The following is a 54,030-nucleotide window of genomic DNA, read 5'->3' as shown; positions in this document are numbered from 1 at the left end:
CGGGCGCGGCGGACGCGGGCTGCCGAAGCCGCCCCGGTCCCCACCACGGTCGCCATAGCCGCCGCCGGCCGGGGCGCCGCGCGGTGCCGGGGTGGCATCGCCCTGGCTGGTGATCTCCAGCACCTCGGTTACCTGCTGGCCCTTCTGGCCGGGGCCGACGCGGATGCGCAGCCCGGCGCCCGGGTTCACCGCATCGGCACCGACCCGCTGCAGGACCGAGACGTGCAGGAAGGCATCGCCCGAGCCGTCGCCGAGCTCGACGAAGCCGAAGCCCTTCTCCGGGTTGAACCACTTGACGGTCGCCTTCAGCTCCGGCCCGGAGGCGAAGACCGAAGGCGATCGGATGATCGGGGGACCGCCGGTCGCGAAGGACGGCGGGGGCGGTGCCCAGCCTCCGCTGCTTCCTCCGAATTCGGGTGTATCGTCGTCGAAGCCGCGCTTGCGGGGCTTACGGGGGCGCCAGCTCTCGTTCTTGGCCATGTCGGAAACTCTCGGGTGCTCCTAGAGCCGCGCCCCATCCTCGGTGCGCGGCCTGCCTCAAGGCTTCACGGAAGCCGGATTGAGACGAGCGGCAAAGGTCGCGGTCCTGGGTCGCGCGGTCAAGTGGCAGATCGTGATATCCGTGGTGCCGGGGACATAAATCGCGATCAATCCTGCCGGGAACGCATCCCGCTGCCCCGATCCGGTCAGCGTTTCGCCGGCTTGAACTGGTAGGGCGCCGCGCTGGTCACCATCGGGTCCAGCGCCAGCCGATGCTCCAGCGGCGGGAAGGCGCGGCTGCGGCAATCCAGCCGGTCGCAGAGCCGGCAGGACAGGCCGATCCCGACCATCGCCCGCTCCAGGTCGAGGCCGTCACCATAGATCACTTCCGGCGCCCGGTTCAGGTCGCAGCCCATGGCGACGACATGCACCGCCGCCGGCTCCCCCCAGCGCGTCGGCGCGCCTTGCACGGTACGGGCGAAACACAGGAAGGCGCCGCCATCCGGCAGTTGCGCCAGCTGCACCTGCACCGTCCCCGGCGTGGCGAAGCCGTGGTGGACGATCCACTTGGGGCAGGATCCGCCGAAGCGGGCGAAGGGAAAGCCCGCCGCGCTGAAGCGCTTGTCGACGTTGCCGGCGGGATCGACCCGCAGGAAGAAGAAGGGCACGCCGCGCGCGCCGTCCCGCTGCAGGGTGGTCAGCCGGTGGCAGGCCTGCTCGAAGCTGACGCCGAATCGCGCCGCCAGGGCCTCCACGTCGTGCCGCAGGCTGCGGGCGGCGGTGACGAAGGGTGCATAGGGCATCAGCAGAGCGCCGGCGGCGTAGTTCAGCAGGCCGATGCGGATCAGCGCCGCCGCCTCCGTGCTGCTCGGCTCGAAGCCGCCGAGCGCCGCCTGCACCGCCTCCCCGGCCTCCAGCAGCATGAGCTGGAAGGCGAGGTGGAAGCCGCGGCTCTCGCGCGGCAGCGCTTCCGAAAGCTCCAGCCGCCGCCCGGCCGGGTCGTAGCGGCGCAGCGCGCTGGCCAGCGCCGTCACCGTCACCACCAGCCCATGGGTGTCGCGCAGCCGCTGCGCCACCGCATGGTTCATCTCGGCCGGGGCGGTGACGCGCATCTCGGCGGCGATGGCCTCGGCCTTGGCCTCCAGCACGGGGAAATGGTTGGCGCGGTCGTGGAAGAAGTCCCGCGCCTCCTCGGTCGGCAGCAGGATGCGGCGGCCGGTGGGCAGGGCGATGCCGCCGCTGTCCTCCCGCGCCACCCGCCAGGCGCGGTACAGCGCCAGCATGGCGCGGCCGGCATTGGGCGCGCTGCCGGCGAGCATCGAGATCTCGTCCTCCGGCACCTGGTCCAGGCCGAGCAGCGGGTCGGACAGCACCTCCCGCAGCCCGGTCTCCAGCGCCTTCTCCCGGAGGCCGGAGAGGGTGGCGATATCGACCTCGAGCGCCTCGGTCAGCTTGAGCAGCAGGGTCGGGGTGACGGCGCGCTGGTCGTGCTCGATCAGGTTCAGGTAGCTGGCGGAAATGCCGAGCCGGGCGGCCAGCGCCTGCTGCGCCAGGCCCTTCTCCTGCCGCAGCCGGCGCACCGTCCGGCCGATCATCGGTCGCGCCATGGTCTGCTCCCCTGCCCGAATCGGGGGGATCATAGGGAATTCGCCGCGGGAAGGCGCAGGCGAAGGCGGCCCGGATGGCAACGCAACGCCGCTACTCGCCGTAAAGCCCGGCGAGGAAGGCGAGGTCGGCGCGGCAGGGCCGGTAGAAGGGCAGCCGGCTGCGCCAGGCCAGCCATTCGAGGTCCAGCCGCCGCCGCCAGCCCAGCCGCAGGTGGCGGCGGGCGAAGCGGCGGGCCCGGGCGGCATTGCGGCGGGCGGCGAATTGCGCCTCCGCCGCCGGCAGGGCGAAGGGGCCGTCGAGGTGCTGGCCGACCAGCCGGCAGGTATCGGCATACATCCGCCCGACGCTGGCCGAGAGCCGCCCCGCCGCCTCCGCCGCGAACCAGCAGACCGGCGCGCCCTCCAGCCGCGCCACGCCGCCGCGCTGGGCCAGCCGGGCGGCGAGCTGGAAGTCCTGGGCGGTGCGGATGCCCTCGACCAGCGGCAGCACCGCGCCCAGCGCGGCGCGGCGGATCAGCGTGGTGCTGGGCACGATCTCGTTGTTGGTCAGCACCGCGCGCAGCGGCCGCGGCACCAGGTGCCAGGCGGCGGCTTCCTCCCGCACCGCGGGCAGCGGCTGGCCGAGGCGATAGGGCAGCACGCCGCCATAGGCGAGGTCGGCGCCCAGCGCCTCCAGCGCCTCCCGCAACCGCTGGGTGCTGCGCGGCATCGGCACGTCATCCGCATCCAGCAGCCGGACCAGCGGCCAGGCGGCGGCGGCGAGCCCGGCATTGGTCGCGCTGGCGACCCCGGCATTGCACTGGCGCAGCAGGCGGACGGCGGGATTGGCCGCGGCGAAATCCTCGAGCAGCGCGGCCGAGCCATCGGCCGAGCCGTCATCGACCAGGATGATCTCGCCGCCGGTCAGGCGCCACTCCGCCAGGATGGCGGGCAGGACCAGGGGCAGGAAGGGCCGCTTGTCGAAGACCGTCAGAACGAAGGAAACGCCCACTGCCCCATCCCATGCGAGTGCGGCCCCTATATCGGATTTGCATGGCGCCCGGCGGCAATTCGCCCGACAGCGACCCCGGCCCCGATTCCGGCCTCAGCCCGCCAGGCTGGCGGCAAGGTTCACCGCGACCGCCAGGATCACCGCATTGAACAGGAAGGAGACCAGGGCATGGATCAGGGTGAGCTGGCGCAGCAGGCGCTGGCTCACCGTCACGTCCGAGGTCTGGAAGGTCATGCCTATGGTGAAGGCGTAGTAGAGGAAGTCGGTGAACTCCGGCTTCTCGTCGCCGGGGAAGTCGAGGCCGCGGCCGCCTTCCTGCCAGTATTCATGCGCGTAGCGCACGGCAAACAGCATGTGCACGAAGACCCAGGACAGGGCGATGGTGCAGAGCGCCAGCACCACCTGGCGCGGCGTCGCCGGCCCCTCCCCCGAGGCCAGGTACCAGAAGACGGCGCCGAGCGAGGCGATGGCGGCGGCGAGGGTGGCGGCCAGCACCGCCGCCTCGCCCTCGTCCAGTGCCTCGGCCCGGCGGCGGATGGACTCCGGGGTGGCGCGCCGCATGACGACGAAGGTCGAGCCGGCATGGGCGACGACCGCGGCGCACCAGCCGAACAGCACCGCGCTCGGCCAGGGCAGCCCGACCAGCCGGGACAGGCCGCCCACCAGCACGCCCAGCGCCGCGGCCGCCAGCAGGATCGGCCTATGCCGGAGGCCGAAGCGGATCATGCGGCGGTGGCCTCCAGGGCGCGGGCAAAGACCGCCGGGTCCACGTTGCCGCCGCTGATGACCAGGCCGAAGCAGCGCCCCCTGGCATCCAGCTTGCCGGCCAGCAGCGCCGCCAGCGCCACCGCGCCACCGGGCTCGGCGACGATCTTCAGATGCTCGAAGGCGAAGCACATGGCGCGGAAGACCTCGGCCTCCGTCACCGCAACGCCGCCGGCGAGGCGGGCGAGGTTGATCGGGAAGGTGATGGCGCCCGGCTGCTTCGAGAGCAGCGAATCGCAGAGCCCCGGCCCGGTGCCGTCATTGGCGATGCGATGCCCGGCGGCCAGGCTCAGCCGGGTATCGTCCCAGCCCTCGGGCTCCACCGCCCAGATCTCGGCGGCGGGGGCCAGGGCTTCCAGCGCCAGGGCGCAGCCGGCGACCAGCCCGCCGCCGCCGGTACAGGCGGCGAAACCCTCGAGCGCGAGGCCCGCCGCCGCGGCATCCTCCACCAGTTCCATCGCCAGGGTGCCTTGGCCGGCGATGACGTCCGGGTGGTCGAAGGGCGGGATGGCCGTCGCGCCGCGCTCGGCGGCGAGGCGCTGCGCCAGGGCCTCGCGGTCGGTGGTGTGGCGGTCGAAGAAGACCACCTCGGCGCCCCAGCGGCGGGTGCTCTCGACCTTGATGGCCGGGGCATCGCTCGGCATGGCGACGACGGCCGGCATGCCCAGCATCTGCGCGGCGCAGGCCGTCGCCTGGCCATGGTTGCCGGAGGAATGGGTGGCGATGCCGCCGCGCCGCGCCTCGGGGCCCAGCAGCAGCGCCGCATTGGTGGCGCCGCGCAGCTTGAAGCTGCCGGTGCGCTGCAAGGGCTCCGGCTTCACCAGGATGGTGCCGCCGGTGAGTTCGTCGAGCAGCGCGTGGCGCAGCATCGGCGTGCGGATGATGCGGCCGCGCAGCCGCTGCGCGGCCGCCTCCACATCGGCATAGGTCGGGACCTCGGTCATGCGGCGGGCCTTTCGAAGCGGCGTGGGTCGCAGAGCGGCACGGCGGCGGCGACATCGGCGTCCGGTGCCTCCCCCGCCACCAGGGAGGCGAGCAGCCGCCCGGCCGCCGGCGCGGTCTGGATGCCGTAGCCACCCTGGCCGAGCATGAAGAAGAAGCCGGGCTCGCTGCCCGCGCCGATCGCCAAGCCGCGGTCGGGGGTGAAGCTGCGGAGGCCGGCCCATTTGTGTTCGATGCGGCCGACCGGGATGTCGAGTGCCTGCTGCATCCGGTCGATGGCGACGGCGACGTCGATCTCGTCCGGCTGGGCATCCAGCGGCGCGCTGTCGGTCTCGTCGGCCGGGGAGACCATCAGCTTGCGGCGGGCTTCCGGGCGGACGTACCAGCTATGGTCGACGTCGCCGACCAGCGGCCATCCGGCGCAATCGTGGTCGCCGGGGTCGATGATGCAGGCGGTGCGGCGCTTCGGCTGCAGGCCGAGGGTGCGGACACCGGCCAGTGCCGCGACCTCGTCGCCCCAGGCGCCGGCGGCATCGACCAGCACGGGGGCGCGGAAGGTGGCGCCGGTGCTGGCCTCGGCATGCCAGAGGCCGGCCTCCCGCCAGATGCGGCCGGCGCGATGGCGCAGCCCCAGCACGCCGCCGAGGCTGCGCACGAGCCTGAGGAAGCCCTGGTGGATGGCGGCGACGTCGAGGTCGAAGCAGTCGGTCTCGATCGCCGCCATGACGGCATAGCCGGGCCGCAGCACCGGCACCATGGCGCGGGCGGCCTCGAGGTCGAGCGGGCGGATATCGGCGCCGCCGGCGATCATCGATTCCAGATGCGCGACCTGCGCGGGCGGGGCCAGGTGCAGCACGTCGCGGGCCTGGATGAGCGGGGCCTCGGCGAAGCCGGGCGGCGGCGCATCGAAGAAGGCGCGGGAGGCGGCGGTGAGGATGCGCGCATCCGGGCTGCCGTAGTTGCGGATCCAGATGGCGGCGGAGCGGCCGGTGGCATGGTAGCCGGCGCTTTCCTCCGCCTCCAGCAGGGCCACCCGGAAACGGGGGGCGAGATGGGCGGCGGCGGTGGCGCCGGCCATGCCGGCTCCGATGACGATGGCCTCGACGGTCTGGATTTCCATCCCGCCAACGTCGCGCCGCGGCGGCCCCCCGGCAAGCGGCCCGCCCGGTTCCGGCGGCGGGAGACTAGGCGCTGGGGCCGGCGTTCTCGGTCCGGCCGCCGTTCCCCGTCAGGGCTTCCTTCGCCTCGGCAGCCTGATCGTCCGGCACGATCAAGGAGACCATGATGCCGGGCTTGGCGCCGCCGTCGGCCTTGAAGCCGTGATGGGCTTCGCTCCGCTTCTCGTCGGTGCCGGCCGTCGCATTCTCGGCGCCGGCGGCCTGGACCTGGATCTTCTCCCGCGGCAGGCCGAGCTGCTGGACCAGGGTCTCGACGGCGCGCTCGGCCTCGGGGCGCGAATCGAACAGGGCGGTGATGGTGGGCATGGGGTCTTGATTCCTCCGCATCGGGTGCTTCCGCCCCAACGGCGGCCCTCCGGGAATGTTCCCGGCCTCCGGAGGCAGCGCCGCCGCTGCCACGAGCCGGCAAACCCCACAATACCGCCACCTATGATGAGGACCCGTTGTCAGCGCACCCCTGCCCCGCGTAGTTTGCCGGCCGGGGCCGGGACAGGTCCATGCAGGGAAGCCGGCGGGGATAACCCCGCCGTGTGGGAAGGACGGACAAGAATGCCAATCCAAGGATTGAGCCGGCGCAATGTGCTGCGCTCGGGTGCTGGCGTGATCGCGGCCGGCACGCTTTCGGCGCCGATGGTACATGCCCAGGGCACCGGCGGCAGCCTGCGGGTCGCCTTCTGGGACCACTGGGTGCCCACCGGCAACGACGCGATGCGCAAGCTGGTGAAGGAATGGAGCGACAAGAACCGGGTCGAGGTCACGCTCGACTTCATCAATACCACGGGCAACCAGCTCCAGCTCGCCGGCGCCGCCCAGGCGCAATCGAAAAGCGGCCACGACATCATCTCCCTCGCGCCCTGGGACGTCGGTTCCTATGCCAATGTGCTGGAGCCGGTGGATGACGTGATCAACCGGCTGATCGCCAAGTACGGCCCGATCAGCCCCGTCTCCGAATACCTGGCCAAGCGCGACGGCGCCTGGCGCGGCGTCCCGGCGGTCTCGGGCAGCCAGAACAAGCCGGCCTGCGTCCGCTACGACCTGCTGCAGGAACACGCGGGCATCGACATCCGCGCCATGTGGCCGGCCGAGGACAAGGCCGGCCCGGGCGCCGAGACCTGGACCTGGGACACCTTCCTGATGGCCGCCGAGAAGTGCCAGAAGGCCGGCGTGCCCTTCGGCCTGCCGATGGGCGCCTTCACCGATGCGGTGGACATGGTCGGCGCGATGTTCGCCAGCTTCGGCGCCTCGATGATGGACGAGAAGGGCAAGCCCACCGTGCGCGGCAACGCCAAGCTGCGGGCCGCGATCGAGTATGCGGTGAAGCTGTCGAAGTTCCTGCCGAACGACGTCTGGGCCTGGGACGATGCCTCCAACAACCGGGCGCTGATCTCGGGGAAATCCGCCCTGGTCTTCAACCCGCCCTCCGCCTGGGCGGTGGCCAAGCGCGACCAGCCGCAGGTGGCCGAGAAGTGCTGGACCGTCCCGATGCCGGCCGGGCCGGAGGGGCGCTTCCTCGCCTACCTGCCCTGGACCTCGGGCATCTGGAATTTCGGCCGCAACAAGACCACCGCCAAGGCGCTGCTCGAGCACCTGAGCGAGCGGCCGCAGGCCGAGGCGCTGACCAGCCAGACCGCGGGCTACGACATCCCGCCGTTTGCGAGCATGAGCGACTTCAAGATCTGGCAGACCGAAGGCCCGCCGACCGGCACCGTCTTCAACTATCCGCTGAAGGCGCACCACATGGCGAAGCCCTCGGTCGCCTTCGCCCCGGCACCGGGCGAATTCGCCGCCCAGATGTACGTCCAGGCGCTGAACACCAAGGTCATCGCCCGGGTCGCCCAGGGCGGCGATACCATGGACCAGGCGCTCGGCTGGCTGGAGCGCGAGCTGAGCACCATCGTCCGCGGCGGCTGATTGGCTACGGGAGGGGCGGCCGGTGCCGCCCCTCCGCTGCGCTGCAGACCTGAGGAGATCGCACCATGGCCGCTGACGGCACACTCGTCGTCGCCGAAGCGAGGCCGGCCGGGCATGGCCGCGCCTCGACGCTGCAGCGCTTCGCCCGCCGGCGGAGTACCATCGCCTTCCTGATGACCCTGCCGCTGATCGCCATCATCGGCGGGCTGGTCGCCTACCCGGCGGCCTATGCGATGTATCTGGCGACGCTGAACCGGCGGATGACCGCCAATATCGGCCTCGGCAATTTCGAGATCCTGCTGGAGAACGACACCTTCCGGGCGGTCATCTGGCAATCCTGCATCTTCGCCATCGGCGCCGTCGTGGCCAAGGCGCTGATCGGCTTCTGGCTGGCGCACATGCTGCACGCCATCCCGGCCAAGGGGCAGCGCAAGTGGCGCGGCATGCTGCTGGTGCCCTGGGTCATCCCGCCGGCGCTCTCGACGCTCGGCTGGTGGTGGATGTTCGACCCGAGCTATTCCTCGATCAACTGGATCCTCAACATCTTCGCCGTGCCCTCCGTGCCCTGGCTGGGCGAGCCCTGGTGGGCGCGCATCTCGGTCATCATGGTGAACGTCTGGTACGGCTCGCCCTTCTTCATGATCATGTACCTGGCGGCGCTGAAGTCGGTGCCGGACCAGCTGTACGAGGCCGCGGCGATCGACGGCGCGACCGGCTGGCAGGGGCTGCGCTACGTCACCCTGCCGATGATGCAGAACATCATCAGCATCACCGTGCTGTTCAGCCTGATCGTCACCTTCGCCAACTACGACATCGTGCGCGTCCTGACCAACGGCGGGCCGCGCGACATGACGCAGGTCTTCGCCTCCTACGCCTTCCAGGTCGGCATCCTGTCCGGCAACCTGCCGCGCGGCGCCGCCGTCAGCCTCTTCATGTTCCCGGTCCTGGCGATCTTCGCCTTCTTCATCCTCCGCGGCATCAACCGCCGCAACAAGGAGCAGATGTGATGTCGGCCACCGCCATCCCGGCCAGCTATACCGGGCGCAAGCTCGGCAGCCTCAGGTCCGAGCGGCGCTGGGCGCTGTGGGTCGCCTATGCCTCGCTCATCATCGCCTGCATCATCTTCCTGGCGCCGCCCTTCTACATGCTGGTGACCAGCCTGAAGTCGAGCGCCGAGATCTCCAACCTTTCGGGCAATCCCTGGATCGTGCGCGCGCCGACGCTCGAGAACTACATCGAGCTGATCAACAATCCGCTGTTCCGTGGTTTCTTCTGGAACAGCATCATCGTCACCGTCTGCGTCGTCGTCATCTCGATGGTGGTCTCGGTGCTGGCGGCCTTCGCCCTGGCGCGGATGAAGTTCTGGGGCAGCCAGATGCTGGCGACGGGGGTGTTCCTCACCTACCTGGTGCCGGACACGCTGCTGTTCATCCCGCTCTACCAGATCGTCGGCGGGCTTGGCCTGCTGAACAGCATCTGGGGGCTGGTGCTGATCTACCCGACGCTGACGGTGCCCTTCTGCACCTGGATCATGATCGGCTACTTCGCCTCCATCCCGAAGGAGCTGGACGAGGCGGCGCTGATCGACGGCGCCAACTGGATGCAGATGCTGACCAAGATCTTCATCCCCGTGGCGCTGCCCGGCATCATCGCGGCGACGATCTTCGCCTTCACCGTCTCCTGGGCGGCCTTCGTCTACCCGACCGCCTTCGTCACCACGCCGGACCAGATGCCGCTGACCATCGGCGTCGTCTCACAGCTCATCCGCGGCGATACCTTCGCCTGGGGGCAGATCATGGCGGGCGCGCTGATGGCGGCGCTGCCGCCGGTGGTCGTCTACGCCTTCCTCATGGACTACTACATTGCCGGCCTGACCGCCGGTGCCACCAAGGGCTAGGGCTTCACATGGCACAGGTTCACCTGCGGAAGATCGTCAAGGAATACGAGGGCGGCGTGCAGGCGGTGAAGGGGATCGACCTCGACATCGCCGACCATGAGTTCGTGGTGCTGGTCGGACCCTCCGGCTGCGGCAAGTCCACCACGTTGCGGATGATCGCCGGCCTCGAGGAGATCTCCGGCGGCGAGATCGACATCGGCGGCTCCATCGTCAACGACGTGCCGCCGCGCGACCGGGACATCGCCATGGTGTTCCAGAACTACGCGCTTTATCCGCACATGACGGTCTACGACAACATGGCCTTCGGGCTGATGCTGCGGAAGTTCGACAAGGCGGAGATCAGGAAGCGGGTCGAGAATGCGGCCCGCATCCTCGATATCGGCATGCTGCTGGACCGCAAGCCGAAGGCCCTCTCGGGCGGCCAGCGGCAGCGGGTCGCCATGGGCCGGGCCATCGTCCGCGACCCGGCGGTCTTCCTGTTCGATGAGCCGCTGTCGAACCTCGACGCCAAGCTGCGGGTGCAGATGCGGACCGAGATCAAGAAGGTCCACCAGACGGTCAAGACGACGACCATCTACGTGACCCACGACCAGATCGAGGCGATGACGCTCGCCGACCGCGTGGTGGTGATGAACCACGGCAACATCGAGCAGGTCGGCCCGCCGCAGGAGTTGTATCACCACCCGCGGACCCGCTTCGTCGCCGGCTTCATCGGCAGCCCCTCGATGAATTTCATGCCGGCGAAGCTGGAAGGCAATGGCGCGGCGCTGACCCTGCACCTCGCCGATGGCATCAAGCTGCCCATCCCCGCCGCCCGCACCGCCCGCTATGCCCCGCATGCCGGGCGCGACGTCCTCTTCGGCATCCGCCCCGAGCACCTGACCGAGACCCGCCAGACCGAGCACCGTGCCAATATCGCGGTCTTCGAGGCGGCGCCCGAGGTGGTGGAGCCGATGGGCATGGAGACGCTGCTGCATTTCTGGATGCAGGGCCATGAGATCTGCGCCCGCTTCGACCCCGCGGTCGAGGTCTCCCCCGGGCAGCGGGTGCCGATGGCCGTGGACATGGATCAGATGCACCTGATCGACCCGAAGACCGACCTGGTGCTGTAGCCGGGGCGGCGGCGCCGGGGTAGGATTGCGGCATGGCAAGCTATACCCCGGTGCTGATCAGCGCCGACACCCTCTCCGCCGTGGTCGGCGACATCTTCCGCGCCAATGGCTGCGACACCGCCGAGGCCGACCGCATCGCCCACCATCTGCTCGGCGCCAACCTGGCCGGGCATGACAGCCATGGCGTGGCGCGGGTGCCGCGCTACGTGGAATGGCAGCAGGCCGGCTACGTCGTCGCCGGGCAGGAAGCCGAGGTGGTCACCGACGGCGGCGCCTTCGCCGTGCTGGATGGCCATTACGGCTTCGGCCAGACGGTCGGGCCGCAGGCGACCGCCATGGGCATCGAGCGCGCCCAGCAGCACGGCACCGCCATCATCGCCCTGCGCAATGCCGGGCATGTCGGCCGCATCGGCGCCTATGCCGAGCAGGCGATCGAGGCCGGGCTGATCTCGATCCATTTCGTCAACGTCGCCGGCAGCGTGCTGGTTGCGCCCTTCGGCGGGACCGAGCGGCGCTTCTCGACCAACCCCTTCTGCGTCGGCGTGCCGACCAGCCCGCCGGTGGTGCTGGACTTCGCCACCTCACTCGTCGCCGAAGGCAAGGTGCTGGTCGCCAGCAATGGCGGCAAGGCCCTGCCGCATGATGCGCTGGTCGAGCCGGACGGGACCCTCTCGGCCGATCCGCATACGCTGTATGGCGACTACGACCAGATCGGCCCGCGCAATGCCTCGAACGGGCTCGGCGCCATCCGCGCCTTCGGCGAGCACAAGGGCTCCGGCCTCGCCCTGGTCTGCGACCTGCTGGCGGGCGCCTTCACCGGCGGCGGCTCCTCCGGCCCGGTGAAGGAACGCGGGCGAATCAGCAACGGCATGCTCTCGATCTACATCTCGCCGCAGCATTTCGGCTCCCGCGCCGAATTCCTGAAGCAGGCCGAGGATTACGTGGCCTGGATCAAGACCTGCAAGCCGGCGGCCGAGGGCGGCGAGGTGCTGGCGCCCGGCGAGCCCGAGGCGCGGCTGAAGGCGGAGCGCCTGGCCAAGGGCGTGCCGCTGCAGCCGGATACCTGGGCCAGCATCGTCGCCTGCGCCCGCAGCCTCGGCGTCACCGTGCCGAACTGAGCGCCCCATGACCGAGGATCCGACCGCGGCGGCCCGCTATGGCCGTTACGCGGCGCTGCGCCGACGCATCCTGACGGATGCCTCGAAGCGGGTGCCACTGGCCAGCATCGCCCAGCAGGCCCGGGCGCTGTCGCTCTGGGACGGCAAGCAGGTGCGGCCGGCGGATGAGATGCAGCTCGCCATGGTCTTCGACCTCGGCGTGCTGGAGCCGCTGGGCGAGCATGGCCGCGGCATCGACCGCCAGGCCAAGGCCGATGCGCCGGTCCCGGGCAGCGAGGACTACCGGATGCTCGGCGCCCTGGCGATCGCCCGGTTCGGCCTCTGGCGCATCCTCGGCCCGCATCCCGAGGGCGGCGTCATGGCCGAGGCCTTCCCCGGCGGCGAGCCGCTGGTGATCTGGGACCGCTTCCTCGACCGCAACCGCGCCCCCGGCGCGCTGGTCGGCGCCCGCATCGCCTATCCCGAGGACGACCTGCCGATGACCTGCGGCGCGGTCGTCTCGCTGGACTCGCGGGTGGTGGAACGGCTGCTGCTCGGCGTCCCGGCGCAGCGCGGGCCGGTCATCCCCAGCCTGCCGCTGCCGGACGACGGACCGCTGCTGGACCGGCTGGTGGCCGAGCCGGCGGCGCGGCTGAAGCTGGAAGGCCTGGCCCGCGGCAAGGGCTATGCCGCCATGGTCTATCGCACCGCGATCGACCTCGGGCTGGCCGGGGCGGTGCCCGGCCGCACGCCGCCCGAATTGCTGCCGCAACAGGGCTGAACCGCCACACTCATCCGGGACATCGTCATGCGCCGCCTGCTGCTTGCCCTGCCGCTCCTCGCCGGCCTCGTCGCGCCCCCAGCGGCCCAGGCCTTCCCGGACCGGCCGATCTCCTTCGTCACCGGCTATGCACCGGGCGGCTCCACCGACATCGCGGCGCGGATCCTGGCCGAACGGCTCGGCGCCAATCTCGGCAACGATGCCAGGGTGGTGGTGGAGAACCGCCCCGGCGCCGCCGGCATCGTCGCCAGCGAATGGCTCAAGCGCCAAGCGCCCGATGGCCATACCATCATGCTGGTCGAAAGCTCCTCCCATGCCATCGCCCCGGCGGCGCTGGTGGGCGGCACGCGCTACGACCCGGTGGCGGATTACTCCCACCTCGGCATCATCGGCACCGCGCCGCTGATCCTGGTGGTGAACAAGGACTTCCCCGCGCGGACGGCACCCGAGGTGCTGGAGCGGCTGCGCTCGGCGCCGCCCGAGACCTTCGCCTATGCGACCTCCGGCGTCGGCGCCATCGTGCACCTGGCGCCCGAGATGCTGGCGCTCGACCTCAAGACCCGCTTCGTCCATGTGCCCTACCGCAGCGGCGGGCAGATGCTGACCGCGATCTTCCAGGGCGAGGGGCAGTTCGGCATCGCCGTGCTGGCCTCCGCCGCGCAGCAGGTGCGCGACGGCATGGTGCGCGGCATCGCCGTCACCGGGGAACGCCGCTTCCCCTCCTTCCCCGAACTGCCGACGCTCGCCGAGGCCGGGGTCACCGGCTACGACCTGGTGACCTGGAACATCATCCTCGGCCCGCCGGGGATGCCGGCGCCGGTGCAGCAGGCGATCAACCGGGCGCTGGTCGCCTCCCTCGCGGAGCCGGCGCTGCGCCAGCGGCTGCTGACCGCGGGGGTGGAGGCCTGGACCGCGCCGAACGGCCCGGCCGAGGCGCGGGCCTTCCTGACGCGGGAAGTGGCGAAGTTCCGCGTCGTGGTGGAGCGCACCGGGGTGAAGCTGGAGCCCTGAGCCGGCCTCAGGTCCTAGCCTGGTCCGGCGCCGCGGGGGCGGGGCCGACCAGCCGCCGGATCTGCTCCAGTAGCGCCGGCGCATCCCAGGCCAGGTCGCCCTCAACCCGGGCCCGTTCCTGGCCCTGGCGATCCACCAGGACCGTGGTCGGCAGGCCGCGCGCGCCGAGTGCCCGGCTCGCCGCGCCGCGCGGGTCCAGCCAGACGCCGAGCTGGCGGATGCCCTTGTCGCGGTAGAATCCCTCCACCTGGGCCCGGCCGCCACGGTCGGAGGAGAGCGCCAGGACCTGGATGCCGTCCGCGGCCAGCGCCGCCTGGGTGCGGTCGAGCGCCGGCATCTCCGCCACGCAGGGCGGGCACCAGGTCGCCCAGAGGTTGATCAGCAGCCCCTTGCCCGGGAAGTCGGCCAGGGTATGCGGCTTGCCCTCGGCATCGAGGAAGCCGAATTCCGGCAGCGGCTTCGGCCCGGTCTCGGCCAGGCGCGGCGGATTGCCCGAGGCGAAGGCTTTGCGCCCCGCCGCCGCCCCCGCTAGGGTCCCGCCCATCGCCAGGACCAGCCCGCGACGGGTCGCCCGCAGCTCGGAAAGCACATCCATCGTGTCTAGTAACTCCCAATGGGGCGGCCGCTTCGCCGCCGGTCCCTCCGCCATCATGCAGGCGATCAACGCCTCCATCGGCTTCGACCGCAAGATGTGGCGCCAGGACATCCGGGGCAGCCTCGCCCATGCCGCCATGTTGGCGCATGTCGGGATCATCTCAAGTGCGGATGAGGCGGCGATCCGGGCGGGGCTGGAGGCCATCGCCCAGCGCATCGAGGCCGGGGACTTCCCCTGGGACGAGGCGCTGGAAGACATCCACATGAACATCGAGGCGCGGCTGACCGCCTCGATCGGCGAGGCCGGCAAGCGGCTGCATACCGGGCGCAGCCGCAACGACCAGGTGGCGCTGGATGTGCGCCTCTGGGTGCGGGATGCGATCGACGGGCTCTCGGCCCAGGTCGAGGACGTGATGCGGGCGCTGACGGCGAAGGCGGCCGAGCATGCCGGCACCACCATGCCGGGCTTCACCCATCTGCAGCCGGCCCAGCCCGTGACCTTCGGCCACCACATGCTGGCCTATGTCGAGATGCTGTCGCGCGACCTGTCGCGGCTGGCCGATTGCCGCCGCCGGATGAACGAGAGCCCGCTCGGCGCCGCGGCCCTGGCCGGCACCGGCTTCCCGATCGACCGGCACATGACGGCCGCGGCGCTCGGCTTCGACGGGCCGACGCGGAACAGCCTCGACAGCGTCGCCTCGCGCGATTTCGCCGCCGAATTCCTGTTTTGCTGCGCCATGTGCGCCACCCATCTCTCGCGCTTCGCGGAAGAGGTGGTGATCTGGACCAACCCCTATTTCGGCTTCGTCAAGCTGTCGGATGCCTTCACCACCGGCTCCTCGATCATGCCGCAGAAGCGCAACCCCGATGCGGCGGAGCTGGTGCGCGGCAAGACCGGGCGGATGACCGGGGCGCTGGTCGGGCTGCTGACCGTGCTGAAGGGCCTGGCGCTGACCTATTTCAAGGACATGCAGGAGGATAAGGAAGGCGTCTTCGATGCCGCCGAGAACCTGACCCTCTGCCTTGCCGCCGTCGGCGGGATGGTGCGCGACATGCAGCCGGATGCCGCCCGCCTCCAGCAGGCGGCCGGCGCCGGCTTCTCCACCGCGACCGACCTGGCGGACTGGCTGGTGCGGACGCTGAAGATGCCCTTCCGCGATGCCCATCACGTCACCGGCCGCTTGGTCGCCAGGGCGGAAGCCAAGGGCAGCGACCTCGCCGGGCTCACGCTGGCCGAGCTGCAGGCGGAGGAGCCGCGCATCACCGAGGCGCTCTACGGCGTGCTGACGGTCGAGGCCTCGGTCGCCTCCCGCACCTCCTTCGGCGGCACGGCGCCGGAGAATGTCCGGCGGATGGCGGCCGAGTGGCAGGAGCGGCTGGCATGAGGCAGGCCGTCCTCCTCCTGCTGGCCCTGGCGGTGCCGCTGGCCGGCTGCGGCCGGGCCGGGCCGCCGCGCCCGCCGGGGCCGAAGGACCAGATCATCTACCCCCGCGGCTATCCCCGGCCGGACCCGGTGCCGGGCGCCGCGGGCAGCGCGCCGCGCGTCACTCCGCCGGAGCCCAATGCCATGGTGCCCTTCGGCACCTCCCCCGGCGCCGCGCCGAATACCGCGGAGACCCCGCCGGCGCTGCGCTGAGGGCAACCCGGGCCGGCCGCACCCGTTCCCCCCCGGAGAGCGGGAGGAGCGGCATGCGGATCCACCATTTCGATTGCGGCCCGGCGCGGCCCCTGGGCGGGGCGCTGATGGACGGCGTCAGCCCCGGCGCCATCGGCCGGCTGACCTGCCATTGCCTGGCGATCGAGACCGACCGGCATGGCGTGGTGCTGGTCGATACCGGGCTCGGGCTGCGCGACATGGCGCATCCCTGGTCGCGGCTGCCCATCCTCAATACCGCCAGCCTGCGCTTCCGCTTCGATGCCAACCATACGATGCTGCGGCACCTGCGCCATGCCGGGATCTCGCCGCGCGACGTGCAGCACATCATCATGACGCATCTCGACTTCGACCATGCCGGCGGGCTGATTGATTTCCCCGGCGCCCAGGTGCATGTGATGGTACCGGAGGCCAAGGCCGCCATGACGCGCCGCAGCCTGCTCGACCATGCCCGCTACCGCCCGGCGCAATGGGGCGATACCCGGCGCTGGCACCGCTACCCCGAACGCACCGCCGGGCGCTGGTTCGGCTTCGACGCCGTCACCGAGCTGGAGGGGCTGCCGCCGGAATTCCTGCTGGTGCCGCTGCCCGGCCATAGCGCCGGCCATGCCGGCGTCGCCATCGAGGGGCCGCGCGGCTGGATGCTGCATGCCGGCGACAGCTACTTCAACCGGGCCGAGGTGCATGCCGCCGAGCCCGGCTGCCCGCCGGGCGCGGCCGCCTATGAGCGGATCATGGCCTGGGATGCCCGGCTCGGCCGGGCCAACCAGGCGCGGGTGCGGGCCCTGGTGCGGGAGGAGCCGTGCCCTGTCGCGGTCTTCTGCACCCACGACCCGGTGGAATACGTCGCGATGGCGGTCTGGCAGGGCAATGCGACGCCCGCCGCCGACGATGGCGGCGGCACCCGGCAGGTGGCCTGATCCCCGGTCGTCAGCCCTTCCGGCACTGCATGGCGTACCCGGCCTCATCGGTCGAGAAGCTGGCGCTGATCTCGTCGTTGCCGACCACCCAGCCGAGTTGCGTCATGCCGAGGAAGGCCAGGCCGCCGGTGGTATGGGGCGGGCCGTAGCGGCGAATGAGCAGGGCCTTGAAGGCCTCGTCGTCATCGCGGTTGCGGACCCCGTAGGTCACGCATTCCAGGCCATTGCCGGCGATGGCGAAGGAGAAGACGGTTCGCAGCACCAGCGTGCCGTCGGTGAACTCGCCGCTAGCCGCGGTCACCAGCGGCGGAACCCGTGGGCGCCGCGCTTCCGGCAGCAGCGCGACCTTGCCGCGGGATGCGGCGACGACCTGCTCCGGCGTCATGCCCCAGCGGGTATATTGCCAATCGGCCTGGGCCGGTGGCGCGACGAGCAAGGCAGCCAGGCCCAAGGCGAACGGTCGCACGGCACGGGTTCCCCGAGCTGAGGCCGCAGCGTTTCAGCTTCGCCGCTGCCGTTCAAGCATTTCCCCGGTCGCGGCCCGGGGCGGCGGCAGTTGCCGAGTTCGGCGGCGCGGGATTAGCCTCCGGGAAAAGCCCCGGAGGAAACGATCATGCCCGAGCTGACGATCACGCCGCTTGGCTATGCCATGGGCGCCGAGGTCACCGGCCTCGACCTGCGCCGGCCGCTCGACGACCTGACACGGCGCCGCATCTACGACGCCTGGCTGAAGCATGTCGTGCTGGTCTTCCCCGGCCAGCCTTTGTCGCCCGAGCAGCACATCGCCTTCTCCGCCAATTTCGGCACGCTGGACGACCATGAATCCCAGGCGCCGGAGACGCTGCTGGAAGGCCACCGGGAGATCCTGGTGGTGACCAACAAGCACCGGCTCGGCAAGCCCAGCGGCACCCGCAACACCGGGCGCAATTGGCATACCGATCTCTCCTATACCTTGCGCCCGGCCAAGGGCTCTCTCCTGATGTGCCAGGAGAAGCCCCCCGTGGGCGGCGACACCATGTGGGCCAACCTGACCATGGCCTACGAGACGCTGAGCCCGAAGATGCAGGGCATCCTCGAGGGGCTGGAGGCGGTGCATGACGTGACCCTGGTGAAGGGCATCGGCGCGCGGGACCCCGCCATCGTGGCGACCATGAAGCAGCGCAACCCGGCGGTGGTGCATCCGATGGTCCGCGTCCATCCCGATACCGGGCGGAAGTCGCTGCTGGCGGGGGAGCGGGTCAGCCATATCCTCGGCTTCTCCGAGGACGAGAGCGCTGCCTTGCTGGCCTTCCTCAATGCCCATGCCACCGCGCCCGAGTTCGTCTACCGGCACCGCTGGTCGGTCGGCGACATCGTGCTCTGGGACAACCGCTGCACCTGCCACGTGGCGCTGCCGGATTTCGACCAGACCCAGCCGCGGCTGATGCTGCGCTGTTCCCTGAAGGGCGAGTCCGAGGGGCGGCTGGCCGAGGCGGCGCCGGCGGCGACGCGGGAGCAGATGATCCAGACGGTCGCGTCGCTCTCGTGATCCCGCGCCGCGCGCTGCTGGCGGGGCTGATGGCGACACCCGCCCTCGCCCAAGGCGGCTACCCGAACCAGACCATCCGCGTCGTCGTCCCCTATGTCCCCGGCGGCACCACCGACTTGGTCGGCCGCATGGTGGCGGAGGCGCTGGCCGAGCGCCTGCCGCGCCCGGTGGTGGTGGAGAACCGCGGCGGGGCCAGCGGCATCATCGGCTCGGAGGCGGTGGCCCGCGCCGCGCCGGACGGGCACATGCTGCTGCTCTGCGCCAGCGCCCATGCGGTGCTGCCGGAGTTGTATCCCAATCTTTCCTGGGATCCGCTGACGGATTTCACCCCGATCGCCCCGGTCGCCGCCACGCCCTACATGCTGGTGGTCCATCCCTCCCTGCCGGTGCAGTCCCTGGCCGATCTGGTGGCGCTGGCCCGCGCCCAGCCGGGCAGGCTGAACTTCGCCTCCACCGGCATGGGCACGGCGCAGCACCTGGCCGGGGAGCAGCTGAAACGGCTGGCCGGGATCGACCTGCTGCATGTCTCCTACCGCGGCAGCGGCGCGGTCAGGGCCGATCTGCTGACCGGGCGGATCAACCTGATGTTCGAGAATGTCGCGCTGACCACCGGCATGGTCCAGCGCGGCGAGGTCCGCGCCATCGCGGTCACCAGCCCCAGCCGCACCCCGCTGGCCCCGGAGCTGCCGACCCTGGCGGAGCTGGGCTATGCCGGGGCCGAGATCGAGGGCTGGTTCGGCCTGCTGGCGCCGCCGCGCACCCCGACCGAAGTGGTCGCCACGCTGAATGCCGCGGTCAACGACTGGCTGCGCCAGCCGGCGGCGGCGCAGAAGCTGGCCGGGCTCGGCGCCCGGGTGCTGGGCGGCACGCCGGGGGATCTCGCCACCATCATCCGCAGCGAGCGCCAGCGCTGGGGCAGCATCATCCGCGACGCCAACATCAGGCCGGAGTGAAGGCATGAGCCGCCATATCGTCGCCTCGGTCGGCGACATCCCGGAGAACGGCAGCAAGCTGGTGGAGGTGAAGGGCCGCCGGATCGCGCTGTTCCATGTCGCCGGGGAGTATTTCGCGCTGACCGACCGCTGCCCACACGAGGGCGGCAGCCTCTGCGCCGGCAAGCTGATCGGGCTGGTGCAGTCGAAGGAGCCGGGACAGTACCTGTACTCCCGGCCGCATGAGATGCTGCAATGTTCCTGGCACGGCTGGGAGTTCGACATCCGCACCGGGCAGAGCTATTGCGACCCGGACAGCATCCGCGCCAGAACCTACCAGGTTTCGGTCGAACCGGGAGGTTCGCTCACGAACCAGGGGCCGGGGGATGCGCTGGCGAAGGGTCCCTTCGTCGCCGAGACCTTCCCGGTCTCGGTCGAGGACAAGTACATCGTGGTGGAGGTCTAGGACAGCATGGCGGGATGGCATCGCGTGGCCGATGAGGCCGACCTCATGGAGAACATGCCGCTGCCGGTGCGGGTGGGCGACCTCTCGATCGCCGTGGTACGGCTGGAGGACGGCATCTTCGCGGTGAACGACATCTGCACGCATGAATATGCGCTGCTGTCGGACGGCTACTGCGAGGACGGCAAGCTGGAATGCCCGCTGCACCAGGCCTGCTTCGACATCCGCACGGGCGCGGCGTTGAACGAGCCGGCGGATGTCCCGGTCGCCACCTACAAGGTGAAGCTCGAGGACGGCGGGGTCTTCGTCGAGGCGTGACGTTCAGTCCGCCTTGATCCCGGCCTCGCGCACCACCCGGGTCCATTTCGCCACCTCGGTGCCGAGCTGGGCCTGGAATTCCTCCGGCCCGGTCTCCAGCGGGTCGAGGCCGGCGGCGATGATCCTCTCCCGCACGGCTGGCAGGCGCAGCGCCGCCAGCATGTCCCGGTGCAGCTGCAGGACCCGCGCCTGCGGCAGCCCGGCGGGGCCGAGGATGCCGTACCAGGACCCCGCCTCCGCCCCGGCGAAGCCAAGCTCCGGCAGGGTCGGCAGCTCCGGCAGCTCCCGCCAGCGCCGCGCATCCGCCACGGCCAAGCCGCGCAGGGCGCCGCCCCGGAGCTGCGGCACGGCGACGGTGGAGTTCAGGAACCCCGCCTGCACCTGGCCCGAGAGGATGGCCGCCTGAGCCGGCGCCGCGCCGGTGAAGGGCACGTGCGTCAGCTCGATCCCGGCGACGTTGGCGAAGAGCGCCGTCGCCAGGTGGCTGGCATTGCCGACGCCGGCGGAGCCCATGGTGATGCCGCCGGGCGTCGCCTTCGCCAGGGCGACGAACTGCGCCACGTCCCGCGCCGGCACCGCGGGATGCACCGCCAGCACCATCGGGTGGAAGGCAGCATTGATGAGGGCGGTGAAGTCCCGCACCGGGTCGAAGGGCAGCCGCGGCATCAGCGCCGGGTTCATCACATGCGCGGTCGCCGCCAGCAGCAGGGTATGGCCATCCGGCACGGCGCGGGCCACCACCTCGGTGCCGATGGCGCTGCCGGCGCCGGGGCGGTTCTCGATCACCACCGGCTGGCGCCAGGCGTCATACAGCGCGGCGCCGAGGGTGCGGGCGAGGATGTCGGAAGGCCCGCCCGGCGCATAGGGGACGACGATGCGCACCGGGCGGTCGGGCCAGGCCGGTTGGCCGCGCGCCACCGCGGGCGCGGCGAGACCGGCCAGCAACAGCGCGCGGCGCCTCATCACCCATGCACCCGCGCCGCGCCCCGGCGGCGCCAGGCGCTCATCTGCTCGGCCGAGGTATGCACATGCACCACCACCGGCTTGCCGCGCACGGCGAAGGCGCGGGCGATGCCTTCCTCGACCTCGGCCTCGGTGCTGATGGTGATGCCCTCGGCGCCGAAGACCCGGGCCCAGGCGGCGAAGTCCGGGTTGGTGAGCTTCACCGCGGATTCATAGGGCCGGTTCGGGTAGCGCACCTCGTGGTGCATGCCGATGGTGCCGTAGCGCTTGTTGTCGGAGATGATGATGATCGGGCAGGCACCGTACTGCATGGCGGTGGCGATCTCGTTGCCGCTCATCAGCGCGCCGCCGTCGCCGACGAAGCCGATGGCCTGCTTGCCCGGGCGGCGGATGGCCGCGGCGACCGCCATCGGCACCCCCGCGCCCATCGCGCCAACGACGGAGGACAGGAAGTTCTGGCCCGGCTTGAAGCCGATGTAGCGATGGATGAAGGAGGAGAAGTTCCCCGCATCCGAGGTGACGGCCGCATCGGGGGCGAGGTGCTTGCCGATCTCGATGCAGACGGCGGCGAAGTTCACGCCATCGGCCATGCTGTCCCAATTGGGCGCCATCAGCCCCTGGTGGATGCCGTTCAGCCCGGCGACCCAGCCGCGGCGCTTCGCCGCATCGGCCGGCGCGCCGCGCTTCAGCAGGGCGCGGATCACGTCGGCCGGCTCGGCGGCGATGCCGAGGTCGGGGCGGAAGACCCGGCCGATCTCGTTGGCATCCGGCCAGACATGGACCAGCGGAAGCTGCGGGTCGGGCGCGGTCGGGAAGCTGTAGGACTGGCTGACGCTGTCGGTGAGGCGCTCGCCGAGGCTGACCAGCAGGTCGGCCTTCCGCATCTCGGCGATCAGGTCCTTGGGCACCCGGATGCCCATGTAGCCGCCGTAGTTGGGATGGCTGCTGTCGAACAGCTGCGGCCGGCGGTGCGTCGGCGAGACCGGCAGCATCCATTGCTCGGCGAGTTGCTGCAGCTCGGCGAGCGTCCCGGCCGCAGCATTGGCCAGCGCCCCGCCGACCCAGACCAGCGGCCGCTCCGCCTTGGCCAGCATCCCGGCGAGCTGGTCGAGGTCCTCGGCGCGGGCGCCGCCATAGACGCGCGGGCGTGGCTTCGCAACCGGGGCGTCGGTCAGCTCGTCGAAGATATCCTCGGGCAGGATGACGGCGACCGGGCCCGGCGTGCCGCTTTCGGCCAGGTGGAAGGCGCGGGCGATGGATTCGCTCGCCTGCACCACCTCGTTCACCTCGATGACGTCCTTGGTCACGTCGGCCAGCAGCTTCGCGTAATTCTGCTCCTGCAGGGCGAGGCGGCCGAAGTCCTTCCGCTCCACCTGGCCACAGAGCACCACCAGCGGCGTCGCATCGTGATGCGCCGTGTGCAGCGCGACCATGGCATTCGACAGGCCCGGCCCGCGCGAGACCAGCAGCACGCCGGCGCGGCCCTCCCGCATGCGGCCATCGGCGACGGCCATGAAGCCGGCGCCGCCCTCGTGCCGGCAGACGATCAGGCGCATCTGGTCGGGGATATCGGTCAGCGCGTCGGTCAGGCCGAGGAAGCTCTCGCCTGGCACCATCCAGATGGTGTCGATGCCATGCGCGATCAGGCTCTCGGCCAGGACGCGGCCCACGGTGCGGCTCATTGTTGATTTCCTCCCTTGTCGTGTTCGGCAGCCGATTCAGACCTGCCGGCCAAGCGGCCGTTCGGTCATCGGCAGCCTATTCCCCACGGATGCCGGCTTCCGCCACCACCCGCTGCCATTTCGGCACGTCACTCTCGAGCAACCGGACCAGCGGCGCCGGCCCGGTCAGCAGCGGCTCGGTCCCGGCGGCGGCGAAGCGGGTGCGCAGATCCGGCAGGTCGCGCATCGCCGCCAGGGTCTCGACCAGCCGGGCCAGGATCGGCTCCGGCAGGCCGCGCGGGGCGGCGATGGCGTACCAGTTCAGCGCGACATAGCCGGGGACGACCTCGGCGATGGCCGGCGTTTCGGGCAGGCTGGCGACGCGCTCGGCGGTCGCCACGCCGAGCAGCCGCACCCGGCCGGCGCGGACATGCGGCAGGGTCTCGACCGTGCTGGCGAAGACCATGTCGATCTCCCCGGCATAGAGCGCGGTCATCGCCGGCGCCGCGCCGCGATAGGAGATGTGCTCGAGCTTCACCCCCGCCGCGCTGGCGAAGAGCGCGCCCGAGAGGTGGTTGGAGGAGCCGGCGCCGCCGCTGCCATAGGTCAGCGTATTCGGCCGCGCCCGGGCCGCCGCGATCACGTCCTGCACGCTGCCGAGCGGCCCGTCGGCCCGCACCACCATCGCCGTCGGCACATCGGCGACGAGGCTGACCGGCGTCATCGCGCTGCGCGGGTCGAGCCCCTGCCCCGGATACAGCGCCGGCACGCTGGCGAGCGAGGCGCTGGTCAGCAGCAGTACGCTGCCATCGGGCGGCGACTGCACCACGGTGCGGATGCCGATGCTGCCGCCGGCGCCGGGGCGGTTGTCGATAACGAAGGGCTGGCCCAGCCGCTCCCGCAGCTGGTCCGCGATCATCCGGCCGATTGTATCGATCGGCCCACCGGCGCCGAAGGGGATGACGAGGCGCACCGGGCGCGCGGGCCAGGCCTCCTCGGCACGCGCCGCTGCCGGCAGCAGCGCGGCCGCGAGCAGGCTGCGGCGGTCAAGCACCGTCATTGTCCTGGATCCTCCGTCCTGCCGCCATTGAAGAAGGCTTTGCGCCCGGCGTGAAGGGGGTGGCATCGCGGCGGGGATGGCGGATACTCGGCGCGGGGAGAAAACATCCATGCTGCGCCGCCGCACGCTATTCGCCACGCTGCTGCCCATGCCCGCGCTGGCGCAGGGATTCCCGACCCGGCCGATCCGCATCATCGTGCCCTTCGCCCCCGGCGGCTCGGGCGACATCACCGCCCGGCTGGTGGCGAAATACCTCGAGGAGCAGACCGGCCAGGGCGTGGTGGTGGACAACCGCCCCGGCGCCAATGGCGTCATCGGCACCATGGCGGTGAAGCAGGCGGCGCCCGATGGCCATACCCTGCTGCTGGCGACGACCAGCACGCATTCGGCCAATCCCTCGACCGTGAAGGATCTTCCCTACGATCCCGAGCGGGACTTCCAGACCATCGGCTTCTTCGGCTCCAACGGCAGCTACCTGCTGGTGCGGCCGGATGCGCCCTGGCGGGACGTGCCGGCCCTGGTGGCGGAGGCCCGGGCCAACCCGGGCAAGCTTGCCTTCGGCCATTTCAACGCTTCCTCCCGCGTGCCGGGGGAGCTGCTGAACGTGATGGCGGGGGTGCAGATGCTCAGCGTGCCCTACCGCACCATCGGCGGCGCCTTCGCCGACCTGCTGGCCGGGCGGCTGCAGCTCATCTTCGTCGATACCACGGCGGGCGATGCCTATCTGCGGCAGGGCCAGCTCCGCGCCCTGGCCATCACCCGCCAGGGCCGCTGGGACCGCCACCCGGCGCTGCCGGCGATGAGCGAGACTTGGCCGGACTTCGTCATCACCGGCTTCCTCGGCATCGCCCTGCCCGCGGGGGCGCCGCCGGAGATCGCCCAGCGCCTCAACACCCTGGTGAACGCGGCCATCCTGGCCGAGCCGGCGCGCAGCCGGCTGGTGGAATTCGGCTTCGTGCCGGAAGCGCTGGACCTGCCGCGCATCGCCGAGTTGGTGAAGATCGAGCGGGAGAAGTGGACCCGCTTCGTCGCGCTGGCCGGGATTGAGCCGGAGTAACCTATTTCGGCATGGGCGCCCCCAGCGCCGCATTCGCCTCGCCCAGCGCCGGCGCGCCGCGCTCGACCGGCGGCCGCACCCCGTCGATCGACATCGGCAGGCCGATGCCGCGCGCGTCGTAGCCGGGCATCGGCGTGATCATGCCCAGCGCGGCGGTCTGCGGATGCGCGGCGACGGCGGCGAGGTCGTTGATCGGCGAGCAGGGGATGCCGGCGGCCTCCAGCGCTTCGGCCCAATCCTCGCTGCCGCGTTTCAGCATCTCGGCGCTGAGCAGGGGCAGGATCACCTCGCGGTGGGCGATGCGGTCCTTGTTGGTGCGGAAGCGCGGGTCGGTCCCCCATTCCGGATGGCCCAGCACCGCGGCGAATTTGGCGAAGAGCCGGTCGTTGGCGGCGGCGACGACGATCTCCCCATCCGCCGTGTCGAAGGCCTGGAAGACGATGAGCTTCGGGTTGCCGCTGCGGTGCCGCGGCGGCTGCCGGCCGCTCTCGAAATAGCCGGCGAAATGCTGCGCCATCCAGCCCATGCCGGTCTCGAACAGCGAGGTATCGACCGTCGCCCCCTCCCCCGTCGCATGCCGCCGTTGCAGCGCGGCAAGGCAGCCGAGCGCCGCCCAGACCCCGGTGCCGAGGTCGAGCACCTGCATCCCGACGCGGGCCGGCGGCACCTCGGCCGAGCCGTTGACGCTGAACATGCCGGCGAAGGCCTGCACGATCGGCTCGTAGCCCGGCTTCAGCGCCATCGGCCCGACCGCGCCGAAGGCATGCAGGGAACAATAGATCAGGCGGGGATTGAGCGCCCGCACTGCCTCGGCGCCGAGACCCATCTTGTCCAGCGAGCCCGGGCGCATGTTCTGGATGAAGACATCGGTATCGGCCAGGAAGCCGCGCAGCCAGGCCAGCGCCTCCTTGTCCTTCAGGTCCAGCACCACGCTGCGCTTGTTGCGGTTCACCGCATGGAAGCTGGTGGCGATCCCGGCATTGAAGGGCGGGCCCCAGCCGCGCGCGTCGTCGCCCTCGGGCCGCTCGATCTTCACCACCTCGGCGCCCAGCATGGCGAGAATCTCGCTGGCATAGGGGCCGGCCAAGTTCTGCCCGATCTCGACGACCTTCACGCCCTGGAGTGGGAGCATCGGGCGGCATTCCTTCTGAAAGGTTTGGGCTGGACGTTTCGCCGCGGAGACTGGGCGCGGCCCGCCGAGCCGGTCAAGCCGTGGGGGTGCCGGATTAAGCCGCTCTTTACCCCGAGGGACTATCCAGGCCGGCCCTAGCAAAGGCCCGCAAATGCCGGATACCGACCCGATGGCGACGGAGGCGCGCGAGGCGCGGTGGCGCATCGCCCTGGCGCAGGAGCCGGGCGCTGCAGCGCTTCACCCTGGCCGGGCGCGCCGGGATCGGGATGGGGATCGCCGTCGGGATGCCGGCACAGGACTTCGGCAGCAGCGCCGCCTTCTCCGAGACCATGCGCGGCCGAGTCGAGGCGCGGCTCGGACTGCCCCGCCGGGGCGGGCCGCGGGCCGGGGCCAGGCCCCAGGACGCCCCCGGCCATGGGGCCTCCTGGCGTGGTTTTTCCAGGCTTTGCGCCGTCCCGCACCGGGCCGCATCGCGTGCGGAAGCCCAAGTGGCACCACCGTTCCCGCTGCTCCCGATGTATTGACCCGGGCGGCTGCGGGAAACGGTGTTCCTTGGGCGCACTCCACCATCCTATGCGGCCATGATCCTAGCCTCAGCCTTCAACCGAGGCGTGTCGAATGCCATGGCGGAACGCCGCACCTTGAGCCTTCGCGCGTTGCTGCTCCTGCTGGTCGTGACCGTAGCCCTTCCCCTGACCGCTTTGGCGGGCCTTGCCGTCTGGCATGCCTATGACCAGGCGCGCGGCCGGGCGGAGGCGGAGGTGCTCGGCCAGGTGCGGACCATGACGGCGCTGGTGGACCGGGAGATCCAGCGCGTCGAGATCGGCCTGCGCGCCCTGGCCGATTCCGCCGCCCTGGCCAAGGACGACATGGCCGGGGTGGAAGCCGAGATGCGCGCCATGTCCTACCAGCTCGACGGCACGCCAATCGGCCTGGCCTCGGACACGGGGCAATTGCTCAGCACCACCTGGGCGCCGGGGGAACGCCGGGCGGAAGCGCCGGTGCCGATCGCCATGCGCGACACGCTGGCCAGCGGCCGGTCGCGCATCACCAACTTGGTCACCAGCCAGAATACCGGCCGGCAGGTGGTCGCGGTGGTGGTGCCGGTGACGCCCCTGGCCCCGGGGCCAGGGGCGTCACCGGGGCCGGGCGGGGAACCGCCCGCCCCGGCCGCGCGGCCGCGCCTGGCCTTCGCCGCCGCGCTGCCGGCCGGGCGGCTGGCCGCTGCCTTGCGCGAAAGGGCGGAGCTGGGCTCGGAAGCACGGGTGGCCGCGGTCATCGACCGGGCCGGAGTCATCGTCGCCCGCTCCAAGGCGGAAGCGGAATTCCTCGGCAAGCCCATCCGCCCCGGCTTCGCCACGCGGCTGGCGCAGCGGCCGGAGGGGGTGCTGCACAATGCGCAGACCCATGAGGGCATCCTGGCCGCCTTCGCCTATGCCACCGCGCCGCAGAGCGGCTTCACCGTCACCCTGAGCCTGCCGGAGGCGGAATTCACCGCGCCGCGCCAGCGGGCCCTGCAGCAGGTGGGGATCCTGGCGGCGGCGATCCTGGCCGGCGGCGGGGCCTTGGCGGCGGCGCTGGCCGGGCGCATCGCCCGGGCGCTGCGCCGGCTGACCGAAGCGGCATCGCCCGAGCGCCCCATCCTGCGGGAGGTGGATGCCCTGGCCCATGCGATGACCGAACGCGACCAGGCGATGGCCCGGCTGGCCGGCAGCGAGCGCCGCTTCCGCGCCCTGGCCGAGGCCGGGGCGCTGGTGGTCTGGCGCAGCGATGCCAGCGGCGGGATCCTCGAGGCCGAGGGGTGGGAGGCGCTGACCGGCCAGTCCGACGCCGCGCTGCGCGGCACCGGCTGGCTGGCGATGCTGCATCCGGACGACCTCGCCCCGACGATCGCCGCCTGGGAGGATGCCCGGCAGCGGCAGCAGCCCATCGATGTCGAATACCGGGTGCTGACCATCAGCGGCGCCTGGCACTGGGTGCGCGCCCGGGCGGTGCCGCTGCGCGACGACGAGGCCGAGGCCGAATGGGTCGGCGTGGTGGAGGATGTGGACGACCGCCGGCAGGCCGCCCTGGCCCTGGCGGACCGGGAGGCGACCCTGCGGCTGGCGGTTTCCGCCGCGCGGCTGACCACCTGGGACTACGACCCGGTGGCGGATCGCGGGACCCGCATCGCGGCGGCGAACGAGGCGGTGGAGGTCCCGACCAGCAGCAGCTTCTCCCTGGCGGAATGGACGGCCGCGGTGCATCCTGAGGACCGGCCGCCCACCATGGCGCTGCTGCAGGCCGTCATCGCCGGCGAGCGGGCCGAATTCATCACCGAATTCCGGGTCCGCCGCCGCCCACCCGGCCAGGGCTGGGGCTGGGTCGCCACCCATGGCGCGGTGGCCGAGCGCGATCCGGCGAGCGGCGCGGTGCTGCGCCTCGCCGGCGTCTCCCAGGATATCAGCGAGCGGCGGGAGGCCGAGCAGCGCCGCATCCTGCTGGCGCGGGAGGTGGACCACCGGGCCAAGAACGTGCTGGCGGTGGTGCAATCCGTGCTGCGGCTGACCCGGCGGGACCAGCCGGAGGCCTTCATCGCCACGGTGGAGGCGCGGGTCGCCGCCCTGGCCCGGGCGCATACCCTGCTGGCCGAGGAAGGCTGGATCGGCGCCGACCTGCATGTGCTGGCCGAGCGCGAGCTGGCGAGCTGCCCCAGCGGCTCGGTGAGCCTGCAGGGGCCCACCATCGCGGTCTCCGCCGCGGCGGTGCAGCCGCTGGCGATGGTGCTGCATGAGCTGGCGACGAATGCGGCCAAGCATGGTGCCGCCTCCTGCATCGGCGGCACGGTGGCGCTGGACTGGGCGCTGGCCGGCGAGGAGGTGGTGCTGTCCTGGGTGGAACGGCAGGGCCCGCCGGTGCCGCCGGTCCCGACCCGGCGCGGCTTCGGCTCCCGCATGATGGAGGCGATCGTCCGCGGCCAGCTCGGCGGCTCGCTGACCATGGACTGGCAGCCGGAGGGGCTGGCCTGCCGCATCGCCCTGCCCGCCGCGCGGGTGCTCTCGGCCGAGGCGCTGGGGCCGCGGCGCCGCGCGGCGGCGGCCCCGCGCGAGGCGGTCAAGCCGCCGGGCTGATGCTCAGGTCGCCCGGGCTTCGGCGGCCAGGGCTTCCGCGGCCAGGGATTCCGCGGCCAGGGCTTCCAGCGGCCAGCGCGGGCGCGGCGCATGGCCGAGCGGATCGACCAGACCCAGCCGCAACCGCTCGATCCCCGCCCAGGCCACCATGACGGCATTGTCGGTACAGAGCCGGATGGGCGGCGCCACCAGCGCCAGCCCGCGTTCCCCGGCGACGCCGGCCAGGGACCGGCGCACCGCCCCATTGGCGGCGACGCCGCCGGCGACCACCAGCGCGGTCGCGGCCGGCAGCATGTCCAGCGCATGCCGCGCCCGGTCCGCCAGCACGGCGGCGACGGCCGCCTGGAAGCCGGCGGCGAGGTCGGCGCGGTCCTGCTCGGGGGGCTGGCCGCCGGGATACTTGCCGACCGCATGCGCGACCGCCGTCTTCAGCCCGCTGAAGGAGAAGTCGCAGCCCGGCCGGCCCTGCAGCGGCCGCGGCAGCTTGTGGCGGCTGGCATCGCCCCGGGTCGCCAGCCTCTCCAGCGCAGGCCCGCCCGGCCAGGGCAGGCCCAGCAGCTTGGCGGTCTTGTCGAAGGCCTCCCCCACCGCATCGTCCAGCGTGGTGCCGAGCCGGCGGTAGCGGCCGATGCCCTCCACCGCCACGCATTGGCAATGGCCGCCCGAAAGCAGCAGCAGCAGGTAGGGGAAGCGCGCACCCTCCAGCACCACGCCCGGCAGGGTGGCGGTCAGCGCATGCGCCTCCAGGTGGTTCACCGCGACGAAGGGCAGGCCATGGGCGATGGCCAGGCCCTTGCCGAAGCTGGCGCCGACGATCAGCCCGCCGATCAGCCCGGGGCCGGAGGTGGCGGCGATGCCGGCCAGCGCGGCGAAACCGACGCCCGCCTCGGCCATCACCTGGGCGGCGAGGCGCGGCAGGTGCTCCAGATGCGCCCGGGCGGCGATTTCCGGCACCACCCCGCCATAGGGCGTGTGTTCCTTGAGCTGGCTCAGCACCGCCTCGGCCAGGATGCTGCCATCGGCGCGCAGCACCGCGGCGGCGGTCTCATCGCAGCTCGATTCCAGCCCGAGCACCACGGCCGAAGCCTCCATCCGCACTTTCCCCTTCGCCGCACCGGGCCTATGAGACGGCCCATGCTCCCCGCCGCAACCGTCGCCCCGCAACACGGCCGCAGCCTGCCGCTCCGCGTCGGCACCCGTGGCTCGCCGCTCGCCCTGTGGCAGACCCGGCACTTCCTGTCGATCATCCGCCGCGTCTGCCCGGTGCTGCGCGACGTCGATGCTTTCGACGAACATGTCATCGCCACCTCGGGCGACCGCATCCAGGACCGGGCGCTGGCGGATATCGGCGGCAAGGGCCTGTTTGCCAAGGAAATCCATGAGGCCCTGCTCGACCGGCGGGTCGATTTCGCCGTCCATAGCCTGAAGGACCTGGAGACCGAGCTGCCCGCCGGCATCGCGCTCGCCTGCACCCTGACGCGAGAAGATGCGCGCGACGCGATCGTACTCGGCGCCGGCTGCGGCACCCCGGACCCGGCCGACCCTTACGCCTGCCTGCCGGCCGGGGCGGTGATCGGCACCGCCTCGGTCCGCCGCCAGTCGCAGATGCTGCATGCCCGGCCGGACCTGCGCTGCGCCATCATCCGCGGCAATGTCCAGACCCGGCTCGGCCGCGTGGCGGGGGGCGAGTTCGCCGCCAGCCTGCTGGCGCTGGCCGGGCTGAAGCGCCTCGGCCTCGAGGACCGCGCCAGCCTGGTGCTGGACCCGGAGGCGATGGTCCCGGCCGCCGGCCAGGGCATCGTCGGCATCACCTGCCGCAGCGCCGACGGCGAATTGCTCGACCTGCTCTCGGCCATCGAGGACCGCGAGGCGGCCGCCGTCAGCCGGGCGGAGCGGGCGCTGCTGGCGGCGCTCGACGGCTCCTGCCGCACCCCGATCGGCGGCTATGCCCGGCTGCTGCCGCTGCCCGCCGATGCGCCGCCCCGGACCCCCCGCACCCTGCACCTCACCGGGCTGGTGGCGCGGCCGGATGGCAGCTTCCTGCTGAAGCGCTCCGTCACCGGCGCCGCCGCCGATGCCGCCCGGATGGGCCGGAGCCTGGGCGACGAGCTGCGGGCGGATTGCCCGGCCGACCTGTTTGCCTGAGGGCACCGGAGCGGCGGAGGCGCCGCGCGGCGTGCTGGTGACGCGGCCGGAGCCGGGCGCGGCGGAGACGGCGCGGCAGCTCGCGACGCTGGGCTGGGAGCCGGTGCTGGCCCCGGCCCTGGAATTGGCGCCGCGTCCCTTCCCGCTCGCCAGCGCCCAGGCCCTGCTGCTGACCAGCCGCGCCGCCGCCCGCGCCCTGCCGCCGGTCGGGCTGCCGAAGGACCTTCCCGTGCTGGCGGTGGGCGAGGCGACGGCGGCCGAGGCCCGGCGGCAGGGATGCACGGACGTGACGGCCGCGGCGGGCGATGCCGCCGCCCTGGCGGCGCTCGCCGCCGCCCGGCTGGACCCGGCCGCCGGCCCGCTGCTGCTCGCGGTCGGCACCGGCTACGGGCGGGATCTCGCGGCGGCGCTGCGGGGAAAGGGCTTCCGCGTGCGGCGCCGGGTGGCCTATATCGCTGCGCCTGCGACGGCATTGCCGGAAGCCGCCCGGCAGGCACTGGCCGAAGGCCGGGTCGTTGCGGCAATGTTCTTCTCGCCACGCTCGGCGGAGAGTACCATATCGATGCTCAGAACGGCCGGGCTGGCCGAAACCACCGCGGGGATCGTGGCGTTGGCCATCAGCCCCAGGGTCGCGGCGGCGCTTCGCGCCGATGACGCCGCCCTGGTCTGGCACGCGGTGCGTATCGCCGAACGGCCCGACCAGGATTCGCTCTTGCAACTGCTCGGACCCAGGTAACCAAAACAATGGCCAAAGCCCCCGAGACCAAGCCGCAAGCCCCGGCGGCCATCCCGCCGCCGCCGGCTGCGCGGAATTCGCCCCTCAATCCGCCGGCCGGCCGCCGCCTGGATCCGGCCGCGGTGGTGATCGGCGTCGGCGGCGTGGTGCTGGTCGCGGCGGTCTGGTGGCTGCTGGTCACGCCGCGCTCCTCCGCCGATGGCGGCGTCGATCCGGCCCGGGTCGCGCAGATCGAGCAGCGGCTGACGACGCTGGACGGGCTGCGCGGCGAGGTCGGTGCGCTCGGCGCCCGGGTGCAGCAGGCGCAGCCGCTGGAGGCCCGCATCCGGACCCTGGAGGAACGCCCCGCCCCTGCCGACATCCGGCCGCTGACCACCCAGGCCGCGGCGCTGACCGAACGCCTGGCCGCGGCCGAGCGCGCCACCACCCAGGCCACCGAGCGCGATGCCGCGCTCGAGCGCCGGTTGGCGGCGCTGGAGGCACGCCCGGTCCTCGACCCCGCCGCCTTCGCCCCGCGCGATGCCTTCGATGCCCTTTCCGGCCGCGCCGAACGGCTGGCCGAGCGGATCGAGGCCCAGGGTACCCGCGGCCAGGAACAGGCCAAGGCGATCGAGCAGGCGGTGACGCAGCGGGTCACCGCGCTGGAGGGCAGCCTCGGCCAGCGCCTGGGCGCGCTGGAAGCTTCGCTCGACAAGCGGCTCGGCACGCTCGAGACGGCGCAGCAGCGGCTGGTGGCGATCGAGAGCCGCACCTCCCGCATGGCGGCGGTGGATGGCGTGCGGGGCGCGCTGCTCGCCGGCCAGCCGCTGGGCGAGGCGCTCGGCCGGATCGACCAGCCGCCGGCCGCGCTGGCCCGCTTCGCCACCGTGGCGCCGCCGACCGAATCGGCGCTGCGGCTGTCCTTCGAGGATGCCGCCAAGGCCGCCCGCGCCGCTTCCGACGCGGCGATGCAGCCGGATGGCAGCAAGGGCGGCGTGGTGGATAGCGCGCTGTCCCGCCTCGGCGGGCTGGTGACCGTCCGCCGCGGCGACCAGGTCGTCTGGGGCGATGCGGCGGAAGCCGAGATCGAGCGCGCCCGCCGCGCGCTGGAAGCGGGGGATATCGAGATGAGCCTGCAGCATATCGAGAAGCTGCCGCCGCCGGCGCGCAGCGCGATGCAGGGCTGGGCGGACCAAGCCCGGGCGCTGGTCGCTGCCCGCGCCGCGCTTCGCCAGCTGGCGATGGGCTGAGCCGATGCGCCGCGCTCTTTGGGTCCTGCTGCTGCTCGCGGCCGGCGTCGGTCTGGCCCTCTGGCTGGCCGATGTCGGCGGCACCGTCGAGATCAAGGTGGGGGATGCCTGGATCGGCACCAGCTTCCCCATCGCCCTGCTGCTGCTGGTGGCAACCTTCGCGGTCGTGCATGGACTGCTTTCGGCCATCGGCGCCATCCGCCGCTGGCCCGGGCGGCTGCGCCAGCGCCGGGTCGAGCGGCACCGCGTGGATGGCGATGCGGCGGTGACGCGGGCGCTGGTAGCGCTCGCCGCCGGCACCGCCGAGGCTGCCCGGCTGGAGGTGCGCAAGGCGCGCGGCCTGCTAGGCGATACCCCGCAAACGCTGCTCCTGGCGGCCGAGGCCGAGCGCCTCTCCGGCCGCGAGGAGGCCGCCGCCGCGGTCTTCCGCACCCTGGCGGAGCGCGAGGATGCCCGCTTCCTCGGCCTGCGCGGCCTGCTGCGGCAGGCCATGGCCAAGGGCGACTGGACCGCGGCCCTGGCCCTGGCCAAGGAAGCCGAGGCCAGCCAGCCCGGCGCCGCCTGGCTGCGGGAGGAACGCGCCCAGCTCGCCGTGCAGACCCACAATTGGCGGGAGGCCCTGGCCCTGGCCCCGGCCGAGACGCCGCGCGCCCCCCTCGCCCTGGCCGCCGCGGCGCAGGAGCCGGAGGTGAACAAGGCGGCCGAGCTGGAGCGGCAGGCCTTCCAGGCCGACCCGGCCTTCACCCCCGCCGCGCTCGCCTATGCGCAGCGGCTGCGCGAGGGCGGCACGCCGCGCCGCGCCAAGGCGGTGCTGGAGGATGCCTGGGCCGCCTCGCCGCATCCCGACCTGGTCGCGCCCTACCTGATGGACGACAGCGACCCGCTGCTGCGGGTGAAGGCGGCGGAGGTGCTGATCCGCCGCAACCCGACCCATGCCGAAAGCCGGCTGCTGCTGGCCCGGGTCGCCATCACCGCCGGGCTTACCGGCCGGGCCCGTGGCGCGCTGGATGCCCTGGTGAAAAGCGGGGCGGCCGATCGCCGCGCCTATCTCCTCCTCGCGGAGCTGGAGGAGGCGGAGCATGGCGAGACGGTGGAAGCCCGCACCGCCCAGGGCCGCTGGCTGCGGGAAGCGGCGGGTGCCGCGCCGGAGCCGCGCTGGCGCTGCGGCAACTGCGGGACGGAGCATGCGGCCTGGGCGCCGGTCTGCACCGCCTGCGACACGGTCGGGCGGATTGCCTGGACCTCCGAGCCGCGGGCGACCACGCCGGCGATCGGCAAGGCTGAAATCGACAAGCCCGGACTCAACAAGCCGGGTATCAGCAAGCCCGGGGCGACGCCGGCGCTGGTTGCCTGATGCCGGTTCGCTGAGGATCGACGATGGGTGGTTGCCGTGGCCGCCGGGCGCGGCTATCTAGCCACCCATCGCGCTGCCGACTTAGCTCAGGGGTAGAGCAACTGATTCGTAATCAGTAGGTCCGGGGTTCAATTCCCCGAGTCGGCACCACGGTTCTTCCGCAGCATTATTCTGGCAGGCTTCGTCCCCTAGGCGGGCATGATGGATGCTTGCGCCCGGACGCAGGCCGATCCCCCTCAGGCAACTTTCCATCCATGCGCGCGATGCCGTTCTGCAACAACCGCATGGAGTCTTCCTTGGCCAAGCATCCGATCCGGACCGCCCTCCTCGCCGGCCTCGTCGTCACCCTGGCGGCCTGTGCCCAGCCGCCGCGCGCCACCAGCTCGACCGCGACGCCGGATACCAATGGGCGCACCGCACCCACCCCAATGAATACCGCACCCGCCGCGCCGATGCGCTAGGGCCGCCACCGGCGATGCGGCGGTCGCCCGCCGCATCGCCGGCTTTACCGGGACCGGATTACCAGGAACGGCGCCGGCCCCGCCGCGGATCCAGCTGCCGCGCCACCATCGCCCCCGCCACCATCGCGCCGAGCCCGGCCAGCACCGCCGCCGTCGCCACCGGATGCAGCTGCGCCTCCAGGAAGAGGCTGGTCTTGCGCACCGGCACCACCGGACGGGTGAGGCTCTTCTCGGTGCCGTCGCCGCGCGGGGCATAGAGGTTGTCCGTGCGGTCGGGCCGCGGCGCCTTGTCGCTGGTCTGGCTGGAATAGCCGATCGCTTCCATGAGCAGATCCGTCGCCCGCGGGAAATGCGCGCCGAGCAGCGAGATCGCATGGCCGCCGAAGCCGACGATGATGTCCCGCTTGCGATGGCTGCAGGCATAGAGGATGGCGCGGGCGACCAGGCGCGGGTCATAGGCCGGCGGCGGCACCTTGGTGCCCGGGCTGTCGAGCCGGTTGCGGGCATGTTCCTGGAAGGCGGTCTCGATGCCGGAGGGCTTGATGAGCGTGACGCTGATCGGCGCGCCCTCCGCCTCCAGCTCCATGCGGAGGGTATCGGTGAAGGCCTTCACCGCATGCTTGCTAGCGGAATAGGTGCCCTGCAGCATGATGGCGCGGTCCGAGAGGATGCTGCCGATGTTGACGATGGCACCACCCCGCGCCCGCAGGGCGCGGGCGGCGATCAGGCTGCCGCGCACCACGCCCCAGTAGTTGGTCTCGAACAGCCGGCGCTGGTCCTCGACCGGCGTCTCCATGACCGTGCCGTAGACCGAGGTGCCGGCATCGTTCACCCAGGAGTCGATCCGGCCATAGGTCGCCTCGGCCTGCGCCGCGGCGGCTTCCATGGCGGCCTGGTCGGCGACGTCGGCGACCGCGTGGTCGGCCTGGCCGCCGCGGCCGCGCAGCTCGCCCACGATCCGCTCCAGCGCCTCGCCATTGCGGGAGATGAGGAAGACGCAGGCCCCGGCCTCGCAGGCCATGCGGGCGGTGGCGAGGCCGATGCCGGAACTGGCGCCGGTGATGACGATGACCTGCTGGGAGAGCGGCTTGAGCCGGATCTGCGACATGGGAACCTCGGACGATGTGGGGGGACTGCGGACCCAACAGCGCCTCCCCGCCCGAGGTTCCGCATCATGGCGCGGGGCCAATGACCTGGCCCGGGGCCTTGATGCAGGGCGCCGGGGGTGCCGGGCGTGGGGCCGATCCATGCTATGCCACCGCCATGCAGACCCAGCCCCCGACCCCTCGCGCCGTCCTCGTTGGCATCCAGACGCCGGAGGTGGACGACGTCGCGCATGAAGCCAGCCTCGACGAGCTGGCACGCCTGGTGAAGACGCTGGGCTACGAGGAGGCGGGACGGGTCTCGCAGCGGCGCGAGGGCACCGGCGCCGGGTCCCTGCTGGGCAGCGGCAAGCTGGCGGAGCTGGCGGCGCTCACGGGCGGCACCGGCGAGGTCACCTCGATGGCGCCCGCGGCGAAATCCAAGGCGCGGCAGCGCTTCGAAGGCGCCACCGATCCGGCCGAGCCCGCTTCGCCCAAGTCCGACCCGGCCAAGCCGGATGCGGCCCGCAGGCCCGAATTCGTCATCGTCGACCATGAGCTGTCGCCCAGCCAGATCCGCAACCTGGAGCGCGCCACCGGGGCGCAGGTGCTGGACCGCACCGGCGTCATCGTCGAGATCTTCCACCGCCATGCCAATACCCGCGAGGCGAAGCTGCAGGTGGAGATGGCGCGGCTGAAATACGTGGCGCCCCGGCTGCGGGAATCCTCCAGCGGCGGCGGCCGGCAGCAGGGGCCCGGCGCCGGCGAGACCAGCCTCGACCTCGACCGCCGCAAGATCCGCGACCGCATCTCGGAGCTGAAGGAGCAGCTCGAGGCGGTGCAGCGCGACAGCGACCAGCGCCGCACCGGCCGGCGGGACCAGCTGCGGGTGGCGCTGGTCGGCTATACCAATGCGGGCAAGTCCTCCCTGATGCGGGCGCTGACCGGCAGCCAGGTGCTGGTGGAGGACAAGCTCTTCGCCACGCTCGATACCACCGTCCGCATCCTGCAGCCGGAAACCCGGCCCCGCGTGCTCGTCTCCGATACGGTCGGCTTCATCAAGCAGCTGCCGCACGACCTCGTCGCCTCCTTCCGCTCCACCCTGACGGAGGCGCTGGAGGCGTCGCTGCTGCTCTACGTGGTCGATGCCTCGGACCCGACCTACGAGGCGCAGCTCGAGGTCAGCCGCGGCGTGCTGCGGGAGATCGGCGCGGAGGAGGTGCCGTCCCGCCTGGTGCTGAACAAGATGGACCGGGTGGATGCGGCCGGCCGTGCCGCCCTGGCGGAGAAGCATCCGGACGCGATCATGCTCTCGGCCCATGCCCCCGCCGATGTGGCCGCGCTGCGCGAGACCATCATGGCCTTCTTCGAGGCGGCCATGGTGGAGGACGTGCTGGTGCTGCCCTATGCCAGGCAGGGCCTGATCGGCGAGATCTACGACAGCGCCCGGGTCCTGTCGGAGGACTACGACGAGAATGGGCGGGTGCTGAAGGTGCGCGGCCTGCCCGGCGCCATCGCCCGGCTGCGGCGGAGCCTCGCGGCGGGGTAACCGCGAGCCGCCCGCTTGGACACCGTCCGGCCGGGCGGGCTAGCATCGCCGCGCCCGGTTCCGAATGGCGGAGCCCGGGCCAGCAGGGACAGGGCACTGCCATGGACATGGTCGTTCGAGATGACGCCGAAGCCCTCGGGCTCTCCTCCCAGCGCCTGGCCCGCATCGACGGCTGGATGGATCGCCTGGTCGCCGAGGGCAAGCTCGCCGGCCTCAGCGTCCTGGTCGCCCGGCGGGACCGGGTCGCCTATCGCCGCTGCTGCGGCCTCGCCGACCGGGAACGCGGCACCGCCATGGCGGATGACGCGATCGTCCGCATCTATTCGATGACCAAGCCGCTCACCAGCGTCGCCATCATGATGCTGTACGAGGAAGGCCGCTTCCAGCTCGACGATCCCATCACCCGCTTCCTGCCGTGCTTCGGCAACCAGCGGGTGCTGGCCGGCGGCGCCCGCGGCAAGGTGGAAACGGTGCCCGCGGTCCGCGACATCACCTTCCGCGACCTGCTGACGCATACCTCCGGCCTGACCTACGGCTTCATGGAATCGACCCTGGTGGATGCGCTCTACCGGTCCGGCGGCGTGGATTTCCAGACCTCGGACGCGACTCTGGGCGAGGTGGTGGAGCGCGCCGCCGCGCTGCCGCTGCTGGCCCAGCCCGGCACCGCCTGGAACTACAGCATCGCCACCGACGTGCTGGGTTACCTCGTCGCGGTCATCTCCGGCCGCCCCTTCGAGGATTTCCTGGCAGAACGGGTCATCCGGCCGCTCGGCATGGTCGATACCGGCTTCCAGGTGCCGGCCGGGAAGCTCGGCCGTTTCGCCGCGAATTACGGCCGCGGCCCCGACGGCAACCTGATGCTGATCGACGATCCCGCGAAGAGCCGCTTCACCCAGGCCGGCCGCATCGCCTCCGGCGGCGGCGGGCTCTGCTCCACCGCCGACGACTACCTCCGCTTCTGCCGGATGATGCTGAACAAGGGCGAACTGGAGGGCACCCGCCTGCTCGGCCGCAAGACGGTGGAGTTGATGACCGCCAACCACCTCGGCGGCGACATGGCGGCGATGGGCCAGCCGCGCTTCAGCGAATCCAGCTACGAAGGCATCGGCTTCGGCCTCGGCTTCTCGGTCATGCTGGACCCGGCCCGGGCCCAGGTGCTCGGCAGCCCCGGCGAATATGCCTGGGGCGGCGCCGCCAGCACCGCCTTCTGGATCGATCCCGCCGAGGAGATGGCGGTGATCCTGCTCACCCAGCTCATGCCCTCCTCGACCTATCCGATCCGGCGTGAGCTGCGGGTGCTGACCTATCAGGCCATCATCGACTGAGGCGGCGCGGCTTCAGTCGATGATGGCGCCGTAGACCAGGGCATTGAGCACGCGGCGGTAGTGCTGCCGGATCATCCCCGGTGTGCTCGCCATGAAGACCACCGCGAGCTCCTCCTTCGGGTCGACCCACATGGCGGTGCCATAGGCGCCGTTCCAGGTGAACATCCCGGGGCTGCCGAGCACGTCCGAGCCGCCTTCCCGCCGCACCGCGACGGTGACGCCGAAGCCGAAATTGGTCAGGTGGGATTCGGTCGTCGGCACATTGTTGGCGATCTCCCGATAGAGGTGGTCGCGGGTCATCTCCTCCACGCTCTTCCGCGCCAGCACGCGCTTGCCCTCCAGGGTGCCGCCGTTCAGCAACATCTGGGCGAAGCGGATGTAGTCGGCCGCGGTCGAGACCGCTTGGCCGCCGCCGCCCTCGAAGCCGGGCGCGCTGAGGCCGACGCGATTCTCCTGCGGTCGGCCGGTCAGCGGGTCGGTCGGCAGCGGCGTCGCGTAGCGGCCGCGCTGGGCCTCCGGCACGACGAAGCCGGTATCAGACATGTTCAGCGGCCGCAGGATGCGCTCGGCCATGGCCTCGCCCAGCGACTTGTCGGTGCGCTCCTCGATGATCAGGCCCAGCACGTCGATCGAGAGGCTGTATTCCCAGACCGTGCCGGGCTGGTGCAGCAGCGGCAGCCCGGCCATGGCGGCGATGAAGTCCGGCCGGCTCATCCGGGCATAGCCGCCGAGGGTCCGCTGCCAGAGCTGATGCGCCGGCGTCGTGCCGCGGGCGCCGTAGACGATGCCGGAGGTATGGCGCGCCAGGTCGATCACCCGGATCGGGCGCTCGGCCGCGACGGTATTCTCCGGATTGCCGTCGACCGCGACGCGCATGCTGCCCAGCGCCGGGTAGAAGCGGCTGACCGGGTCGTTCAGCGAGAGGCGGCCTTCCTCCAGCACCGACATCAGGGTGGCGCCGGTCAGCACCTTGGTCATGCTGGCGATCGGGAAGATGGCCTCGCGGGTCATCGGTCGGGTGCGGCCGCCGTCCTGGAAGCCGAAGGCCTCGTAATAGGCCAGCTTGCCGCGGCGGGCGATGGCGACGACGGCGCCGGGCATGCGGCCTTCGCGGACCTCGGCATCGATGGTGCTGCCGATGCGGGCCAGCCGTTCCGGCGAGAAGCCGAGGGTATCCGGCGCGGCACGCGGCAAGGGATCGGCGGCCAGAGCCGGCGGGGGTGCCGGCACGGCGGCCAGCAGCATCCCCGCGACGAGCAGATGTTTCATGGTTCGTATCCTCCGGAAGGAAGCCTAGACCGCCCTGCCCCCGGCTTCCAACAGCGGCCGGCCGCTACCGGCCGCCCAGCTTCCGCCGGAGCTCGGCCCAGCGATCGATGATCGGCAGCAGCGTCTCGCGGCCCTCGGCCGGCAGGCTGAAGACCGCCCGGTCGATGCCGATCTCCTCGCAATAGCGGAGCTTGGCGAGGTTCTCGGGCGCGCGGAAGACGGTGATCGGCAGGCCGGCGGCGTCGCGCCCCGCCTCGGCCGCCATCCGGCGGAATTCCTCGACCAGCACGCCGATGCCGTCCCGCTCCAGCCGGTCGGCCCGGGGGATCCAGCCGTCGCCGTAGCGGATCGCCCGCCGGGCGCCATAGGGGAAGGCGCCGCCGACGATGATGGGCGGATGCGGCGCCCGGTAGGGCTTGGGCCATTGCTTCATGCGGTCGAAATTCACGAATTCGCCGTGGTACTCGGGCTCCTCCTCGGTCCAGATCGCCTTCATCGCCTCGACCCGTTCCCGTGCCAGCTTGTGGCGGGTGCCGAAACCGGTGCCGTGGTTCTCGATCTCATCCTGGTTCCAGCCATTGCCGATGCCGAACAGGAAGCGGCCCTGCGAGAGCTGGTCGAGGGTGGAGACCATCTTGGCGGTGACGATGGGATCGCGCTGGGTGACCAGGGCGATGCCGGTGCCGAGCTGCAGCCGGGTGGTGACGGCCGCCGCGGCGGTCAGGGCGAGGAAGGGATCCAGGAGCTCGTAGTAGGGCCGGATCAGCGGTCCCCCGGCCGGATAGGGCGTCTTCCGGGAGGAGGGGATATGCGTATGCTCCGGCACCCAAAGGGATTCGAAGCCGCGTTCCTCCAGCAGCCTGGCGAGTTCGGCCGGCGGCATGGAAGCCGCCGTGAAGAACATGACGGCGCCGATCTTCAGCATCCCGGTATCCTCCGGCGTGGCGGGCCGGTGCAGCTTGGCACAACCCGCAACGCCGGCAACCGTGGCGGCAGCCCTTACGGCGCGGTCTCCAGCAGGCTGCCGTGGACCCAGCCCTGGGTGCCGTTGGTATCGACCTGCACCCAGCCGCCGGGTGCCCGGCCGATGACCGCCAGGGCCTCGCCCGCCGCGGCGACGCGCTGGACATCGCCGCCCGGCGCGCTGCGCAGCCGGGCCGGGCTGCGTACCACCACCGTCTCCGCCGCGGCACCGGGGGCTCCGCCGCCGACGGCGGCCCCGGGGGCGCCACCGCCGAAGGTCGCGGCGGCCGGCGTCGCGGAGGCACCGCTATAGGCCAGCGGCGGCATGGCGGCGGGCGCGGCGGCCATGGGAGCCTCGGCCGCCGGCGCCGACTGGTCGCGGCAATACCGCGCCGCGGCCTGGGCCCCGGCATGCGGCAGGCCCGGTCCCTGTTCCATCACCGTCTGGTAGCGCGGCGCGATGCCCGGCAGGCTTTCGCTGCGCGGCAGCAGCACGCGCAGGACGAAGGGGGCCTCGGGCCCGCCCGAGGCCGGGCGCACGGTGCCGCAGACCGCCCGCTCATCGGCCGGGCCGAAGTCGAAGACCTGCATGGCGCCGAAGCGCAATTCCCCGGCCTGGCGCAGCCGGCCGCGCAGCGCGGTCTCGGCCGCGTCGATCATGCGGGATTCGGCCGAAACCGGCACCACCCCGGCCGCGGTGCTGGGCCCCTGCGGCCGCAGCAGCACGACGCCACCCGTCGCAACCAGGCCGATTATGGCCAAGCTCAGCCCCATCCCACGCATACCGGTATCCCTTTGGCGACCGGCCCCGCTGCCGGTCCCGCCCTGCCGCCTCAACGCACCAGCAACGCAAGGTTGCCTAGCCGACAAGATCGCGATGCCTCCTGGCACGCGATTGGCATGACGGCGGCCGAACCACCGCATCCGCCCCGCCGGCACCCGCATTGCCCGGCCGGGAGGCAGCTTTTCACCGCAAGGTAAAGGAATTGCACCATGTCCGAGGCCATCGCCATACCGCGCGGGACATTCCCTGCCCCTGGCCAGGAGATCATGGCGGGCGATACCGTGCGGCTCCGGATGGGAGTCGAACAGCGGATGCTGGGCAAACCGAAGTACCCGCAGGAATTCCCCGGCCTCGCGCCCGAGGGCGCGCTGGGTTTCCGCACCCATCGGATCGGCGCGGCGGCCTTCGCATGAGTCTGCCCCGCCGCGCCCTGCTGGCCGCCCTCGCCCCCGCCATCATCCCTGGCCTTGCCCAGGCGCAATCGCCGCCCGCCTGGCCGGACCGGCCGATCCGCTGGATCGTCAACTTCCCGCCCGGCGGGGCCGGCGACACGCTGTCGCGCATCCTCGCCGAGACCATCGGCACCCGGCTCGGCCAGCCCATCGTGGTGGAGAACCGGCCCGGCGCCGGCGGCCTGGTCGGTGCCGACCTGGTCGCCAAGGCGCGCGGCGACGCGCATGTCGTCATCATGTCCAATGCCGCCTCGCATGGCATCGGCCCGGTGCTGTATCCGGCCGTGCCCTATGACCCGCTGGCGGATTTCATCCATGTCGCGGCGGTCGGCACCTTCCCGAGCGTGCTGGTGGTCAACCCCGGCGTGCCGGCGCAGAGCCTGGCCGAGTTCGTCGCGCTGGCGAAAAGCCGCGCCGGCGGCCTCGCCTACGGCACCGGCGGCAATGGCACGATGAACCACCTGATCGGCGTGCTGCTCGCCCGCGCCACCGGGGTCGAGCTGACCCACGTGCCCTATCGCGGCTCCGCCCCGGCGCTGGCCGATGCGATCGGCGGGCAGATCCCCGCGGTGATGGAAAGCCTGCCCATCGCCCTGCCGCATCTCCGCGCCAACCGGCTGCGGGCGCTGGCGACCAGCGAGGCCGGGCGCGATGCCTCCCTGCCCGAGGTGCCGAGCTTCACCGAGGCCGGCTTCCCGGCCGTGGTCAGCACCAATTGGTTCGGCTTCTCCACCCCCGCCGGCATCGCCCCGGCCATCACCGAGCGCTGGCGGGCGACCATCGCCGAGGCGCTGGGCGAGGCGAAGCTGCGCGAGCGCTTCGCCGGGCTCGGCGTCGTCCCGGGAACGATGGGACCCGCGGAGTATACCGCCTTCATCGCCGCGGAGCTGACCCGCTGGCGCGGGGTGATCCAGGCGGCGGGGGTGAAGCCGGACTGAGCGGGCTTACAGGGCGAGCAAATTACCCCTCCCGGGTGAAGTCACCCGTTCGGGGTTTGCTCTACCCCGGCTCCAGCCCCGCCTCCTTCGCCCGCGCGGTCAGCTCCGCGATCTGGCTGCGCAGGATGGTGCGGAACTGCTCCGGCTCGGTGCCGCGCGGCACATAGCCCAGCCGCGCCACCTTCTCGGCGAATTCCGCGGAGGCCAGCACCTTGTTCATCGCCGCATTGGCCCGGGCGATGATCGGCGCCGGGGTGGCGGCGGGCACCGACATGCCGAACCAGAAGTCGAAACCGTAGCCGGGCAGCAGGCTCGCCACCGGCGGGATCTCCGGCGCCAGGGCGAAGGGCTTGGCCGAGGTCACCGCCAACACCCGCACCTTGCCTTCCCGCACCTGCGGCATGCCGGCGGCGAAGTCGGTCCAGGTGCTGTCGATCCGCCCGGCGATCACGTCGGTCAGCGCCTCCGGCCCGCCGCGATAGGGCACCGCCGTCATCTCGACGCCGGCCATCCGTGCCATGGTGGCGGAAGCGATGAGCGCGCTGGAATTGCCGTGGCTGAAGGTCAGGTTGCGGCGCTTGGCCAGATCGAGCAGCCCGCGCAGGTCCTTCGCCGGGCTGTCGGCCGGCACCACCAGAATGTAGGCGGTCTCGGCGATGTAGCCGATCGGCGCGAAATCCTTCAGCGGGTCGTAGGGCAGCTTCGGCACGAGATAGGTATTCAGCGCGCCGTTGGTCACGCTCAGCACGCACCAGGTATGCCCGTCCGGGGCGGCGCGGGCGACGCTGTCGGTGCCGATCACGCCGCTGCCGCCGGGGCGGTTGTCGATGATGACGGGCTGGCCGAGCTCGCGCCCCAGTGGCTCCGACAGGTGGCGCATCAGCGTATCGGTGACGCTGCCGGCCGGAAAGGCGACCACCAGGCGGATCGGCCGGTCGGGCCAATTCCCCTGGACGCTGGTGCCTTGGGCGCGGGCGGCGGCGGGCAGCAGCAGCGGCGCGGCGAGTGCCAGGCGACGGGTCAACATCAGCGCACACCCCCGAGGTAGCGGTGGATTTCGGTATTGTCGGCGCGGGGCCCAAGCTCCGCCATGGCATCGGTCCAGAGCATGCGGCAGAGCGCCAGCGCCTTGGCATCGAAGCCGGTCTCGGCGGCGATGCTGCCCGCCGTCTCCAGGTCCTTCCGCATCAGGCCGAGCTGGAAGCCGCCCTGGTAGCGGCCGGGCAGGATCTCCTGGCGCACCTTGGTCTCGGTGGCGATGTTGCGGCCGGAGGAGGCATTCATCACATCCGCCAGCACGCCGAGGTCGAGGCCCAGCGCCTCCCCCATGTGCAGCGCCTCCGCCGTCGCCAGCAGCCCGGCGGCATAGACGTAGTTGTTCAGCGCCTTCATCGCATGCGCGCTGCCGACCGCGCCGGTGCGGATCAGCGTCTCGCCCATGCCGCGCAGCACCGGCTCGGCCTGGGCCCAGGCGGCCGTCTCGCCGCCGACCATGATGGCGAGCGTCCCGGCCCGGGCCTTCACCACGCTGCCCGAAACCGGCGCATCCACCAGCGCCGCGCCGCGCGCCGCAGCCAGCGCCGCCAGCCGCCGCGTCTCCCCGGGCAGGGAGGAGCCCATGTCGATGACGAGCTGGCCGCCGCGCAGCCCGGCGAGCAGGCCGGCCGGCCCTTCCATCACCTGGGCGACGATCTTGCTGTCGGGCAGCATCAGCACGATCACCCGGGCGATATCCGTCACCGCCGCCGGCGTCTCGACGAAGCAGACGGCGCCCGGGGCGCTGCCCTCGGCCAGGGCGGCGCGGGCCGCGGCGCTGGGGTCGCAGGCCACCAGGCTCTGGCCGTTCCGCAGCAGGCTGCGCGCCATCGGCAGCCCCATCATGCCCAGTCCGATGAAGCCGATCGGCTCACCCATGGATAGTCCCTCCGTTGATTGCGGCGGACTGAACACGCGGGCCCGGCCCCTGGCAACCCGGCGGCCGGGGCTGTAGCCTTCACAAGGTGACATTCCGCTGCTTCAGCGCACCTTGGGTGGCGCCCCTCGCCGCCACCCTGCTGATGCAGGCGGTCGCCTCCGGACTGGGCCAGACCCTGCCGGTGATCGCCCCGCTGCTGACCGGCGCCGCCGGCCTCAGCCCCGAGAGCATCGGCCCGCTGAATGCGATGGCCGCCGCCGGCACCGTGGTCTTCCTGCTGTTCGGCGGCGCGCTGCTGGCCCGCCTCGGCCCGGTGCGGGCGCTGCAGGGCGGCACGGCCATCTCGGCGCTGGGCCTGCTGCTGGCCGGCTTCGGGACGCTGCCGGCGCTGCTGCTCGCCTCCTTGCTGCTCGGCTTCGGCTACGGGCCGCCGCCACCGCGCCGCCGCAGCACCGGACGCTCATCTTCTCGGTCAAGCAGGCCGGCGCGCCGCTGGGCGGCGCCGTCGCCGGCCTCGCCGCCGCGCCCATCGCCGCCGCCTGGGGCTGGCAGGCCGCAGTGCTGGCCGCGGTCGGCGCCGCGCTGCTCGCCTGCCTCCTCGTGCAGCCGCTGCGGACCAGGCTGGATGCGGAGCGGGAGCCGGCGCGTGCCGTCTCGCTGCGCGCCATCCTCGGCCGCGGCAACCTGCTGGCGCCCTTCCGCGCCATGCGGCTGGACCCGATGCTGCTGCCGCTCTCGGCGCTCGGCCTCGCCTATGCGGTGGCGCAGGGCTGCCTCTTCACCTTCTGCGTCACCTGGCTGGTCGAGGCGCGCGGCCTCGGGCTGGTCGCCGCCGGCAGCGTCTTCGCCGCCATGCAGGTGGCCGGAATCATCGCCCGCATCGCCCTCGGCTGGCTGGCCGACCGCACCGGCAATGCGCCGCGCAACCTGATGGTGCAGGCCTTCGCCGCCGCCCTGGCGCTGGTCGCCTTCACCCTGCTGCCGCCCGGCGCGCCCTTCGCGTGGCTGCTGACGCTGGCCGCGGCGAACGGCTTCCTGAGCGCGAGCTGGAACGGCATCGTCATGGCGGAGGTCGCCCGCCTCGCCCCGGCCGAGAGCATCGCGGAGGCGACCAGCGGCTCCACCCTGCTGGTCTTCTGCGGCTATATCGCCGGGCCGGCCGCCTTCGCCGCGCTGGTGCCGCTGCTCGGCGGCTTCGAGGCGCCCTTCCGGCTGGTCGCGGCGCAGCTCGCGCTCGCCGCGCTGGCCATGGCCTGGCGCCTGCGCCGCGCCCCTAGGCCACCCAGGATGCCTTCCGCTTCCCCTTGAAGGCGGCGATCCCCTCGGCCGCCTCCGCGCTCGAGGCCGTCCGCGCGAAGGCCGCCGCCCCCACCTCGGCATAGCCCTCGGGCGCGATCGGGCCGAGCGCCGCCAGCAGCCCCTTGGTCTCGGCCAGCGCCCCCGGCGCGCCTTCCAGCACCGCGGCGATGGTCGCCTGCACCTGCCGCTCCAGCGCCGCCGCATCGGCCAGCACCTGATGCACCAGCCCGATCCGCCCGGCCTCCGCCGCATCGATCACGCTGGCTTCCAGCACCAGCCGCGTCGCCGCAGTGCGCCCGGTGCGCTTGACCACCCAGGGCAGGATCTGCGCCGGCACCAGGCCGCGCCGCACCTCGGGCGCGGCGAAGCGCGCGGCCGCGGTGGCGAAGGCGATATCGGCCGAACAGGCGAAGCCCAGGCCCCCGGCGTGGCAGGAACCCTCGATGGCGGCGATCACCACCTGCGGCAGGGCGGCGATATCGCCGAAGCGCGCCCCGGTCCGCCGGTTGCGCAGGGTCTGCCGCGCCAGCTTCTGCTCGGGCGTCTCGTCCGAGGCGACTTCGGTCAGGTCGAGCCCGGCGCAGAAATGCCCGGCAGCGCCGCCGATCACCAGCACCCGGGCGGCGGCATCGGCGGCGAGTTCGGCCAGCAGCCGGTCCCAGGCCTCGCCCATCGCGGTGCTGAGGGCATTGCGCCGCTCCGGCCGGTTCATCACCGCGCGGACGACGGGTCCCTCGCGCGTCACCAGCAGCGGCGTGTCATCGGCCATGGGCTTGGTCCTTTATTCGGGCAGGAAGTCGGGCACCGACAGGTAGCGCTCCCCGGTGTCGTAATTGAAGCCCAGCACCCGCGACCCGGCCGGCAATTCGGGCAGCTTCTGCGCGATCGCCGCCAGGGTCGCGCCGGAGGAAAGGCCGACCAGCAGCCCTTCCTGCGTCGCCGAGCGCCGGGCGAAGTCCTTGGCGGCGTCGCCGCTCACCTGGATGACGCCGTCCAGCAGATCGGTATGCAGGTTCTTCGGCACGAAGCCGGCGCCGATGCCCTGGATCGGATGCGGCGAATGCTGGCCGCCCGAGATGACCGGGGAGGCACTGGGCTCCACCGCGAAGACCTGCAGCTTCGGCCACCGGGCCTTCAGTGCCTGGGCGCAGCCGGTGATGTGACCGCCGGTGCCGACGCCGGTGATCAGCACGTCCAGCCCCTCGGGGAAATCGGCGATGATCTCCGGCGCGGTGGTCCGCACATGGATGTCGATATTGGCCGGATTCTCGAACTGCATCGGGATCCAGGCGCCGGGGATGCTGGCCGCCAGCGCCTCGGCCTTGGCGATGGAGCCCTTGATGCCCTCGGCCCGCGGCGTCAGCTCACAGGTCGCGCCATAGGCGGTCATCAGCCGGCGCCGCTCGACCGACATGCTGTCGGGCATGACGAGGATGACCCTGTAGCCCTTCACCGCCCCGGCCATGGCCAGGCCGATGCCGGTATTGCCCGAGGTCGGCTCGATGATGGTCCCGCCCGGCTTCAGCCGGCCATCGGCCTCGGCCGCCTCGACCATGGCGATGCCGATGCGGTCCTTGATGGAGCCGCCGGGGTTCGAGCGTTCCGACTTGATCCAGACCTCGGCATCCGGGAACAGCCGGCCGAGCCGGATATGCGGCGTCTTGCCGATGGTCTCGAGAACGCTGGCAGACTTCATGACCCTGGTCTCCTTGCTGAGGCGGATCTGGGCATCGGCACCGCCCGCCTGCAACCCCGCTCCCCCGCCCGATCCGCAATCGGTTGGCTTTCTCCGGCATGGCCGGCCGGCCCCGGCTTCGGGCTTCCGGCCTCCTCTGCTAGACCTCGCCTCCCATCGCTTCGGAGACGACCATGCCCGCCCCCATCGCCCTCGGCATCATCGGCTTCGGCATCATGGGCGAACGCCTGCTGCGCGCCGCGCTCGGCCATGCGACCGAATTCGCCACCCCCGTCGGCGTCTGGGACCCCTCCCCCGCCGCCGCCGCGCGGCTGGCGGCAGCGGCGCCGGGCGTGCCCATGCTGGCCTCCGCCGCGGCGGTGATCGAGGCCTGCGACTGCCTCTACATCGCCGCGCCGCCGGCCGCGCATATCCCGCTGGCCGAGGCGGCGCTGGCCGCCGGCCGCGCCGTCTTCCTGGAGAAGCCGCTGGCGACCGACCTCGCCGCCGCCCGTGCCTTCGTCGGCCGCGCCGAGGCGGCCGGTGCCCGTGCCGCGGTGAATTTCCCCATGGCCTCCTCCCCCGCCATCGCCCAGCTTTCGGCCTGGCGCGCCGGGCTGACGCCGGAAGCGCTGGCCATCACCGTCGCCTTCGCCCGCTGGCCGCGCGGCTGGCAGCAGGATGCCGCGGGCTGGCTCTCCCGCCGCGCCGAGGGCGGCTTCACCCGGGAGGTCGTCTCCCATTTCCTCTTCCTCACCCGCCGCCAGCTCGGCCCGCTGGCGCTGCAGGAAGCCAGCGTGAGCTATCCGCCCGGCGATGCTGCCGAGACGGCGATCACCGCCAGGCTCACCGCCGGCGGCATCCCGGTGACGCTGACCGGCGGCGTCGGCACCACGGCGCAGGACGACCACAACAGCTGGGTGCTGAACGACGCGATCCGCATCCGCGACTGGTCCTTCGCCGAGCGCCGCGGTCCCGAGGGCTGGGCCGCCGCGCCGGATGCCATGCCGAACGAGCGGATGCGCCCGCTGGTGCTGCGCGGCCAGATCGCCGGCGTCGCCGCCATGACCCGCGGCGAGGCGCATCTCCTGGCGACCCTGCGGGAGGCGCTGGAGGTGCAGGAGATCGTGGAGGCGATCCTGGCCGCGCCTCAGTCCAGCGGCAGCCCGACGTAATTCTCGGCGAGGGTCATCGCCCCGGCACGGGACCGGCAAATGTAGTCGAGTTCCGCCACCTGCACCTTGTGCTCGAAGGGATCGCCGCCGTCGAAGCGGTGCAGCATGGAGGTCATCCACCAGGAGAAGCGCTGCGCCTTCCAGATCCGCGCCAGCGCCTTCGCCGAATAGCCATCGAGCAATTCGCTGCCGCGCCCTTGGCAGAAGGCCTCGATGGCGCGGGCCAGCACGCGGATGTCGGCGATCGCCAGGTTCATCCCCTTGGCGCCGGTGGGCGGGACGATATGCGCGGCATCGCCGGCCAGGAACAGCCGGCCGTGCCGCATCGGCTCGACGACGTAGCTCCGCATGGCGGTCATGCCCTTCTGCAGGATCGGGCCCTCGTTCACCTGGTCCAGGCCGTCGTGCCGCGCCAGCCGCGCATGCAGCTCCGACCAGATGCGGTCGTCGGACCAGGCGGCGATGTCCTCATCCGGCGCGCATTGCAGGTAGAGCCGCGAAAGGGTCGGGCTGCGCATCGTCGCCAGGGCGAAGCCGCGCTCGTGCCGGGCATAGATCAGCTCATGCGAGGCCGGCGGCGCGGCGGCGAGGATGCCGAGCCAGGCGAAGGGATAGACCCGGTCATAGGCGGTCAGCACCCCGGGGGGGATCGCCGGGCGGCAGATGCCGTGGAAGCCGTCGCAGCCGGCGATGAGGTCGCAGTGCAGCACCCGCGCCTCACCGTCCTCGGTATAGGTGATGCGCGGGGCATCGGTATCGAGGTCATGCACCGCGACATCCCCGACCTCGAACCGCAGCGGCCCGCCCTGGGCCAGCCGCGCGGCGATCAGGTCCTTCACCACCTCCTGCTGGCCGTAGATGGTCACTTGCTTGCCGGTCAGGCCCTTGAGGTCGATGCGGTGGCCAGCGCCGCCGAAGCGCAGCTCCAGCCCGTCATGCGCCATCCCCTCCCGCTGCAGCCGGGCGCCGAGGCCGCTCTCGGTCAGCACGTCGACGCTGCCCTGCTCCAGCAGCCCGGCGCGGATGCGCTCCTCGACATAGGCGCGGGACTTCGCCTCCAGCACCACGCTCTCGATGCCGGCCAGGTGCAGCAGATGCGCCAGCAGCAGCCCGGCCGGCCCGGCACCCACGATCCCCACCTGCGTCCGCATCCCGCCCCGTCCTTGCCTGTCCCGACCAATCTGTAGGCTTGCACCCCGGGCGCCAAGGCACGACCTTCGGGGGAAGCGCGAAGGAGCGATCCATGGACCAGAACACCCCCGTCTGCGGCCGCGATGGCTGCGAGCTGCCCGCGACCCAGGCCGAAACCCTGCCCCTGGCCGCCGTCCCCTCCCGCATCGACATCGTCTCCGACGCCATCTGCCCCTGGTGCTGGGTCGGCAAGCGCAACCTGGAGGCCGCCCTGGCCCAGCTCGCCGCCGAGGGCGAGCGTTTCGAGATCTTCTGGAGTCCCTTCCAGCTCAACCCCGACATGCCGCCCGAGGGCGTGGAGCGCGCCGCCTACCGCGCCGCCAAATTCGGCAGCGAGACCCGCGGGCGGGAGCTGGATGCCCAGGTCGCCGCCTCCGGCCGTGCCGCCGGCCTCGAATTCCGCCACGACCTGATGCTGCGCACGCCCAATACCATCGATGCCCACCGGCTGATCCGCCTCGCCGGCGGCCTGGGCGGCACGGTGCAGAACGACCTGATGGAGGCGATCTTCCGCGGCTACTTCCAGGAAGGCAAGGACATCGGCAGCCATGCGGTGCTGGCCGGGATCGCCGCCCAGGTCGGCCTCGATGCCGACCGCGTCGCCGCTTTTCTCGCCAGCGGCGACGACGCCGAGGAAGTCCGCGCCGAGGATGCCGGCTTCCGCCGCGGCGGGCTTTCCGGCGTGCCGACCTTCGCGCTGGAAGGGCATGTGCTGTTCAGCGGGGCGATGCCGCCGGAGAATATCGCGGATGCCTTCCGGCGCGGGCTCTCGATCCTGCGGGAGCGGGCGAAGGCGGCCTAGGACGCCAAGGCCGGGGAGAAGGTAGTCTCCCCGGCCCCCATCATCTGTTTCTGGAATTCAGACTCAGTAGGTTGCCCGGCCGCCCGACACGTCGAACACCGCCCCGGTCGAGAAGCTGCATTCCTCCGTCAGCAGCCAGCAGACCAGCCCGGCGATCTCCTCCACCTCGACGAAGCGGTTCGCCGGGATCTTGCTCAGCATGTAGGCGATCTGCGCCTCGGTCATCTGCTTGAAGAGATCGGTCTTGGCCGCCGCCGGCGTCACGCAATTCACCCGGATGTCGGTCGTCGCCAGCTCCTTGCCCAGCGACTTGGTTAGGCCGATCACCCCCGCCTTGGCCGCCGAATAGGCCGCGGCGTTGGGGTTGCCCTCCTTGCCGGCGATCGAGGCGATGTTCACGATCCGCCCGTAATTCCGCGCCCGCATCCCCGGCACCACCGCCCGGCAGCAGAGGAAGACGCCGGTCAGGTCGATCTCGATCACCTGCCGCCAGGCATCGACCGGATAGGTTTCCACCGGCACGTTCGGCCCGGTGATCCCGGCATTGGCCACCAGGATATCGACCGGCCCCAGCGCCGCCTCGGTCGCCGCCAGCGCCGCCTCGATGCCGGCATGGTCGGTCACGTCCACCCTGGCCGCATGGCCGCCGAGCCGGGCGGCGACGCGTTCGGCCTCGGCCAGGTCCACGTCCCAGATCGCCACCCGGCCGCCGCTGGCGGTGATCCGCTCGGCGATCGCCAGGCCGATCCCCCGCGCACCCCCCGTGACGACCGCGACGCGCCCCTTGAGATCGAGCTGATTCATGGCAAACCTCCCCTGTCGGCCGGTACCGGCCTTGCAACGCTGCGACGCAACCTAAAAGCCCCTGACGTGCTTGGCGATGGTGGCTCCAGGACCGATCCGGGTTAGTAGGAGCACAGGTGGGGGAGGTGAGGGCATGGCCTTCGTGGTGGCGGTGGCACAGCAGAAGGGGGGCGCCGGGAAATCGACCGTGGCGGCCAATCTCGCTGCCGCCCTGGCGGCGGGGGGCCATCGCGTCGCCCTGCTGGATACCGATCCGCAGCAATCCCTGGTCCGCTGGCATGCCGAGCGGGTGAAGCAGGCGGCCAAGGCAGCCGCCCTCACCTTCGACAGCCCCTCCGGCTGGCGGGTCCCCGGGGCGCTCGACAAGCTGCGGCGCAACCAGGATTTCGTCATCGTCGATACGCCGCCGCATGCGGAATCCGAAGCCAGGCAGGTCATCCGCGCCGCCGACCTGGTGCTGATGCCGATGCAGCCCTCGCCGGCCGATTTCTGGGCCAGCGAGGCGACCGTCAAGCTGGCCCAGGCCGAGCGCCGCCAGGTCGTGGTGGTGCTCAACCGCGCGCCCGCCCAGGGCAAGATGAAGGCCAACATCCTGGCGGCGCTGGCCCAGCGCGGCGTGCCGGTGCTGGCCGAAGGCCTCGGCAACCGCGTCCAATTCGCCAGCGCCTTCCTCGATGGCCTCGCGGTCACCGAAGCCTCCCCGAAAAGCCCCGCCGCGGCCGAGATGCGGGCGCTTGCCGCCGCCGTCGCCGCCCTAGTCGTCAGGATGAAGCATGTTGGGTAACCTGTTCTACGCGTTGCATGTCCTGGGCGCGGTGCTCTGGGTCGGCGGGATGGCCTTCGCCATCCTCACCCTCCGCCCGGCGCTCGGCGTGCTGGAGGCGCCGCAGCGCCTCGCCCTGCATGAGGCGGTGCTGGCGCGCTTCTTCCGCCTCATCTGGCATGCCATGCCGATCATCCTGATCACCGGCTACGCGCTGCTGTTCGGCTGGTACGGCGGCTTCGTCGGCGCCGGCTGGCATATCCATGCGATGCACCTCACCGCGCTGATCATGGCCGCCACCTTCGTCGCCATCGTCACCGGCCCCTGGAAGGAATTCCGCGCCGCGCGCGCGAAGTCGGACAATGCCGGGGCCGCGGCCGCGGTGAACCGCATCCGCCAGCTCGTCACCATGAACCTTGCCCTTGGCCTGCTGACCGTCGCGGTCGCCGCCTGGGGCCGCTTCGGCCACTGAGCATGACCGACATCATCATCAGCGAGGACGACTACCCGGAGATGGAGGCGGTCGCCGCCATCCAGCGCGGGCTGCATTCCTACAACCAGGACATGGGCGGCCCCTATGACCGCGAGCCGGTGACGGTGCTGGCCCGCGATCCCGAGGGCGCCGTGCGCGGCGGCCTGCTCGGCCTGACCTACTGGAACTGGCTCTTCATCGACTGGCTCTGGCTGGCGCCCGACCAGCGCGGCAAGGGCCTCGGCGGCCAGCTGCTGGACCGGGCGGAGGCCATCGCCCGTACCCGCCAATGCACCCATGCCTATACCGATACCTTCAGCTTCCAGGCGCCCGGCTTCTGGACGCGCCGCGGCTACGAGGAATTCGGTCGGCTCGACGGCATGCCGCAGGGCCATGCCCGCCTCTGGTTCCGCAAGACGCTCTGATCCGCCGGCGCCCGCGCCCCATCATCCAATCAAGGAAACGCCCCCATGAAGGCAGCCG

The 54,030-nt window shown here is 72.0% G+C and carries 55 protein-coding genes, 1 tRNA gene and 1 pseudogene (2 of these 57 running past the window's edge); 33 read left to right on the top strand and 24 right to left on the bottom strand.

Annotated features, from left to right (window positions below):
* The 7 genes from AC0IW9_RS09255 to AC0IW9_RS09225 all read right to left on the bottom strand — a co-directional run.
* Positions 1–480 carry the 5' portion of a cold-shock protein gene (locus AC0IW9_RS09255; RefSeq protein ID WP_471647942.1) on the bottom strand. 252 nt of this gene lie to the left of the window's left edge, so only the first 480 of its 732 coding nucleotides appear in the window; it begins with the start codon at positions 478–480; its stop codon lies off the left edge, out of view.
* Positions 481–686: 206 nt separating this feature from the next.
* On the bottom strand, positions 687–2,087 hold the full coding sequence (locus AC0IW9_RS09250; RefSeq protein WP_471647941.1) for a helix-turn-helix domain-containing protein: 1,401 nt from the start codon (positions 2,085–2,087) through the stop codon (positions 687–689).
* A 91-nt stretch (positions 2,088–2,178) separates the two neighbouring features.
* Entirely contained in the window at positions 2,179–3,078 is a 900-nt protein-coding gene (locus AC0IW9_RS09245; protein WP_471647940.1) for a glycosyltransferase family 2 protein, read from the bottom strand.
* A 93-nt stretch (positions 3,079–3,171) separates the two neighbouring features.
* Entirely contained in the window at positions 3,172–3,804 is a 633-nt protein-coding gene (locus tag AC0IW9_RS09240) for a DUF1345 domain-containing protein (protein ID WP_471647939.1), read from the bottom strand.
* A complete protein-coding gene (locus tag AC0IW9_RS09235) occupies positions 3,801–4,787 on the bottom strand; it encodes a threonine ammonia-lyase (RefSeq protein WP_471647938.1) in 987 nt (328 codons plus the stop codon). The genes AC0IW9_RS09240 and AC0IW9_RS09235 overlap by 4 nt, the downstream gene beginning before the upstream one ends.
* Positions 4,784–5,905, bottom strand: coding sequence for an NAD(P)/FAD-dependent oxidoreductase (locus tag AC0IW9_RS09230; protein WP_471647937.1), 1,122 nt, complete (start codon positions 5,903–5,905; stop codon positions 4,784–4,786). Before AC0IW9_RS09230 ends, AC0IW9_RS09235 begins: the two co-directional genes overlap by 4 nt.
* 64 nt (positions 5,906–5,969) lie before the next feature.
* On the bottom strand, positions 5,970–6,269 hold the full coding sequence (locus AC0IW9_RS09225; protein ID WP_471647936.1) for a hypothetical protein: 300 nt from the start codon (positions 6,267–6,269) through the stop codon (positions 5,970–5,972).
* A gap of 258 nt (positions 6,270–6,527) precedes the next feature.
* On the opposite strand from AC0IW9_RS09225, the gene AC0IW9_RS09220 reads away from it, so the two are divergent.
* The 7 genes from AC0IW9_RS09220 (at position 6,528) to AC0IW9_RS09190 (ending at position 13,772) form a co-directional block, all read left to right on the top strand.
* On the top strand, positions 6,528–7,874 hold the full coding sequence (locus AC0IW9_RS09220; protein ID WP_471647935.1) for an ABC transporter substrate-binding protein: 1,347 nt from the start codon (positions 6,528–6,530) through the stop codon (positions 7,872–7,874).
* 65 nt (positions 7,875–7,939) lie between these two features.
* Positions 7,940–8,881, top strand: a complete 942-nt coding sequence (locus AC0IW9_RS09215; RefSeq protein ID WP_471647934.1) for a carbohydrate ABC transporter permease — start codon at positions 7,940–7,942, stop codon at positions 8,879–8,881.
* Positions 8,881–9,771 (top strand): carbohydrate ABC transporter permease, encoded by an 891-nt coding sequence (locus tag AC0IW9_RS09210; RefSeq protein ID WP_471647933.1) that lies wholly within the window; start codon positions 8,881–8,883, stop codon positions 9,769–9,771. Before AC0IW9_RS09215 ends, AC0IW9_RS09210 begins: the two co-directional genes overlap by 1 nt.
* Positions 9,772–9,779: 8 nt before the next feature.
* Positions 9,780–10,883, top strand: coding sequence for an ABC transporter ATP-binding protein (locus AC0IW9_RS09205; protein ID WP_471647932.1), 1,104 nt, complete (start codon positions 9,780–9,782; stop codon positions 10,881–10,883).
* Between the two features lie 32 nt (positions 10,884–10,915).
* Positions 10,916–12,001 carry a malate/lactate/ureidoglycolate dehydrogenase gene (locus tag AC0IW9_RS09200; RefSeq protein ID WP_471647931.1) on the top strand — a complete coding sequence of 362 codons (1,086 nt, stop codon included), beginning with the start codon at positions 10,916–10,918 and terminating at the stop codon, positions 11,999–12,001.
* 7 nt (positions 12,002–12,008) lie between these two features.
* Positions 12,009–12,761: a hypothetical protein gene (locus tag AC0IW9_RS09195; RefSeq protein WP_471647930.1), complete on the top strand. Its 753-nt coding sequence runs from the start codon at positions 12,009–12,011 to the stop codon at positions 12,759–12,761.
* 27 nt (positions 12,762–12,788) lie between these two features.
* On the top strand, positions 12,789–13,772 hold the full coding sequence (locus AC0IW9_RS09190) for a Bug family tripartite tricarboxylate transporter substrate binding protein (protein WP_471647929.1): 984 nt from the start codon (positions 12,789–12,791) through the stop codon (positions 13,770–13,772).
* A 7-nt stretch (positions 13,773–13,779) separates the two neighbouring features.
* Here the strand turns inward: AC0IW9_RS09190 and AC0IW9_RS09185 are convergent, their stop codons facing one another.
* Positions 13,780–14,367, bottom strand: a complete 588-nt coding sequence (locus tag AC0IW9_RS09185) for a TlpA family protein disulfide reductase (RefSeq protein WP_471647928.1) — start codon at positions 14,365–14,367, stop codon at positions 13,780–13,782.
* 1 nt (position 14,368) lies between these two features.
* On the opposite strand from AC0IW9_RS09185, the gene argH reads away from it, so the two are divergent.
* From argH to AC0IW9_RS09170, 3 genes are read left to right on the top strand one after another with little or no spacing between them, the layout of a single operon-like run.
* A complete protein-coding gene (argH, locus tag AC0IW9_RS09180) occupies positions 14,369–15,751 on the top strand; it encodes an argininosuccinate lyase (RefSeq protein WP_471647927.1) in 1,383 nt (460 codons plus the stop codon).
* Positions 15,748–16,002 (top strand): hypothetical protein, encoded by a 255-nt coding sequence (locus AC0IW9_RS09175; RefSeq protein ID WP_471647926.1) that lies wholly within the window; start codon positions 15,748–15,750, stop codon positions 16,000–16,002. Before argH ends, AC0IW9_RS09175 begins: the two co-directional genes overlap by 4 nt.
* Before the next feature lie 53 nt (positions 16,003–16,055).
* Positions 16,056–16,940, top strand: coding sequence for an MBL fold metallo-hydrolase (locus AC0IW9_RS09170; RefSeq protein ID WP_471647925.1), 885 nt, complete (start codon positions 16,056–16,058; stop codon positions 16,938–16,940).
* A gap of 10 nt (positions 16,941–16,950) precedes the next feature.
* On the opposite strand, the gene AC0IW9_RS09165 is transcribed toward AC0IW9_RS09170, so the two are convergent.
* Positions 16,951–17,406, bottom strand: a complete 456-nt coding sequence (locus AC0IW9_RS09165) for a hypothetical protein (RefSeq protein WP_471647924.1) — start codon at positions 17,404–17,406, stop codon at positions 16,951–16,953.
* A gap of 147 nt (positions 17,407–17,553) precedes the next feature.
* On the opposite strand from AC0IW9_RS09165, the gene AC0IW9_RS09160 reads away from it, so the two are divergent.
* The 4 genes from AC0IW9_RS09160 to AC0IW9_RS09145 are packed head-to-tail and all read left to right on the top strand — an operon-like array spanning position 17,554 to position 20,181.
* Complete coding sequence (locus AC0IW9_RS09160; RefSeq protein WP_471647923.1) at positions 17,554–18,468, top strand: TauD/TfdA dioxygenase family protein; 915 nt, start codon at positions 17,554–17,556, stop codon at positions 18,466–18,468.
* On the top strand, positions 18,465–19,421 hold the full coding sequence (locus AC0IW9_RS09155) for a Bug family tripartite tricarboxylate transporter substrate binding protein (protein WP_471647922.1): 957 nt from the start codon (positions 18,465–18,467) through the stop codon (positions 19,419–19,421). Before AC0IW9_RS09160 ends, AC0IW9_RS09155 begins: the two co-directional genes overlap by 4 nt.
* A 4-nt stretch (positions 19,422–19,425) precedes the next feature.
* Positions 19,426–19,866 carry a Rieske (2Fe-2S) protein gene (locus tag AC0IW9_RS09150; RefSeq protein WP_471647921.1) on the top strand — a complete coding sequence of 147 codons (441 nt, stop codon included), beginning with the start codon at positions 19,426–19,428 and terminating at the stop codon, positions 19,864–19,866.
* A gap of 24 nt (positions 19,867–19,890) precedes the next feature.
* Positions 19,891–20,181: a non-heme iron oxygenase ferredoxin subunit gene (locus tag AC0IW9_RS09145; protein WP_471647920.1), complete on the top strand. Its 291-nt coding sequence runs from the start codon at positions 19,891–19,893 to the stop codon at positions 20,179–20,181.
* A 3-nt stretch (positions 20,182–20,184) separates the two neighbouring features.
* Here AC0IW9_RS09145 and AC0IW9_RS09140 read toward each other — a convergent pair whose 3' ends face one another.
* The 3 genes from AC0IW9_RS09140 to AC0IW9_RS09130 all read right to left on the bottom strand — a co-directional run bounded on the left by AC0IW9_RS09140 (position 20,185) and on the right by AC0IW9_RS09130 (position 23,865).
* Positions 20,185–21,144, bottom strand: coding sequence for a tripartite tricarboxylate transporter substrate binding protein (locus AC0IW9_RS09140; protein ID WP_471647919.1), 960 nt, complete (start codon positions 21,142–21,144; stop codon positions 20,185–20,187).
* Positions 21,144–22,826, bottom strand: coding sequence for a thiamine pyrophosphate-dependent enzyme (locus tag AC0IW9_RS09135; protein WP_471647918.1), 1,683 nt, complete (start codon positions 22,824–22,826; stop codon positions 21,144–21,146). Before AC0IW9_RS09135 ends, AC0IW9_RS09140 begins: the two co-directional genes overlap by 1 nt.
* A gap of 76 nt (positions 22,827–22,902) precedes the next feature.
* Positions 22,903–23,865, bottom strand: coding sequence for a Bug family tripartite tricarboxylate transporter substrate binding protein (locus AC0IW9_RS09130; RefSeq protein ID WP_471647917.1), 963 nt, complete (start codon positions 23,863–23,865; stop codon positions 22,903–22,905).
* Positions 23,866–23,974: 109 nt separating this feature from the next.
* On the opposite strand from AC0IW9_RS09130, the gene AC0IW9_RS09125 reads away from it, so the two are divergent.
* Entirely contained in the window at positions 23,975–24,922 is a 948-nt protein-coding gene (locus AC0IW9_RS09125; protein WP_471647916.1) for a Bug family tripartite tricarboxylate transporter substrate binding protein, read from the top strand.
* 1 nt (position 24,923) lies between these two features.
* Here AC0IW9_RS09125 and AC0IW9_RS09120 read toward each other — a convergent pair whose 3' ends face one another.
* The gene (locus tag AC0IW9_RS09120; protein WP_471647915.1) at positions 24,924–26,054 is read right to left on the bottom strand and encodes a CaiB/BaiF CoA transferase family protein; all 1,131 of its coding nucleotides are present in this window, start codon (positions 26,052–26,054) and stop codon (positions 24,924–24,926) included.
* A gap of 641 nt (positions 26,055–26,695) precedes the next feature.
* Here AC0IW9_RS09120 and AC0IW9_RS09115 point away from each other — a divergent pair.
* The gene (locus tag AC0IW9_RS09115) at positions 26,696–29,164 is read left to right on the top strand and encodes a PAS domain-containing protein (protein WP_471647914.1); all 2,469 of its coding nucleotides are present in this window, start codon (positions 26,696–26,698) and stop codon (positions 29,162–29,164) included.
* A 3-nt stretch (positions 29,165–29,167) separates the two neighbouring features.
* On the opposite strand, the gene tsaD is transcribed toward AC0IW9_RS09115, so the two are convergent.
* Complete coding sequence (tsaD, locus tag AC0IW9_RS09110) at positions 29,168–30,256, bottom strand: tRNA (adenosine(37)-N6)-threonylcarbamoyltransferase complex transferase subunit TsaD (protein ID WP_471647913.1); 1,089 nt, start codon at positions 30,254–30,256, stop codon at positions 29,168–29,170.
* A 42-nt stretch (positions 30,257–30,298) separates the two neighbouring features.
* Between tsaD and hemC the strand changes: the two genes are divergently transcribed.
* From hemC to AC0IW9_RS09080, 6 genes are all read left to right on the top strand, one after another.
* Positions 30,299–31,309, top strand: coding sequence for a hydroxymethylbilane synthase (gene hemC / locus AC0IW9_RS09105; protein ID WP_471647912.1), 1,011 nt, complete (start codon positions 30,299–30,301; stop codon positions 31,307–31,309).
* Positions 31,302–32,045: a uroporphyrinogen-III synthase gene (locus AC0IW9_RS09100; protein WP_471647911.1), complete on the top strand. Its 744-nt coding sequence runs from the start codon at positions 31,302–31,304 to the stop codon at positions 32,043–32,045. Before hemC ends, AC0IW9_RS09100 begins: the two co-directional genes overlap by 8 nt.
* Before the next feature lie 8 nt (positions 32,046–32,053).
* A complete protein-coding gene (locus AC0IW9_RS09095) occupies positions 32,054–33,274 on the top strand; it encodes a COG4223 family protein (protein WP_471647910.1) in 1,221 nt (406 codons plus the stop codon).
* Between the two features lie 4 nt (positions 33,275–33,278).
* Complete coding sequence (locus tag AC0IW9_RS09090) at positions 33,279–34,628, top strand: heme biosynthesis HemY N-terminal domain-containing protein (protein WP_471647909.1); 1,350 nt, start codon at positions 33,279–33,281, stop codon at positions 34,626–34,628.
* A 75-nt stretch (positions 34,629–34,703) separates the two neighbouring features.
* Positions 34,704–34,778: transfer RNA gene (locus AC0IW9_RS09085), tRNA-Thr, on the top strand.
* A 146-nt stretch (positions 34,779–34,924) separates the two neighbouring features.
* Positions 34,925–35,089 carry a hypothetical protein gene (locus AC0IW9_RS09080; protein WP_471647908.1) on the top strand — a complete coding sequence of 55 codons (165 nt, stop codon included), beginning with the start codon at positions 34,925–34,927 and terminating at the stop codon, positions 35,087–35,089.
* Between the two features lie 58 nt (positions 35,090–35,147).
* Here the strand turns inward: AC0IW9_RS09080 and AC0IW9_RS09075 are convergent, their stop codons facing one another.
* Positions 35,148–36,197 (bottom strand): SDR family oxidoreductase, encoded by a 1,050-nt coding sequence (locus AC0IW9_RS09075; protein WP_471647907.1) that lies wholly within the window; start codon positions 36,195–36,197, stop codon positions 35,148–35,150.
* Between the two features lie 155 nt (positions 36,198–36,352).
* Here AC0IW9_RS09075 and hflX point away from each other — a divergent pair, with 155 nt between their 5' ends.
* Both hflX and AC0IW9_RS09065 read left to right on the top strand, forming a co-directional pair.
* Positions 36,353–37,720, top strand: a complete 1,368-nt coding sequence (hflX, locus tag AC0IW9_RS09070) for a GTPase HflX (RefSeq protein WP_471647906.1) — start codon at positions 36,353–36,355, stop codon at positions 37,718–37,720.
* Positions 37,721–37,821: 101 nt separating this feature from the next.
* Positions 37,822–39,045, top strand: coding sequence for a serine hydrolase domain-containing protein (locus AC0IW9_RS09065; RefSeq protein ID WP_471647905.1), 1,224 nt, complete (start codon positions 37,822–37,824; stop codon positions 39,043–39,045).
* Positions 39,046–39,057: 12 nt separating this feature from the next.
* Here AC0IW9_RS09065 and AC0IW9_RS09060 read toward each other — a convergent pair whose 3' ends face one another.
* The 3 genes from AC0IW9_RS09060 to AC0IW9_RS09050 form a co-directional block, all read right to left on the bottom strand.
* Positions 39,058–40,314, bottom strand: coding sequence for a serine hydrolase domain-containing protein (locus AC0IW9_RS09060; RefSeq protein ID WP_471647904.1), 1,257 nt, complete (start codon positions 40,312–40,314; stop codon positions 39,058–39,060).
* A 64-nt stretch (positions 40,315–40,378) separates the two neighbouring features.
* Positions 40,379–41,239, bottom strand: a complete 861-nt coding sequence (locus AC0IW9_RS09055; RefSeq protein ID WP_471647903.1) for an LLM class F420-dependent oxidoreductase — start codon at positions 41,237–41,239, stop codon at positions 40,379–40,381.
* 74 nt (positions 41,240–41,313) lie between these two features.
* Positions 41,314–42,039, bottom strand: coding sequence for an SH3 domain-containing protein (locus AC0IW9_RS09050; RefSeq protein ID WP_471647902.1), 726 nt, complete (start codon positions 42,037–42,039; stop codon positions 41,314–41,316).
* A 231-nt stretch (positions 42,040–42,270) separates the two neighbouring features.
* Between AC0IW9_RS09050 and AC0IW9_RS09045 the strand changes: the two genes are divergently transcribed.
* Complete coding sequence (locus AC0IW9_RS09045; protein ID WP_471647901.1) at positions 42,271–42,474, top strand: hypothetical protein; 204 nt, start codon at positions 42,271–42,273, stop codon at positions 42,472–42,474.
* Positions 42,471–43,451: a Bug family tripartite tricarboxylate transporter substrate binding protein gene (locus tag AC0IW9_RS09040; RefSeq protein WP_471647900.1), complete on the top strand. Its 981-nt coding sequence runs from the start codon at positions 42,471–42,473 to the stop codon at positions 43,449–43,451. Before AC0IW9_RS09045 ends, AC0IW9_RS09040 begins: the two co-directional genes overlap by 4 nt.
* Before the next feature lie 61 nt (positions 43,452–43,512).
* Here the strand turns inward: AC0IW9_RS09040 and AC0IW9_RS09035 are convergent, their stop codons facing one another.
* A complete protein-coding gene (locus tag AC0IW9_RS09035; RefSeq protein ID WP_471647899.1) occupies positions 43,513–44,478 on the bottom strand; it encodes a Bug family tripartite tricarboxylate transporter substrate binding protein in 966 nt (321 codons plus the stop codon).
* Entirely contained in the window at positions 44,478–45,365 is an 888-nt protein-coding gene (locus tag AC0IW9_RS09030) for an NAD(P)-dependent oxidoreductase (RefSeq protein WP_471647898.1), read from the bottom strand. The genes AC0IW9_RS09035 and AC0IW9_RS09030 overlap by 1 nt, the downstream gene beginning before the upstream one ends.
* Before the next feature lie 143 nt (positions 45,366–45,508).
* Between AC0IW9_RS09030 and AC0IW9_RS09025 the strand changes: the two are divergent.
* Positions 45,509–46,674: pseudogene (locus AC0IW9_RS09025) on the top strand (MFS transporter).
* Here the strand turns inward: AC0IW9_RS09025 and AC0IW9_RS09020 are convergent.
* Together AC0IW9_RS09020 and cysK are read right to left on the bottom strand one after the other, a co-directional pair.
* A complete protein-coding gene (locus AC0IW9_RS09020; protein ID WP_471647897.1) occupies positions 46,640–47,434 on the bottom strand; it encodes an enoyl-CoA hydratase/isomerase family protein in 795 nt (264 codons plus the stop codon). The pseudogene AC0IW9_RS09025 and the gene AC0IW9_RS09020 sit on opposite strands and share 35 nt — an antisense overlap.
* 12 nt (positions 47,435–47,446) lie before the next feature.
* Positions 47,447–48,361 carry a cysteine synthase A gene (gene cysK / locus AC0IW9_RS09015; protein WP_471647896.1) on the bottom strand — a complete coding sequence of 305 codons (915 nt, stop codon included), beginning with the start codon at positions 48,359–48,361 and terminating at the stop codon, positions 47,447–47,449.
* A gap of 173 nt (positions 48,362–48,534) precedes the next feature.
* Between cysK and AC0IW9_RS09010 the strand changes: the two genes are divergently transcribed.
* Positions 48,535–49,515, top strand: a complete 981-nt coding sequence (locus AC0IW9_RS09010) for a Gfo/Idh/MocA family oxidoreductase (protein WP_471647895.1) — start codon at positions 48,535–48,537, stop codon at positions 49,513–49,515.
* On the opposite strand, the gene pobA is transcribed toward AC0IW9_RS09010, so the two are convergent.
* On the bottom strand, positions 49,491–50,666 hold the full coding sequence (gene pobA / locus AC0IW9_RS09005; protein WP_471647894.1) for a 4-hydroxybenzoate 3-monooxygenase: 1,176 nt from the start codon (positions 50,664–50,666) through the stop codon (positions 49,491–49,493). The two genes, AC0IW9_RS09010 and pobA, sit on opposite strands and share 25 nt — an antisense overlap.
* Before the next feature lie 92 nt (positions 50,667–50,758).
* Here pobA and AC0IW9_RS09000 point away from each other — a divergent pair, with 92 nt between their 5' ends.
* Positions 50,759–51,508 (top strand): DsbA family oxidoreductase, encoded by a 750-nt coding sequence (locus AC0IW9_RS09000; protein WP_471647893.1) that lies wholly within the window; start codon positions 50,759–50,761, stop codon positions 51,506–51,508.
* Between the two features lie 63 nt (positions 51,509–51,571).
* Here the strand turns inward: AC0IW9_RS09000 and AC0IW9_RS08995 are convergent, their stop codons facing one another.
* Complete coding sequence (locus AC0IW9_RS08995; protein ID WP_471647892.1) at positions 51,572–52,312, bottom strand: SDR family NAD(P)-dependent oxidoreductase; 741 nt, start codon at positions 52,310–52,312, stop codon at positions 51,572–51,574.
* Positions 52,313–52,445: 133 nt separating this feature from the next.
* Between AC0IW9_RS08995 and parA the strand changes: the two genes are divergently transcribed.
* The 4 genes in view from parA to AC0IW9_RS08975 are tightly spaced (at most 45 nt apart) and all read left to right on the top strand, a layout consistent with a single transcriptional unit that may run on beyond the window.
* A complete protein-coding gene (gene parA, locus AC0IW9_RS08990) occupies positions 52,446–53,096 on the top strand; it encodes a ParA family partition ATPase (protein ID WP_471647891.1) in 651 nt (216 codons plus the stop codon).
* Complete coding sequence (locus AC0IW9_RS08985; protein ID WP_471647890.1) at positions 53,086–53,547, top strand: CopD family protein; 462 nt, start codon at positions 53,086–53,088, stop codon at positions 53,545–53,547. The genes parA and AC0IW9_RS08985 overlap by 11 nt, the downstream gene beginning before the upstream one ends.
* A gap of 2 nt (positions 53,548–53,549) precedes the next feature.
* On the top strand, positions 53,550–53,972 hold the full coding sequence (locus AC0IW9_RS08980) for a GNAT family N-acetyltransferase (RefSeq protein WP_471647889.1): 423 nt from the start codon (positions 53,550–53,552) through the stop codon (positions 53,970–53,972).
* Positions 53,973–54,017: 45 nt separating this feature from the next.
* Positions 54,018–54,030, top strand: partial view of a zinc-binding dehydrogenase gene (locus tag AC0IW9_RS08975; RefSeq protein ID WP_471647888.1) — the 5' portion only. Its footprint extends 962 nt past the window's final position; only the first 13 of its 975 coding nucleotides appear in the window; its start codon is at positions 54,018–54,020; its stop codon lies beyond the right edge, outside the window.

Source organism: Belnapia sp. AC561, from assembly GCF_979252845.1.
This window is presented reverse-complemented; position numbering and strand designations above follow the sequence as displayed.

Excerpts from the sequence above, each read along its gene's own strand:
- AC0IW9_RS09150 (WP_471647921.1), top strand. The coding sequence starts at position 19,426 with ATGAGCCGCCATATCGTCGCCTCGGTCGGCGACATCCCGGAGAACGGC.
- AC0IW9_RS09160 (WP_471647923.1), top strand. The coding sequence starts at position 17,554 with ATGCCCGAGCTGACGATCACGCCGCTTGGCTATGCCATGGGCGCCGAG.
- cysK (WP_471647896.1), bottom strand. The coding sequence starts at position 48,361 with ATGAAGTCTGCCAGCGTTCTCGAGACCATCGGCAAGACGCCGCATATC.
- AC0IW9_RS09170 (WP_471647925.1), top strand. The coding sequence starts at position 16,056 with ATGCGGATCCACCATTTCGATTGCGGCCCGGCGCGGCCCCTGGGCGGG.
- AC0IW9_RS08985 (WP_471647890.1), top strand. The coding sequence starts at position 53,086 with ATGTTGGGTAACCTGTTCTACGCGTTGCATGTCCTGGGCGCGGTGCTC.
- AC0IW9_RS09030 (WP_471647898.1), bottom strand. The coding sequence starts at position 45,365 with ATGGGTGAGCCGATCGGCTTCATCGGACTGGGCATGATGGGGCTGCCG.
- AC0IW9_RS09020 (WP_471647897.1), bottom strand. The coding sequence starts at position 47,434 with ATGGCCGATGACACGCCGCTGCTGGTGACGCGCGAGGGACCCGTCGTC.
- AC0IW9_RS09135 (WP_471647918.1), bottom strand. The coding sequence starts at position 22,826 with ATGAGCCGCACCGTGGGCCGCGTCCTGGCCGAGAGCCTGATCGCGCAT.
- hflX (WP_471647906.1), top strand. The coding sequence starts at position 36,353 with ATGCAGACCCAGCCCCCGACCCCTCGCGCCGTCCTCGTTGGCATCCAG.
- hemC (WP_471647912.1), top strand. The coding sequence starts at position 30,299 with ATGCTCCCCGCCGCAACCGTCGCCCCGCAACACGGCCGCAGCCTGCCG.
- parA (WP_471647891.1), top strand. The coding sequence starts at position 52,446 with ATGGCCTTCGTGGTGGCGGTGGCACAGCAGAAGGGGGGCGCCGGGAAA.
- AC0IW9_RS09060 (WP_471647904.1), bottom strand. The coding sequence starts at position 40,314 with ATGAAACATCTGCTCGTCGCGGGGATGCTGCTGGCCGCCGTGCCGGCA.
- AC0IW9_RS09125 (WP_471647916.1), top strand. The coding sequence starts at position 23,975 with ATGCTGCGCCGCCGCACGCTATTCGCCACGCTGCTGCCCATGCCCGCG.
- AC0IW9_RS09140 (WP_471647919.1), bottom strand. The coding sequence starts at position 21,144 with ATGAGGCGCCGCGCGCTGTTGCTGGCCGGTCTCGCCGCGCCCGCGGTG.
- AC0IW9_RS09130 (WP_471647917.1), bottom strand. The coding sequence starts at position 23,865 with ATGACGGTGCTTGACCGCCGCAGCCTGCTCGCGGCCGCGCTGCTGCCG.
- AC0IW9_RS09065 (WP_471647905.1), top strand. The coding sequence starts at position 37,822 with ATGGACATGGTCGTTCGAGATGACGCCGAAGCCCTCGGGCTCTCCTCC.
- AC0IW9_RS09035 (WP_471647899.1), bottom strand. The coding sequence starts at position 44,478 with ATGTTGACCCGTCGCCTGGCACTCGCCGCGCCGCTGCTGCTGCCCGCC.
- AC0IW9_RS09010 (WP_471647895.1), top strand. The coding sequence starts at position 48,535 with ATGCCCGCCCCCATCGCCCTCGGCATCATCGGCTTCGGCATCATGGGC.
- AC0IW9_RS09055 (WP_471647903.1), bottom strand. The coding sequence starts at position 41,239 with ATGCTGAAGATCGGCGCCGTCATGTTCTTCACGGCGGCTTCCATGCCG.
- AC0IW9_RS09185 (WP_471647928.1), bottom strand. The coding sequence starts at position 14,367 with ATGGATGTGCTTTCCGAGCTGCGGGCGACCCGTCGCGGGCTGGTCCTG.
- AC0IW9_RS09230 (WP_471647937.1), bottom strand. The coding sequence starts at position 5,905 with ATGGAAATCCAGACCGTCGAGGCCATCGTCATCGGAGCCGGCATGGCC.
- AC0IW9_RS09090 (WP_471647909.1), top strand. The coding sequence starts at position 33,279 with ATGCGCCGCGCTCTTTGGGTCCTGCTGCTGCTCGCGGCCGGCGTCGGT.
- AC0IW9_RS09200 (WP_471647931.1), top strand. The coding sequence starts at position 10,916 with ATGGCAAGCTATACCCCGGTGCTGATCAGCGCCGACACCCTCTCCGCC.
- AC0IW9_RS09225 (WP_471647936.1), bottom strand. The coding sequence starts at position 6,269 with ATGCCCACCATCACCGCCCTGTTCGATTCGCGCCCCGAGGCCGAGCGC.
- pobA (WP_471647894.1), bottom strand. The coding sequence starts at position 50,666 with ATGCGGACGCAGGTGGGGATCGTGGGTGCCGGGCCGGCCGGGCTGCTG.
- AC0IW9_RS09250 (WP_471647941.1), bottom strand. The coding sequence starts at position 2,087 with ATGGCGCGACCGATGATCGGCCGGACGGTGCGCCGGCTGCGGCAGGAG.
- AC0IW9_RS09205 (WP_471647932.1), top strand. The coding sequence starts at position 9,780 with ATGGCACAGGTTCACCTGCGGAAGATCGTCAAGGAATACGAGGGCGGC.
- AC0IW9_RS09215 (WP_471647934.1), top strand. The coding sequence starts at position 7,940 with ATGGCCGCTGACGGCACACTCGTCGTCGCCGAAGCGAGGCCGGCCGGG.
- AC0IW9_RS09120 (WP_471647915.1), bottom strand. The coding sequence starts at position 26,054 with ATGCTCCCACTCCAGGGCGTGAAGGTCGTCGAGATCGGGCAGAACTTG.
- tsaD (WP_471647913.1), bottom strand. The coding sequence starts at position 30,256 with ATGGAGGCTTCGGCCGTGGTGCTCGGGCTGGAATCGAGCTGCGATGAG.
- AC0IW9_RS09195 (WP_471647930.1), top strand. The coding sequence starts at position 12,009 with ATGACCGAGGATCCGACCGCGGCGGCCCGCTATGGCCGTTACGCGGCG.
- AC0IW9_RS09235 (WP_471647938.1), bottom strand. The coding sequence starts at position 4,787 with ATGACCGAGGTCCCGACCTATGCCGATGTGGAGGCGGCCGCGCAGCGG.
- AC0IW9_RS09075 (WP_471647907.1), bottom strand. The coding sequence starts at position 36,197 with ATGTCGCAGATCCGGCTCAAGCCGCTCTCCCAGCAGGTCATCGTCATC.
- AC0IW9_RS09095 (WP_471647910.1), top strand. The coding sequence starts at position 32,054 with ATGGCCAAAGCCCCCGAGACCAAGCCGCAAGCCCCGGCGGCCATCCCG.
- AC0IW9_RS08995 (WP_471647892.1), bottom strand. The coding sequence starts at position 52,312 with ATGAATCAGCTCGATCTCAAGGGGCGCGTCGCGGTCGTCACGGGGGGT.
- AC0IW9_RS09040 (WP_471647900.1), top strand. The coding sequence starts at position 42,471 with ATGAGTCTGCCCCGCCGCGCCCTGCTGGCCGCCCTCGCCCCCGCCATC.
- AC0IW9_RS09210 (WP_471647933.1), top strand. The coding sequence starts at position 8,881 with ATGTCGGCCACCGCCATCCCGGCCAGCTATACCGGGCGCAAGCTCGGC.
- AC0IW9_RS09190 (WP_471647929.1), top strand. The coding sequence starts at position 12,789 with ATGCGCCGCCTGCTGCTTGCCCTGCCGCTCCTCGCCGGCCTCGTCGCG.
- AC0IW9_RS09045 (WP_471647901.1), top strand. The coding sequence starts at position 42,271 with ATGTCCGAGGCCATCGCCATACCGCGCGGGACATTCCCTGCCCCTGGC.
- AC0IW9_RS08980 (WP_471647889.1), top strand. The coding sequence starts at position 53,550 with ATGACCGACATCATCATCAGCGAGGACGACTACCCGGAGATGGAGGCG.
- AC0IW9_RS09000 (WP_471647893.1), top strand. The coding sequence starts at position 50,759 with ATGGACCAGAACACCCCCGTCTGCGGCCGCGATGGCTGCGAGCTGCCC.
- AC0IW9_RS09175 (WP_471647926.1), top strand. The coding sequence starts at position 15,748 with ATGAGGCAGGCCGTCCTCCTCCTGCTGGCCCTGGCGGTGCCGCTGGCC.
- AC0IW9_RS09240 (WP_471647939.1), bottom strand. The coding sequence starts at position 3,804 with ATGATCCGCTTCGGCCTCCGGCATAGGCCGATCCTGCTGGCGGCCGCG.